The 57671-nt window shown below is 57.6% G+C and carries 50 protein-coding genes, 4 tRNA genes and 2 pseudogenes (1 of these 56 only partly in view); 40 read left to right on the forward strand and 16 right to left on the reverse strand.

Annotated elements, in window-relative coordinates; translation table 11 throughout:
* Both BQ7486_RS00730 and BQ7486_RS00735 read left to right on the forward strand, forming a co-directional pair.
* Positions 1-192, forward strand: a pseudogene (locus tag BQ7486_RS00730) (glutamine--fructose-6-phosphate transaminase (isomerizing)); the annotation flags it as partial.
* Between the two features lie 159 nt (positions 193-351).
* Positions 352-1377 carry a branched-chain amino acid aminotransferase gene (locus BQ7486_RS00735; RefSeq protein WP_074008596.1) on the forward strand — a complete coding sequence of 342 codons (1026 nt, stop codon included), beginning with the start codon at positions 352-354 and terminating at the stop codon, positions 1375-1377.
* 99 nt (positions 1378-1476) lie between these two features.
* Here BQ7486_RS00735 and BQ7486_RS00740 read toward each other — a convergent pair whose 3' ends face one another.
* The gene (locus tag BQ7486_RS00740) at positions 1477-2121 is read right to left on the reverse strand and encodes a MarC family NAAT transporter (RefSeq protein WP_022372654.1); all 645 of its coding nucleotides are present in this window, start codon (positions 2119-2121) and stop codon (positions 1477-1479) included.
* 328 nt (positions 2122-2449) lie between these two features.
* On the opposite strand from BQ7486_RS00740, the gene BQ7486_RS00745 reads away from it, so the two are divergent.
* From BQ7486_RS00745 to BQ7486_RS00765, 5 genes are all read left to right on the forward strand, one after another.
* A complete protein-coding gene (locus BQ7486_RS00745) occupies positions 2450-3616 on the forward strand; it encodes an efflux RND transporter periplasmic adaptor subunit (RefSeq protein ID WP_022372655.1) in 1167 nt (388 codons plus the stop codon).
* A 21-nt stretch (positions 3617-3637) separates the two neighbouring features.
* A complete protein-coding gene (locus BQ7486_RS00750; protein ID WP_022372656.1) occupies positions 3638-6802 on the forward strand; it encodes an efflux RND transporter permease subunit in 3165 nt (1054 codons plus the stop codon).
* Positions 6795-8213, forward strand: coding sequence for an efflux transporter outer membrane subunit (locus BQ7486_RS00755; protein ID WP_074008597.1), 1419 nt, complete (start codon positions 6795-6797; stop codon positions 8211-8213). The genes BQ7486_RS00750 and BQ7486_RS00755 overlap by 8 nt, the downstream gene beginning before the upstream one ends.
* On the forward strand, positions 8210-8836 hold the full coding sequence (locus BQ7486_RS00760) for a TetR/AcrR family transcriptional regulator (protein ID WP_074008598.1): 627 nt from the start codon (positions 8210-8212) through the stop codon (positions 8834-8836). Before BQ7486_RS00755 ends, BQ7486_RS00760 begins: the two co-directional genes overlap by 4 nt.
* Positions 8837-9113: 277 nt before the next feature.
* Positions 9114-10460 (forward strand): dicarboxylate/amino acid:cation symporter, encoded by a 1347-nt coding sequence (locus tag BQ7486_RS00765; RefSeq protein ID WP_022372659.1) that lies wholly within the window; start codon positions 9114-9116, stop codon positions 10458-10460.
* 127 nt (positions 10461-10587) lie between these two features.
* On the opposite strand, the gene BQ7486_RS00770 is transcribed toward BQ7486_RS00765, so the two are convergent.
* The 7 genes from BQ7486_RS00770 to BQ7486_RS00805 all read right to left on the reverse strand — a co-directional run bounded on the left by BQ7486_RS00770 (position 10588) and on the right by BQ7486_RS00805 (position 17164).
* The gene (locus BQ7486_RS00770; protein ID WP_074008599.1) at positions 10588-12018 is read right to left on the reverse strand and encodes a DegQ family serine endoprotease; all 1431 of its coding nucleotides are present in this window, start codon (positions 12016-12018) and stop codon (positions 10588-10590) included.
* A gap of 195 nt (positions 12019-12213) precedes the next feature.
* Complete coding sequence (locus BQ7486_RS00775; protein WP_022372661.1) at positions 12214-12504, reverse strand: helix-turn-helix domain-containing protein; 291 nt, start codon at positions 12502-12504, stop codon at positions 12214-12216.
* Between the two features lie 48 nt (positions 12505-12552).
* On the reverse strand, positions 12553-13665 hold the full coding sequence (locus BQ7486_RS00780; protein WP_074008600.1) for a M20 family metallopeptidase: 1113 nt from the start codon (positions 13663-13665) through the stop codon (positions 12553-12555).
* 20 nt (positions 13666-13685) lie between these two features.
* Positions 13686-14183 (reverse strand): YjiG family protein, encoded by a 498-nt coding sequence (locus BQ7486_RS00785; protein WP_022372664.1) that lies wholly within the window; start codon positions 14181-14183, stop codon positions 13686-13688.
* Positions 14184-14227: 44 nt separating this feature from the next.
* On the reverse strand, positions 14228-14929 hold the full coding sequence (locus BQ7486_RS00790) for a nucleoside recognition domain-containing protein (protein WP_074008601.1): 702 nt from the start codon (positions 14927-14929) through the stop codon (positions 14228-14230).
* A 207-nt stretch (positions 14930-15136) separates the two neighbouring features.
* On the reverse strand, positions 15137-16474 hold the full coding sequence (locus BQ7486_RS00800) for an ATP-binding protein (RefSeq protein WP_074008603.1): 1338 nt from the start codon (positions 16472-16474) through the stop codon (positions 15137-15139).
* 33 nt (positions 16475-16507) lie between these two features.
* On the reverse strand, positions 16508-17164 hold the full coding sequence (locus tag BQ7486_RS00805; RefSeq protein WP_022372667.1) for a response regulator: 657 nt from the start codon (positions 17162-17164) through the stop codon (positions 16508-16510).
* Between the two features lie 305 nt (positions 17165-17469).
* On the opposite strand from BQ7486_RS00805, the gene ppk1 reads away from it, so the two are divergent.
* The 7 genes and pseudogenes from ppk1 (at position 17470) to BQ7486_RS00840 (ending at position 25317) form a co-directional block, all read left to right on the forward strand.
* Entirely contained in the window at positions 17470-19818 is a 2349-nt protein-coding gene (ppk1, locus tag BQ7486_RS00810) for a polyphosphate kinase 1 (RefSeq protein WP_074008604.1), read from the forward strand.
* Between the two features lie 143 nt (positions 19819-19961).
* Complete coding sequence (locus BQ7486_RS00815) at positions 19962-20399, forward strand: DUF4870 family protein (protein ID WP_022372669.1); 438 nt, start codon at positions 19962-19964, stop codon at positions 20397-20399.
* A gap of 279 nt (positions 20400-20678) precedes the next feature.
* Positions 20679-21023: an OmpP1/FadL family transporter gene (locus BQ7486_RS00820; protein ID WP_074008605.1), complete on the forward strand. Its 345-nt coding sequence runs from the start codon at positions 20679-20681 to the stop codon at positions 21021-21023.
* Positions 21024-21142: 119 nt separating this feature from the next.
* A pseudogene (locus tag BQ7486_RS00825) lies at positions 21143-22351 on the forward strand (IS256 family transposase).
* Positions 22352-22643: 292 nt separating this feature from the next.
* Entirely contained in the window at positions 22644-23633 is a 990-nt protein-coding gene (locus tag BQ7486_RS00830; protein ID WP_074008606.1) for an OmpP1/FadL family transporter, read from the forward strand.
* A gap of 176 nt (positions 23634-23809) precedes the next feature.
* Complete coding sequence (locus BQ7486_RS00835; RefSeq protein WP_074008607.1) at positions 23810-24757, forward strand: AEC family transporter; 948 nt, start codon at positions 23810-23812, stop codon at positions 24755-24757.
* A gap of 2 nt (positions 24758-24759) precedes the next feature.
* On the forward strand, positions 24760-25317 hold the full coding sequence (locus BQ7486_RS00840) for a YaeQ family protein (RefSeq protein ID WP_074008608.1): 558 nt from the start codon (positions 24760-24762) through the stop codon (positions 25315-25317).
* A gap of 6 nt (positions 25318-25323) precedes the next feature.
* Here the strand turns inward: BQ7486_RS00840 and BQ7486_RS00845 are convergent, their stop codons facing one another.
* The 5 genes from BQ7486_RS00845 to cydP form a co-directional block, all read right to left on the reverse strand.
* Positions 25324-25713, reverse strand: a complete 390-nt coding sequence (locus BQ7486_RS00845; RefSeq protein ID WP_022372674.1) for a group II truncated hemoglobin — start codon at positions 25711-25713, stop codon at positions 25324-25326.
* A complete protein-coding gene (locus tag BQ7486_RS00850) occupies positions 25710-25958 on the reverse strand; it encodes a cyd operon YbgE family protein (protein ID WP_074008627.1) in 249 nt (82 codons plus the stop codon). The genes BQ7486_RS00845 and BQ7486_RS00850 overlap by 4 nt, the downstream gene beginning before the upstream one ends.
* Positions 25959-26202: 244 nt before the next feature.
* Positions 26203-27342, reverse strand: coding sequence for a cytochrome d ubiquinol oxidase subunit II (gene cydB / locus BQ7486_RS00855; protein WP_022372677.1), 1140 nt, complete (start codon positions 27340-27342; stop codon positions 26203-26205).
* A gap of 18 nt (positions 27343-27360) precedes the next feature.
* A complete protein-coding gene (locus BQ7486_RS00860; RefSeq protein WP_074008609.1) occupies positions 27361-28914 on the reverse strand; it encodes a cytochrome ubiquinol oxidase subunit I in 1554 nt (517 codons plus the stop codon).
* Positions 28911-29135, reverse strand: a complete 225-nt coding sequence (gene cydP / locus BQ7486_RS00865) for a cytochrome oxidase putative small subunit CydP (RefSeq protein WP_022372679.1) — start codon at positions 29133-29135, stop codon at positions 28911-28913. Before cydP ends, BQ7486_RS00860 begins: the two co-directional genes overlap by 4 nt.
* Before the next feature lie 216 nt (positions 29136-29351).
* Here cydP and BQ7486_RS00870 point away from each other — a divergent pair, with 216 nt between their 5' ends.
* On the forward strand, positions 29352-30662 hold the full coding sequence (locus BQ7486_RS00870) for a sigma 54-interacting transcriptional regulator (RefSeq protein WP_022372680.1): 1311 nt from the start codon (positions 29352-29354) through the stop codon (positions 30660-30662).
* 63 nt (positions 30663-30725) lie between these two features.
* Positions 30726-31655, forward strand: coding sequence for an alpha/beta fold hydrolase (locus tag BQ7486_RS00875; protein WP_074008610.1), 930 nt, complete (start codon positions 30726-30728; stop codon positions 31653-31655).
* Here BQ7486_RS00875 and BQ7486_RS00880 read toward each other — a convergent pair.
* Positions 31652-32101, reverse strand: coding sequence for a hypothetical protein (locus tag BQ7486_RS00880; RefSeq protein ID WP_022372682.1), 450 nt, complete (start codon positions 32099-32101; stop codon positions 31652-31654). The genes BQ7486_RS00875 and BQ7486_RS00880 overlap by 4 nt on opposite strands.
* A 223-nt stretch (positions 32102-32324) precedes the next feature.
* Between BQ7486_RS00880 and BQ7486_RS00885 the strand changes: the two genes are divergently transcribed.
* The 14 genes from BQ7486_RS00885 to rpoC all read left to right on the forward strand — a co-directional run bounded on the left by BQ7486_RS00885 (position 32325) and on the right by rpoC (position 47199).
* Positions 32325-32678 carry a hypothetical protein gene (locus BQ7486_RS00885; RefSeq protein WP_143182981.1) on the forward strand — a complete coding sequence of 118 codons (354 nt, stop codon included), beginning with the start codon at positions 32325-32327 and terminating at the stop codon, positions 32676-32678.
* A gap of 167 nt (positions 32679-32845) precedes the next feature.
* A tRNA-Tyr gene (locus tag BQ7486_RS00890) sits at positions 32846-32931 on the forward strand.
* A 69-nt stretch (positions 32932-33000) separates the two neighbouring features.
* Positions 33001-33074: transfer RNA gene (locus BQ7486_RS00895), tRNA-Gly, on the forward strand.
* Positions 33075-33086: 12 nt separating this feature from the next.
* Positions 33087-33161, forward strand: a tRNA-Thr gene (locus BQ7486_RS00900).
* Between the two features lie 72 nt (positions 33162-33233).
* Positions 33234-34424, forward strand: coding sequence for an elongation factor Tu (gene tuf / locus BQ7486_RS00905; protein WP_074008611.1), 1191 nt, complete (start codon positions 33234-33236; stop codon positions 34422-34424).
* A 46-nt stretch (positions 34425-34470) separates the two neighbouring features.
* Positions 34471-34546 (forward strand) — tRNA-Trp (locus tag BQ7486_RS00910).
* A gap of 76 nt (positions 34547-34622) precedes the next feature.
* Positions 34623-35009, forward strand: coding sequence for a preprotein translocase subunit SecE (secE, locus tag BQ7486_RS00915; protein ID WP_022372540.1), 387 nt, complete (start codon positions 34623-34625; stop codon positions 35007-35009).
* A gap of 19 nt (positions 35010-35028) precedes the next feature.
* Positions 35029-35589, forward strand: a complete 561-nt coding sequence (gene nusG, locus BQ7486_RS00920; RefSeq protein WP_022372541.1) for a transcription termination/antitermination protein NusG — start codon at positions 35029-35031, stop codon at positions 35587-35589.
* A 224-nt stretch (positions 35590-35813) separates the two neighbouring features.
* Positions 35814-36245, forward strand: a complete 432-nt coding sequence (rplK, locus tag BQ7486_RS00925; protein ID WP_022372542.1) for a 50S ribosomal protein L11 — start codon at positions 35814-35816, stop codon at positions 36243-36245.
* Position 36246: 1 nt separating this feature from the next.
* Positions 36247-36939, forward strand: a complete 693-nt coding sequence (gene rplA / locus BQ7486_RS00930) for a 50S ribosomal protein L1 (RefSeq protein WP_022372543.1) — start codon at positions 36247-36249, stop codon at positions 36937-36939.
* A 399-nt stretch (positions 36940-37338) separates the two neighbouring features.
* Positions 37339-37869, forward strand: coding sequence for a 50S ribosomal protein L10 (rplJ, locus tag BQ7486_RS00935; RefSeq protein WP_022372544.1), 531 nt, complete (start codon positions 37339-37341; stop codon positions 37867-37869).
* A gap of 42 nt (positions 37870-37911) precedes the next feature.
* Positions 37912-38292, forward strand: coding sequence for a 50S ribosomal protein L7/L12 (gene rplL / locus BQ7486_RS00940; RefSeq protein ID WP_022372545.1), 381 nt, complete (start codon positions 37912-37914; stop codon positions 38290-38292).
* Between the two features lie 325 nt (positions 38293-38617).
* Entirely contained in the window at positions 38618-42805 is a 4188-nt protein-coding gene (rpoB, locus tag BQ7486_RS00945; protein WP_022372546.1) for a DNA-directed RNA polymerase subunit beta, read from the forward strand.
* An 8-nt stretch (positions 42806-42813) separates the two neighbouring features.
* Positions 42814-47199, forward strand: coding sequence for a DNA-directed RNA polymerase subunit beta' (gene rpoC / locus BQ7486_RS00950; RefSeq protein WP_084765516.1), 4386 nt, complete (start codon positions 42814-42816; stop codon positions 47197-47199).
* 109 nt (positions 47200-47308) lie between these two features.
* On the opposite strand, the gene BQ7486_RS00955 is transcribed toward rpoC, so the two are convergent.
* Both BQ7486_RS00955 and BQ7486_RS00960 read right to left on the reverse strand, forming a co-directional pair.
* Positions 47309-48571 (reverse strand): amidohydrolase, encoded by a 1263-nt coding sequence (locus BQ7486_RS00955; RefSeq protein ID WP_022372549.1) that lies wholly within the window; start codon positions 48569-48571, stop codon positions 47309-47311.
* Between the two features lie 25 nt (positions 48572-48596).
* Positions 48597-49655: an NAD(P)-dependent oxidoreductase gene (locus BQ7486_RS00960; protein WP_074008612.1), complete on the reverse strand. Its 1059-nt coding sequence runs from the start codon at positions 49653-49655 to the stop codon at positions 48597-48599.
* Between the two features lie 317 nt (positions 49656-49972).
* Between BQ7486_RS00960 and rpsL the strand changes: the two genes are divergently transcribed.
* From rpsL to rpsS, 10 genes are all read left to right on the forward strand, one after another.
* Entirely contained in the window at positions 49973-50350 is a 378-nt protein-coding gene (gene rpsL / locus BQ7486_RS00970) for a 30S ribosomal protein S12 (RefSeq protein WP_022372551.1), read from the forward strand.
* A gap of 179 nt (positions 50351-50529) precedes the next feature.
* Positions 50530-51000 carry a 30S ribosomal protein S7 gene (gene rpsG / locus BQ7486_RS00975; protein ID WP_074008614.1) on the forward strand — a complete coding sequence of 157 codons (471 nt, stop codon included), beginning with the start codon at positions 50530-50532 and terminating at the stop codon, positions 50998-51000.
* A gap of 75 nt (positions 51001-51075) precedes the next feature.
* Complete coding sequence (gene fusA / locus BQ7486_RS00980; RefSeq protein ID WP_022372553.1) at positions 51076-53178, forward strand: elongation factor G; 2103 nt, start codon at positions 51076-51078, stop codon at positions 53176-53178.
* An 84-nt stretch (positions 53179-53262) separates the two neighbouring features.
* Positions 53263-54453 (forward strand): elongation factor Tu, encoded by a 1191-nt coding sequence (gene tuf / locus BQ7486_RS00985; RefSeq protein WP_074008611.1) that lies wholly within the window; start codon positions 53263-53265, stop codon positions 54451-54453.
* A gap of 97 nt (positions 54454-54550) precedes the next feature.
* Complete coding sequence (rpsJ, locus tag BQ7486_RS00990) at positions 54551-54862, forward strand: 30S ribosomal protein S10 (protein WP_022372973.1); 312 nt, start codon at positions 54551-54553, stop codon at positions 54860-54862.
* 201 nt (positions 54863-55063) lie between these two features.
* The gene (gene rplC, locus BQ7486_RS00995) at positions 55064-55708 is read left to right on the forward strand and encodes a 50S ribosomal protein L3 (protein ID WP_022372972.1); all 645 of its coding nucleotides are present in this window, start codon (positions 55064-55066) and stop codon (positions 55706-55708) included.
* A 13-nt stretch (positions 55709-55721) separates the two neighbouring features.
* Complete coding sequence (gene rplD, locus BQ7486_RS01000) at positions 55722-56345, forward strand: 50S ribosomal protein L4 (protein ID WP_022372971.1); 624 nt, start codon at positions 55722-55724, stop codon at positions 56343-56345.
* Complete coding sequence (rplW, locus tag BQ7486_RS01005; RefSeq protein ID WP_022372970.1) at positions 56342-56641, forward strand: 50S ribosomal protein L23; 300 nt, start codon at positions 56342-56344, stop codon at positions 56639-56641. The genes rplD and rplW overlap by 4 nt, the downstream gene beginning before the upstream one ends.
* Entirely contained in the window at positions 56642-57469 is an 828-nt protein-coding gene (rplB, locus tag BQ7486_RS01010; protein ID WP_074008615.1) for a 50S ribosomal protein L2, read from the forward strand.
* 12 nt (positions 57470-57481) lie between these two features.
* On the forward strand, positions 57482-57671 hold the 5' portion of the coding sequence (gene rpsS / locus BQ7486_RS01015; protein WP_022372968.1) for a 30S ribosomal protein S19. It continues 92 nt past the right edge of the window; the window shows 190 of its 282 coding nt (coding positions 1-190); the start codon lies at positions 57482-57484; its stop codon lies off the right edge, out of view.

Genomic DNA, 57671 nt, shown 5'->3' on the forward strand with positions numbered 1-57671 from the left:
TTTGCCGACGCCGACACGGCGATTGCCCCCGCCGACAACATGCACGTGATTCAGATGCCGGAAAACTACGGTGATCTCTCGCCCGTGCTGCATGCGGTGCCTCTGCAGCTTTTGGCGTATCACACGGCCCTGGCGCGCGGCACCGACGTTGACAAACCGCGGAATCTCGCAAAAAGCGTGACGGTCGAATAAGCAAAACTACAAAGACGCGGTCGGTTGCCCGAGAGTATGATTTTTTCCCGTAGTGCTCCGGTCAAAGAGGGCCTTATCCCTTAAACCGGCGCGTCTAGCCATGATGTCGGGAGGCAGGTGCTCAGTGCCTGTTTTCCCGTGTTTGTTGCAGGTTTAGTTATGGAAAAGAAAAACATCGATTGGGCCAAGCTCGGCTTCGGCTACACGAAAACGGACTACCGCTGGCAGTCTGAATGGAAGGACGGCGCCTGGGATCAGGGCGGACTGATTACCGATGAGCACATCAGCCTTCTGGAATCGGCCTGTGTGTTTCACTACTCGCAGAGCTGCTTTGAGGGCCTGAAGGCCTACACGACGAAGGACGGCCATATCGTCACTTTCCGTCCGGACTTAAACGCCAAGCGCATGGCCGACTCAGCGGCCCGCCTTGAGATGCCCGCCTACCCGGTGGAGCGTTTCGTGCATGCCGTGGAAGAAGTGGTGCGCGCCAATGCCGCCTGGGTTCCGCCCTACGGTACGGGCTGCACGCTTTACATCCGCCCCGTGATGATCGGCTCGGGCCCGCAGATCGGTGTGGCGCCGGCTCCTTCGTATCTTTTCCGCGTTTTCTGCATGCCGGTGGGCGCCTACTTTAAGGGCGCCGTCAAGCCCCTGAAGGTGCGCATCGCGGAATACGACCGCGCGGCACCTCACGGCACGGGCCACATTAAGGCGGGTCTTAACTACGCCATGAGCCTGTACCCGACCATGGAAGCGCACCGCGAAGGCTACGCTGAAAACATTTACCTCGATCCGCAGACCCGCACGTATATTGAAGAAGCGGGCGGCGCCAATGTGCTCTTTGTTGGCAAGGACAATCAGCTCATTGTGCCGAAGAGCCCCTCGATTCTGCCGTCCGTCACGCGCCGTTCGCTCGTGTATGTGGCCGAACACTATCTCGGACTCAAGGTGATCGAACGCCCGGTGGCGCTTGCCGAAGTCAAGGACTTTAAGGAATGTGCGCTCTGCGGTACGGCGGCCGTGATGGCGCCCGTTGGTGAAATTCATACCGCCGACGGCGTGATCCGCTTCCCCTCGGGCATGGAAAAGATGGGTGAAGTCACGGCGAAGCTGCGCAGCACCCTCACCGGTATTCAGGACGGCGAAATTGAAGCGCCTGAAGGCTGGATTGACGTGATTGTCTGATAAGACACAGACGCGCGGAGTTGTCTCTTTTACGCGCGTAAAAAAAGGCGCCGTCAGAAATTGTCTGAGGCGCCTTTTTTGCGGTCCGGAAAACCGCGTTTATGAGGCAATGAAACTCTTGATGCCCGAGCCCACAAACTGTACGCCGATGCAGATCAGGATAAAGCCCATGAGTTTGCCCAAAACGGCCATGCCCGAAGGCCCGAGGTGGTCCGAGCAGTATTCGCTCGAGCGCAGCGTAATCCAGGCAATAAGGCTCGTTGCCGCGATCGCAAGCCCCGTCATTAAAAAGGCCGTAATCATCTGCGTGCGGTCCGTGAGTTCGGCAATTTCGGTGGAAAAGCCGATCACGACGGCGATGGTACCGGGCCCTGCAATACCGGGCATGGCAATCGGAAAGAACGCGTAATCCTCTTTGTTGCGGCGCACCATCGGGGCGTTATTGGGGGAGTTGCCGCCGAAAAGCATCTGGTAGCCGATCATGGCAATCACCAGGCCGCCCGCGATACGCATGGCGCTGTAGCTGATGCCGAAAAACGCGAGCAGCATGTTGCCGGCAATCAGACTGACGATCATCACAAGGAATGAATAAATCGCAGCCCAGTTGGCCTGCTGATGGCGCTGCTCGCGCGTCATACCGACCGTCAGGCTCACAAACAGCGGAATTTTGGAAGGCGGATTGGTAATGACGACAAGCGAAACCAGCGCGCCGAAAAAATACTGCAGGTGAAGCAGGTCCAACATGATTGTTAACGCCGCAAACGGGTGGGGAGAAGTCAAAACGTCCGGTGCAGGCAGGACGGAAGCCCCCTGCCGGAAGGCAACGCCATTGTAGGCCTAGCTAAGCAAAAACACGTAGCCGCGTTCTATCGCCGTACGGCCTCAGATCAAAAACAGACTCAATTGTTTACAAACTGTAAGAAAGCGCGTAACGCAGGGAAATAAAGCACATTAAAATGTTGAATCCTCGTTCAGTTAAGAAAATGTCCGGGGCTTTTTGTCTTTGTTTCAGGCCTCCCGGGCCTTAACTGCCTCCCTTTTTCGGGTGACTCAGCTTTACGGAGCTTTATCAATGTCGTTCAAATTTCGCCCTCTGACTACCGCTGCGGCAGCGGTTTGCATTGCGGTTGCGCTTGCCGGCTGCGGCAACAAACAGTCGGCGCAGCAGATGAAGGCGCCTGCGACGCAGGTTGAAGTGGCTCAGATGCAGCTTGCTTCCGCAACACTGCGTGCGGAACTGCCGGGCCGCACCAGCGCCTACCGCGTCGCCGAGGTCCGCCCCCAGGTCACGGGCATCATTGAAAAGCGCCAGTTTGAGGAAGGCGCCGAAGTCAAAGCCGGCGATTCGCTCTATCAGATTGACGCAAGCCTTTATAAGGCCCAGGTTCTCTCGGCGCAGGCCGCCTTAAAGCAGGCCGAAGCCACGCTCGCACTGCGTCAGGCCGACGCCAGGCGTTCCGCTCAGCTTGTCAAAGCCAATGCCGTGAGCAAACAGTCCGATGATTCAGCCCAGGCGCAGCTCAAAGTCGCCGTGGCTGAGGTGGCTGCCGCCAAGGCCGCCCTTGAAACGGCAAGCATCAATCTGCGCTACACCAAGGTCACAAGTCCTATTTCCGGTCAGGTTTCCTTGTCTGAAGTAACGCCCGGGGCCCTGGTGACGGCCAATCAGGCCTCGCGTCTGACGGTCGTGCAGCAGCTCGATCCGATTTACGTTGACGTGACGCAGTCCTACGATGTGATGGACAAAATCCGCTCCAACATTGCCGCAGGCCGCTTAAAGGCAAGTGACGAAGGTGCGGAAGTCACGCTCATGCTCGATAACGGTGTGGCCTATCCCCATAAGGGGCGCCTCACCTTTAAGGATGCTTTGGTGGATCAGACCACGGGCACCGTGCGCATCCGTGCGGTCTTTCCCAATCCGGACCGCCGCCTGATGCCGGGGCAGTATGTGCGTGCCGTCATCAATGAAGGCGTACAGCACAACATCATCAAGCTCGATCAGCGCGCGACGATGCGTCACACCAACGGCAAACCCTATGTGTTTGTCGTCACCAAGGACAATAAGGTCGAGACGCGTGATATTGAAGTGAGCGGCACCGAAGGCGCTTTCTGGATTGTGACGGGGGGCCTGAAGGCCGGTGACCGCGTCATTGTCGAAGGGGTTCTCAAGGTCCGCCCGGGGGCGACTGTTTCGCCCGTTGAGGCTGGTGCCGCCCAGAAGGCTCCTCAGAAGCAGTAAAAACGCGGGAGAGACTGAACTATGTTGAGCCGCTTTTTTGTCGACCGCCCGATTTTTGCCTGGGTGGTCGCTATCGTGATCATGCTGGCAGGTCTGCTGTCGATCTTTAACCTGCCGGTTTCTCAGTATCCGCGTATCGCACCGCCTCAGGTGACGGTTTCGGCAACCTACCCGGGTGCCTCGGCTGAAACGATGTCGCGTACGGTGACGCAGATCATCGAGCAGAACATGACGGGTCTGGACGGCCTTTTGTACATGAGTTCCACGTCGGACTCCACGGGCCGCATGACGATTACGCTCACCTTTGAGGCCGGCACCAACCCGGATATTGCTCAGGTGCAGGTGCAGAACAAGCTCTCGATGGCTGAGCCCACGTTGCCTGAGATCGTCAAGCGTCTGGGTGTCGTGGTGCAAAAGAGCTCTGCGTCCTTCCTGATGGTTGTGGGCTTTGTGGACCGCTCGCACCGCATGAATTCCGGTGACTTGGGCGACTACCTCACCAACAACATCGAAGAGCCTCTGGCGCGCGTCAAGGGTGTCGGTGAAACCACGGTGTTCGGTGCGTCCTACGCCATGCGTATCTGGATGGATCCGGAGCTTATGAATAAATATAAGCTCATGCCCTCGGACGTTTCCTCGGCGATTTCGCAGCAAAACGTCCAGGTGGCGGCCGGTGACATCGCCGGTCAGCCTACCAACGGCAAGCGCATGATCACCGCCACGATCCGCGCGAGTTCCCTGATGACGACCTCAGACGAGTTTGCCAACATCGCGTTAAAGACGATGCCTGACGGCTCGGTTGTGCGCATCAAGGATATCGGTACGGTTGAGCTCGGTCAGGAAACCTATACCTTTGAAGGTAAGTTTGACGGCTATCCCTCTTCGGGTATCGCCATTAAGCTCGCCGCGGGCGCCAACGCTCTTGACACGGCGGCGCGCGTGCGCGACAAGGTGCAGGAACTCTCCGCGTACTTCCCCGAAGGCGTTGAGGTGATTTACCCCTTTGATACCACGCCCTTTGTGAAAAAGGCGCTGGAAGAAGTGGTGAAGACTCTGATTGAGGCCATCATCCTCGTGGTGGGCGTGATGTACCTCTTTCTTCAGAACTGGCGCGCGACGATTATTCCGACGATTGCCGTGCCGGTGGTGCTTCTGGGTACGTTTGCCGTGCTCGGCATCTTGGGCTACTCAATCAACATGCTCACGATGTTCGGCCTTGTGCTTGCCATTGGCCTCTTGGTGGACGACGCCATTGTCGTGGTGGAAAACGTCGAACGCGTAATGAGTGAGGAAGGGGCAGATCCCCGGTCCGCAACGATTAAGTCCATGGGCCAGATTCAGGGGGCCCTGATCGGTATCGCCATGGTGCTTTCGGCCGTGTTTATTCCGATGGCCTTTTTCGGCGGTTCCACCGGCGTGATCTACCGTCAGTTCTCCGTGACGATCGTCTCCTCGATGGTGCTTTCAGTCATTGTGGCTCTGACTTTGACGCCCGCGCTCTGCGCCTCGATGCTCAAGCAGGTGAAGGCCGGAGCACACCTTGAGCGCGGCGGCTTTTTCGGAAAATTCAACAGCGGCTTTCGGTCGCTCACGAACGGCGTGCGCTCCTCGGTGCGCGCACTGGTGCACCGCATCGCCCGCGTGATGGTGATTTACCTTGTGCTCTGCGGCACGCTGGTCTGGGGCTACATGCATCTGCCGAGCGCCTTTATGCCGTCGGAAGACCAGGGTGTGCTGCTCATGATGATGCAGGCACCCGCGGGCGCCACGGCCGAGCGCACCGATAAGGCGCTTGACCGCTTCCAGAAGACGGTTGCACAGGCTGAAAAAGACGATGTTGCCTCAATCTTTTACGTGCGGGGCTTCTCCTTTGCCGGTACCGGTCAGAATAACGCCATGGGCTTTTTAAAGCTCAAGGACTGGGATGACCGAAAGACGGACAAGTCCAGTGTCCAGGCTATTATGGGCCGCGTGCAGGGATTGCTTTTTTCGCCGCAGTTTAAGGACGTTCTGGGCTTTGCCTTCCCGCTGCCGCCCGTGCCTGAACTCGGTGTGGCCGACGGCTTTGACTTCTACCTGCAGGACCGCTCCGGCCGAGGGCACGACAACCTCATGCAGGTGATGGGGCAGTTCCTCGCGGCCGCCAACGCCGATCCCCGTCTGCAGCAGGTGCGCCATAACGGTATGGCCGACTCCCCGATGCTGCAGGTCAATATCGACTACGACAAGGCCCGTGCGCTCGGGGTGTCCGACAACATGATCAACGACACGCTCAATTCCGCCATCGGTTCGAGCTACGTCAACGACTTCATGGATCAGGGCAAACTCAAGAAGGTCTACATTCAGGGTATTGAAAGCTCGCGTGCCGAAATCGAGGATATCGGTAAGTGGCATGTGCGCAACAGTGCGGGTGAAATGGTTCCGTTCTCATCGTTCCTTACGACGGAATGGATTTACGGTTCGCCCCGTCTGGAGCGCTTTAACGCGCTTGATGCCGTCAATATTCAGGGGTCTCCGGCGCCCGGCGTTTCTTCCGGTCAGGCCATGGCCGCGGTGGAAGAAATCCTGCAGCAGATGCCGCCGGGATACTCCATCGAATGGAACGGCGTGTCCTATCAGGAACGTGTGGCGGGCGGCAATGCCGGTCCCCTGTACGCCGTGTCGCTGCTCGTGGTGTTCCTTGCACTTGCCGCTCTGTATGAATCCTGGTCGATTCCTGTGGCTGTGATTCTGGTGGTGCCCCTGGGTGTGTTGGGTGCTCTGGGACTGACGGCTCTGTGCGGCAAGGAAAACGACGTGTACTTCCAGGTGGGGCTCCTGACCACCGTGGGGCTTGTCGCGAAAAACGCCATTTTGATTGTGGAATTTGCCCGCGAGCTCTTTGAAAGCGGCATGGACGCTCTTGCGGCCGTTGTGGAAGCCGTGCGTCTGAGACTGCGTCCGATTGTGATGACGTCTCTCGCTTTCGGTCTCGGTGTGATTCCGCTTGCAACCGCCACGGGTGCGGGCGCGGGTGCGCAGTCCGCGATCGGTGTGGCCGTTTTGGGCGGTATGCTTACCGGTACGTTCCTCTGCATCTTCTTTGTGCCGGTGTTTTATGCTCTGATCATTCAGATCTCCGGCCGCAAGAAGGACAAGACAGCCGCGGCTCCTGTAACCGATGAGAAGGAAACCAATCATGCGTAAGATTTTCACGCTTTTACCGCTGACGGCAGCGCTGCTTCTGACGGGCTGCGTGTCGCTCGCGCCTGATTACGAAAGACCGCAGGCACCGGTGGAAGAGGCCTGGCCGCAGGATGAGGCGGTTAAAAACGCCAAACTTCTGACCGAAGGCATGGCCGACTGGGCGAGTTTCTTTACCGATGCAAGGCTTAAAAAACTCATTGAGCAGGGGCTTGCGCAGAACCGCTCGCTGAGATCGGCCTTCTACAGTGTGGAAGAGGCGCGCGCTCAGTACGGTGTGTCGCGGGCGGAACTTTTCCCGTCTGTGGCGGCCGCTGCCGGTGAGTCGGCGGCGCGCTCCGTGTCGCGTACGGGTTCAAGCATCAACCGCACCTACTCGGCAACCGCGATGGCTTCTTATGAGCTCGATCTTTTCGGGCGCGTGAGAAACCTTAACGAAATGGCGCTGCAGGCGTTTTTCCAGACGCAGGCCGCGCAGCGCACCGTGCAGATGACGGTGATTACCGACATTGCACAGACGTGGCTCGCGCTGGGCGCCTCCAAGATGCAGTACAAGCTTGCCAGGGAAACGCTCACAAGCCAGGAAGAAAGCTACCGGCTCATTGTCAGAAGTTACGAGCTCGGGGCCTCAAGCCAGCTTGACGTGCAGCAGGCCGCTCAGACCGTGGCCGCAGCTCAGGCCGCGGCCGTGCAGGCTGAACGCGCGGTTTCACAGTACAGAAATGCCCTGCGGCTTTTGGCGGGCGGCACCTACGATCCGGCCCTCGAACCCGAAGGCATCGAAACCGCGACGGTTGCCGCGGTGTCGGTTGCCGGCAACATTCCGAGTGAAGTGCTTTTAAACCGCCCGGACATTGCGCAGGCTGAAGCCGTGCTGCGCTCAGCCAACGCCAATATCGGCGTTGCGCGTGCGGCGTTTTTCCCGAGTATTTCGCTCACCGGAGCTTTCGGGGGCGGCAGCACGCAGCTCTCCGACCTCTTTGATCACGCCACCAAGATCTGGAGCTGGGCTCCGCAGATTTCGCTGCCCATCTTCACGGGCGGCGCAAACATCTCCAACCTCAGAGCGGCTGAGGCGCGGCAGAAGTCGGCGCTTGCGGACTACGAGGCGGCGATTCAGGCGGCCTTTAAGGATGTGGCCGATGCTCTGGCGATGGAAGGGACCGTTGAGCGGGAACTCTCCGCCCGGCGCGACTTTGCCAAGGCCGCTGCAGAAAGCTACCGCCTTGCCACGGACCGCTACAAAAACGGTGCCGACAGCTACCTTTCGGTTTTGGACAGCCAGAGAACGAACTTCTCCGCGCAGCAGGCTCTGATCACCGCGGAACTTTCGCGCGCGGCAAGCCTCATTACGCTTTATAAGGCCATGGGAGGTGCCTCTGAACTGGCCGAGCCCGAAGGGGAGAGCAAATGACGGCTCCGGACGAAACGGCCGCGGCAAGCCGCGGCCGTAAACCCCGCAGCCCGGAAGCGCAGCTGCAGCGCCGTGAGGAAATCATGCGCTCGGCCCTGGCGTGCTTTAAGCGAAAGGGGTTTCACAACGTCTCCATGGCCGACATCGCCCGCGAAGACGGCATGAGCGTGGGAAACCTCTACAACTTCTTTGAAAACAAGGACGCCATCATTGAAGCCTTTGCCGAGCGGGAAATTCTGAGAATCCGCCGGCATCTGTGCACGGACTCGGAGCACTATGAGGAGCAGGAAGCCTGTAAGCGCGATGTCTACGAACTTACGCTTGCCAGGCTCGATCCCGTCAAGGCAAGGCTTACCCTGGAAATCCTGGCCGAATCCGTGGAAAACGAACGGATCAGGCGCGCCGTGCAGCAGTTTGTCGCGGCCTGGCGTGAAGTTCTGATGCCCGTGTACCTGCACGGCGGCCGGGTAACGGACGCCGTTGCCCGTACGCGCCTTGAAGCTGATCTCGCCCTTTTGGACGGCATATGGTTAAGGGCGCTGAGTGTCAGTGATGAAGCGCAGAAGGAGGCACTTGCCCGTGAGGTAAGCGAACGCATCTGGGCGTCGGCTTCAAGAGTCTGACCCGGAAACACTTTTTACGTCTTTACAAAAAAGCGGGCTATTGCGAAAATAGTCCGCTTTTTTTTGAAAGCAAAAATTCGAGCTTAAAAAGCGCCTGGTTACAGTAAATTGCTCAGGCGAAACTCTTCGGGGTGCTGGTATAAGTTGCGACAGCGGGCCGCAGAAAAAAAGGCGGCGCCGGTGCTGCAGAAGGCGCGGGACGGTTTGCTGCGGGTCTTTTTCAGACTGGGCGGATCAAAGTGAGCCTTCCGGATAAATTGTGTAAAGAATTCCGATCATGGCAAAGAAAAGAACTCCGATTTACAAGGTCCTTTATTTTCAGGTGATCTGCGCCATTGTGTGCGGCGTGCTGCTCGGCTATTTTGCGCCGGACTGGGGCGCAATGATGAAGCCTTTCGGTGACGGCTTCATCAAACTCATCAAGATGATCATCGCTCCGGTGATTTTCTGTACGGTGGTGACCGGTATCGCCGGCATGGAAGACATGAAAAAGGTCGGTAAGACCGGGGGCCTTGCGCTGCTTTACTTTGAAGTGGTTTCCACCATTGCCCTCATCGTGGGGCTGTTCATTGTGAACGTCTGCCAGCCCGGCGTAGGAATGCACGTTGATCCGAAGACACTGGACGCAGGTGCTGTTGCCGCCTACACGGGCCCGGGCAAGATGCAGACCACCACGCAGTTTCTGATGAACATCATCCCGTCGACGGTGGTGGGTGCGTTTGCGCAGGGTGAAATTCTTCAGGTGCTCTTTTTCTCGCTGCTTTTCGGCTTTGCACTGCATAAGTTCGGCGGCCGCGGCACACTCGTTTTTGACGTGATTGAAAAGAGCTCGCACGTGCTTTTCCAGATCGTGGGCATGATCATGCGCGTGGCGCCGATCGGTGCCTTCGGCGCCATGGCCTTTACGATCGGTAAGTACGGTATCGCGTCGCTTGTGCCCCTGGCCGAACTCATGGGGACGTTCTACCTTACCTGCATCCTCTTTATCTTCGTGGTTTTGGGCGGTATCTGCCGCTGGCACGGGTTCTCGATTTTCCGCTACATCGGCTACATCAAGGAAGAACTCCTCATTGTGCTCGGTACGTCTTCTTCGGAATCGGTGCTGCCGCGCATGATGGCCAAGATGGAGCACGCAGGCGTCAGTAAGTCCACGGTGGGCCTGGTGATTCCGACGGGTTACTCCTTTAACCTTGACGGCACGGCCATTTACCTCACGATGGCAGCGGTCTTTATCGCACAGGCCTGCGACGTGCAGATGACGCTTTTCCAGCAGATTACGCTTTTGGCCGTGCTGCTTTTGACGAGTAAAGGTGCTGCGGGCGTGACGGGTTCGGGCTTTATTGTTCTGGCGGCAACGCTTTCGGCGGTGGGTCACGTCCCGGTTGCGGGTCTTGCGCTCATCCTCGGTATTGACCGCTTCATGAGTGAAGCCCGTGCGCTTACCAACATGATCGGTAACGGCATTGCCTGCATCGTGGTGGGACAATGGATGAAGGATGTGAACGAAGATCAGTTAAACGAAGTGATGCATCCGGATAAACGGCATCTTGCAGAAGAAGCCGCGATGAACATGGAAGCGGATCAGATCGCAGCCTCCAAGCAGAAAAACAGCTACTCCAAGTAAGCGGTTCTGAACAAAAAGCGGCGCCAAGGAGAGAGAGCCTGAGCGCCGCTTTTTTTCGCCCGCAAAAAAACCCCGCGGAAGTTGCCTTCAGCGGGGCTCGTGCTCAGAAAAAACCTGAGCCCGCGGATTACTTCAGACGGATCGGAATGAAGATCCGGGTGCCGCCGCGCTGGATCAGGATACGTAGCGTCTTACTCTTTTCGAGGATGTTGCCGAGATCGGTGCTCTTTTTCATCGCAATGCCGTTGACGTTCACAATGATGTCACCGGACTGGATGCCGGCCTTGCGGGCCGCACCTTCGCTTTTCACCACGAGCAGACCTTCGGTTTCAGCCTGCTGCTTTTCTTCCTCATTTAAGGCGCGGACCGTGACGCCCAGAGCCGAAGCTTTTGCCGAGGACTTCTGACCGGGCTGCCAGTCGTCGTTGCCGGACTCAGCCACCTTCACCGTCACGGTCTGAGACTTGCCGTCACGGATCACGGTGAGTTTGGCGGTGTCGCCGGGTTTGAGGGAGCCCACGATCACGGGCATGTCGCCGCTCGTTTCAACGGGCTTGCCGTTTACCGCCGTGATGACGTCGCCTTCACGCAGGTCACTCTTGGCGGCAGGGCCGGACTTATCGATCTGGGCAACGATCGCGCCCTTGGGTGTCTTTAAGCCGAAGCTTTCCGCAAGTTCCGGCGTAATGTTCTGAATCATCACACCGATGCGGCCGCGCGTGACTTTGCCGTGCTTGACGAGCTGATCCTTGATCTGAAGCGCAAGGTCAATCGGAATGGCAAAGCTCAGACCCATGAAGCCGCCGGAGGTGGAGAAGATCTGGGAGTTGATGCCCACGACTTCGCCGTCCATGTTAAAGAGGGGGCCGCCGGAGTTGCCGGGGTTTACTGCGACGTCAGTCTGAATAAAGGGCACGTACTGATCGCTCGGAAGCTTGCGGCTTTTTGCCGACACAATACCGGCGGTCACGGTGTTGTCCAGGCCAAAGGGACTGCCGATTGCCGCCACCCATTCGCCGACCTTGAGTTTGTCGCTGTCGCCCATCTTGAGAACGGGCAGATCCTTGGCTTCAATCTTCACCACGGCGATATCGGTCTTAGCGTCGCTTCCCAGCACCTTACCGCTGAACTCACGGTTGTCGGTGAGGCGCACCGTGATCTTGTCGGCGCCGTCGACCACATGATGATTGGTGAGAATCAGACCGTCAGCGCTGATGATAAAGCCCGAACCTGTGCCGCGCTGTTCCGGTTCCTCTCGGGGACCACCGAACGGAAACATCGGGAAACCGAAACGACGGAAGATTTCCGCATGGCGTTCATCAAGACCGCCGAACGGATCCGCGCCTTCGACACGGCGGGCTTCACGCACGGTGGAGATGTTGACAACGCCCTTGCCGTACTGTTCCACGAGGTTGACGAAATCGGGCAGCTGAGAGCGGGCGCTCTGTGTGGCGGGTGCATCGGCAGCAACGGCGGGGACCGTCGTCAGAACAGAGCCGGAAATAAGAGCGGCAATCGCGGCGGCAGCCGCCGTCGGTTTAATCAATTTCCTGATCATATTTTTCTTGGTTGCTCCGAGAAAAGAAGCTGTGGGGATAACGGCGTGTCTGAGGCAGCCGTTTTTATAAAAAAGGCACGGACCTCAGGTCGTTTCATGATGAAGGAGACGATACAGCAAGACTCAGGCAAAAAGCGCAAGAACCCCGTTAGCATCTGTCGCTGACGGGTTAAAGTTGTAACAAAGCGCACCGCGTCAGTCGGGCTTATGCGGGCTCTGAGCGCTGATTCTGGGGTTGGCGATCGCCGCAGCCGTGGTCTCATCGGTTGCCTGCGCCGTGACGGTGAGGTGCAGAACCGCTGCGATTTTCGCGAGTGTTTCAAGCTGCATGTGCGCCGGATTGTTTTCGGCCTGACACACCGTGGCGGTGCGCACTCCCGCAGCCTGCGCCACAGCCGTCTGCGTGAGACCCTGAGCACGGCGCGCCGCGTAAAGTCTGGAAGCAATCAGGCGGGCAAAAAAGGGCGTGGTGCTGCGCGCGGGCATAAATGAAAACTGCGGCGGCAGAAAATGTTGCCGCCGCAGGTATCGGGATCAGATAAGCGAGAGGAAGCGCACGATCATGCGGATGCGCTCTTCAACGGTATCAACGCGCAGATACTCGCGCTCGGTATGAAAACCCGCGCCCGCCGGACCCACGCCGTCAATCACCGGGGTGCCTGCCAATGCAATGTGGTTTGCGTCAGAGCCGCCGCCCGCGTCAACCCAGCCGATTTTGACGCCTTCAAGGCGTGCAGCCTCTTCAATCTGACTGACAAGCTCCCTGGTTTTTTCCGTGCAGGGCATGGCGGGCAGATATGCGAGCTTCACGAGTTCGGCGCGTGTGCCTTCACCCCAGTCGCCCTCACAGAGCGCCGCGAAGTTTTTGTCGAGCCGCTCGCGTTCTTCATTGGTCCAGAAACGCGTGTCAAACTCAAGTTCGCAGATGTCAGGAACAACGTTGGAAACCGTGCCGCCCTTTTTGATGATGACGTTGACGCTGGTACCCGCACCCTTTAAGTCCTGCAACTTGTCGGCTGCAAGCGCAAAGCGGCAGGCCGCAAGTACCGCCGAGCGGCCGTCCTGCGGGTTGTTGCCCGCGTGCGCGGACACGCCGTGCATGACGACGCGGTAGGCTGCACGGCCCTTGCGGGCACGCACGAGTTCGCCGCCGGCGCGGGCTGCTTCAAAGACAAGGGCCCGCGTGGATTTGGCTGCGGTTTCACTGAGCCACTGATGCGAGCTCGCAGACCCCGTTTCTTCATCAGGATTCAGACACACCGCGACGGAAAGTCTCTCAAGGTCTTCCTTACGTGCGTTTTTGAGCGCGTAAAAGATGGCGAGCACACCGCTTTTACAGTCCGAGCAGCCGGGGCCCTTCACATGGTCGCCTTCGCGGCTCATGGGGCGCTCGGCCGCCGTTCCGTCGGAAAATACGGTGTCAAGATGCGCGTTCATCATCACGTCATAGTGATCAGCCCCGGGACGGTTGGTGGCAAAAAGCCCGCGGCCGGCCTTGGGCCCGAGATCAACGAGTTCGGCATGAAAGCCGATTGACTCGAAGTGACGCTTCATGATTTCAGCCGCGCCCGTGACGCCTGCGCAGTTATGCGTGCCGCAGTCGCGGTTGACGAGCTCGGCAAGATCCTTGAGATAACTTTCCAGCATGGTACGTTTTCAGCCTTATCTTACAGAACGAAGAGACGCATGATAATCATCGCGACGGCTGCCGCGAGAATCGACAGAAGCATCATCACGGGGATCATCTTGCCGGAGATGCCGACAACACCCAGAAGGCGTCCCATGTACTGCAGCTGAGAGCCCATGAGGTAGATGGCAGGCGTTAACACCGCAAGATGGGTGCCGTCAACCAAACCCTGGCCGAACAAGGCAATCGCCACACCGACGCCGCCGCCCATACTCATCCAGGCGGCAAGAAGCACCGTGGCGGATTCGCCGGGCAGTCCGAACACAGCCATCAGAGGACCGCAGGCCACACCGATGATTTTCAGAAGTCCCGTGATCTGCAGAGCCTTAATGATCACAAAGGCCATCAGAACGTTGGGGATCATGGAACCGATGGCAATGCCCCAGCCCTGACGGGCACCGCGGACAAAGACGTCGGTGATCATTTCCTTGCCGCCCGCATGCGGATCGGCAGCCGCTGTTGTTTTGTTTTCGCTCATTTCAAATTCCTTTTCAGTATTTTGTCGTGGCGTTCACTGTGCCTTTACTTCGCCGCCTTTTTGGTCGAGCGGATCATGAGAAGACGCATGACGTTGGCAATAACGAACTTCATCACGAGGATGAGCCCGAGGCACACGCCGATCGAAGTGGGGACAGCCAGCTTGCCGTCAGCCGCGGTGAGCGTGAACAAAACCGCACCGGAGGAAAGGAAGTTGGTGATGGTGGCGTCTGCCGAGTACTGGAACTGGCAGAAGATGTTGACTTCAGCTTCGTTGAGTTCACCGGCGTCCTTTAACTGACGTGTAAGCGCCGCGGCGCCGTCCGTGGACTGCAGCGACGTAATGAGCGCTAAGCCGCAGGAACCCGGAAGGCCAAGCAGCGGCCGCAGAATCGGGGTGAGCAGCACACGGGCCGCACGCAGTGCACCGTAGTGCTCAAGCACCGTGATCATGGCAAGCGCAAACATCACGGTGGGAACAAGCGTGAGGGCAAACACGAAGCCGTCAACGGCGCCTGACCCGCCTTTGCCGCGGAAGTTGGAGAAGGCCGCGGTAACGCCGTCGGCCGACTGCGAGACGCTTGCGACAACTTTACCGAAGCCGCCGTTAAGGCTTGTGAAGTCAAAAACGCTCCACCAATGGTTGCCGGCTAAAACACCGGAAAAAAACACGCAGGCAAAAATCAGCGAGACATACGCGCCGATACCGACTTTTTCTTTGGTCTGCGGAGTTGTCGTGTCAGACATAAATGCTCCTTGGCTGGTAATAAAAGACAGGCAGGAAATAGTGAGCCGCGGCGGGGAAAACGAGGCGGTACTGCAGGTGTTGCCTTACCTCGGGAAGCGGCCGGATGTGAAAAACCTGTCTAAGGGAAAAAACCTAAGAAGCATTATGCATAGACAACGGATATTTGTCTATTTGTAACGGGACAAATCGATGAAATTCGAATACCGTCAGTTCAGTTTGGTGCGGTCAAAGGGAATCCGGACCACAAACCGCGCCCCGCATCCGGAACCGTCAGCGCGGGGAAAGCCGTCTTCAATCTGAATCGAAGCGTCATGCATCGCGACAATGCGGCGGACGATCGCAAGACCCAGGCCGGTGCCTGAAACTTTGGTGCCCAGAGCCCGGTAAAAACGCTCAAAGACGCGTTCACGTTCTTCGGGCGCGATGCCTGGGCCGTTGTCGGTGACGGAAATAACGGCGTCTTTGCCGTCGGCGGCAATGCCGATTTCAATGCGCCCGCCTTCGGGCGTGTAGCGGATGGCATTGTCGGTGAGGTTGGTGATCATGAGCCGCAGCGCGTCGGGCATGCCGAGGACTTCGGCGGGTTCCGTTTTTGCCGTGAGCGTGATGCCTTTGGCTTCGGCCGGTGCGGTAAGGTCTTCGGCAACGGCTTTGGCCATTGCGGCAAGGTCAGCCGGCGCCATCGGTTTTTGGGAGGCGTCCGGGTCAAGTCGGGCAATGGTTAAAAGCTGCTCGACAAGTTTTGTGGCGCGGGCCACACCCTGCTGAAGGCGTCCGGCGTACTTGGCGCGGTCCTCATCGGTTTTGGCGCGCGCAAGAAGTTGCGCCTGCAGCTTGATCGCGGCAAGCGGCGTTCTGAGTTCGTGTGCGGCATCAGAAGCAAAGCGCTGCTGCGCGGTAAGGCTGTCGCCTAAGCGCCGCATCAGATCGTTAATGGCGTTAACGAGGCTTCTGAGCTCGTAGGGCAGGCCCGTTGAAGGAATCGGATCCAGAGACGACGGGGAGCGCTTGGCAACAGCTCTTGCGGTTTTACTTAAGGGCTGCAGCACCTGCACGATCACAAACCAGATGGCAATCGCAAGAAATGCGATGAAAAGCAACACCGGTTGCAGAATTCTCAGAGCGGCGGAAGCGGCCATCCGGGAGCGTACCTCAAGGGGCTGCGCCGCCTGCACAATGCGTGTGCCGACAGCGGCGGCGTACTGCCGCCACTCGTGCCCGGCTTCATCGGTAAAGGTGGAAAAGCCCGGAATTTCCGCAACCGGCAACGGATGCTGACTGCGGGCCACGTAGAGGCGGTTGTCCGCGGCATCGTAGACCTGTACGGAAATCTGCTGCTGCGGCGCCTGCCCGATAAGGGCCACGCTGTTAACCTCAATATTGCCGCCTTCGATGAGTTCAAGCGCCGTGTGCTTAAGCTGCGCATCAAACAGCGACAAGAACTCCATCCGGGTGGAGTAATAGGTGGCAACCGATGCGACAACGCCCACCGTGACGAGCGCTGAAACAAGCATCAGAACAAGTTTTCCGCGGATACTGAGCATGATGATGCGGCAGGTCCCGAAGCTGCGTGCTGACTAGGTCTCAAGAAGGTAGCCCACGCCGCGCACCGTTTTGATGGCGCCGTCCGAGAGCTTCTTTCTTAAGTGATGCACGTGCACTTCGATGGCGTTGGAGCCCACGGTGGAATCCCAGTTGTAGAGCTTTTCTTCGAGCTGGCCGCGCGAGAGCACAACGCCCGGACGGTCGGCAAGCGCCACAAGAAGGGCATACTCCTTGGAGGAGAGCAGTACCGGCTCGCCGCGGAAAAAGACTTCGCGGGTTTCCGGCTTGATGACGAGTTCGCCTCGCTCAATCGTGGGCTCGCTGCGGCCGGCGGAGCGGCGCAAAAGGGCACGGATGCGGGCTGAGAGCTCGTCAAGGTCAAAGGGCTTGACAAGATAGTCGTCGGCACCGGCATCAAGGCCCTTGACGCGGTCGGAGACCGTGTCGCGCGCCGTGGTCACAAGAACCGGCACGTGCATGCGCTGCGAGCGAACTTCCTGCAGCACGCTGATGCCGTCTTTGCCGGGCAGACCCAGGTCAAGAATCACGAGCGAAAAAGGGGTTGTTCTGAGTGCAATCAGGGCGGAGTTGCCGTCCTGCACCCAGTCAACGGCATAGCCTTCGGCCTTAAGCCCGTCGACAACGCCTTCTCCGATCATTTCGTCGTCTTCAACGAGAAGAATTCGCATGATGATTTCCTAACGCATAAGAGGGCGGCCGCAACGGTGCTGACACGGGACACGCGACGCACGGGGACTCGGGCGGCCGCCGACAGTTTGCCGCAGAGTGTACTCGATATCGGAAAAGACTACGTTTTCTGAAACGCTTTTCTATGTCTTCGTGCAAAGACGGAGGGCGAAAAGTCTTGTGTTGATACAAAAGAAATTGTTTTGTGTCACAGAATTGTTGCAATACGGTGCTACATTGAAAAATTATCGCGGGCGGAGCGGGTTTTCTGCCTTTTATCAGAGTGTTTGCCGGACGGTGTTGCGTCATGAGTCAGGAAAAAGCGGTGTCGGAAAAAGAAGGCGTTAAAGCCGGGAGCGTCAAAAAAGAGGGGGCGGGTCCGGTGCCGGCTGCTCTAAAGAGCGGAAAAGCAAAAAAGCGGACGGGAACAAAAGCCGCGGCGCGCACAAAGCCGGCAGGTAAAAAAGGGGCAGCCGGACAGCCGGGGGCACAAAGGGAAGCGGCCTTTCTGAAAGACGCTTCAGCACTGGGCTTAAGAGATCCCCGGCTTTACATCAACCGTGAAATCAGCTGGATTGAATTTGACCGCAAGGTCCTTGAGACGGCCATGGACAAACGTGTGCCGCTTCTGGACCGGGTGAAGTTTCTTGCGATCTTCTTTAATAACCTCGATGAGTTTTACATGGTGCGGGTGATGAACCTGCAGCGCCAGGCCCGAAGCGGTGTGGCGCCCACCGGCGCCGATCAGATGCCGCCCGCGCGCCAGTTGTCTGAAATCCGGCGTCGTGTGCAGGAGATGCTCGATGCCGCCGAAGTACTCTGGTTTGATGAGTTAAAGCCCGCTTTGGCGAAAAAAGACATCCGCTTTGTGAAGTACGAGGATCTTACGGGGCGTCAGAAAACGCGTGTGAACCGCTATTTTGACGAGCAGATCTTTCCGATTCTCACGCCCCAGGCCGTGGACGCAGGCCGCCCCTTCCCGATGATTTCCAACACGAGCATCAATATCGTCGCGGAACTTGAGGCCGTGGCCGCTTCCGCCCCCGTCAAGGTCCGTTTTGCCCGTGTGAAGTGCCCGAACAACCTGCCGCGGTTTCTGTTTCTCACCGATGCTGATAAGGAAGGGTCTGAAACCTTTGCCGTCACCGAAGACACCAATCAGGTGCTTTTGGTGGAAGACCTGATCGTGCGCCGCATGGGGCAGCTTTTCCCCGGCTACAAGGTAAAAAATTCCGGTCTTTTCCGCGTCACCCGCAACACCGACGGTGAAATCGAAGAAGACGAAGCCGATGACCTGTTGTCGGCCGTGCGCGACTACGTCGAGCAGCGACGTTTCGGCTCGGTCGTAAGGCTCGAACTCGGGCGCGGCATGCCAAAGCGCCTGCAGGAATTTCTGGTGCAGCACCTTGACATGCATCCGAGCCAGATCTTTAAGTCAAAGATGCCGCTTGCGTTTTCTGAGTTCATGGGACTGATGGCCCTGGATAAGCCGGGGCTTAAGTACCCGGCGATGCATCTGAGAATTCCTGCGGCCTTTGACGCCGAAGGCAGCGTCTTTGAGGCGATCGCCGGGCACGATCAGATGGTTTATCACCCCTACGATTCGTTTGCCTGCGTTTTGCGGTTTCTGCATCAGGCGGCGCTTGACCCCGACGTCGTTGCCATCAAGCAGACGCTTTACCGCTGCGGCAGAGCGTCCCCCGTTGTAAAGAGCCTTCTTGAGGCCAGGCGCCTCGGCAAGCAGGTGACGGCTGTGGTGGAACTCAAGGCCCGGTTTGACGAAGAGCAGAACATCAACTGGGCCGAGGAACTCGAAAAAGCGGGTGTGAATGTTGTTTACGGTTTTGCCGGACTCAAGATCCACGCGAAGCTCTGTCTCGTTGTGCGCCGCGAGGGCGGCGGCATGCGCCGTTACGTGCATATCGGCACGGGTAACTACAACGCGGCTTCCGCGAAGATCTATACCGATCTCGGGCTTTTCACAACCAATGACGCGATCTGCAACGACGTGCAGGACCTGTTTAACATCATGACCGGGTTCGGCTTTATTGAAAACTACCGTGAGCTTTTTGTCTCGCCCAATCTGCTGCGGCGCAACATGTCCGCGCTCATTGAGGAAGAAATTGCGCTGCACATGAAAGAGGGCGGCGGCCACATTATCTTGAAGTGCAATCAGCTCGTTGACCCCGACATCATTGCCCTTCTTTACAAGGCAAGCCGCGCGGGCGTGAAAATCGAATGCATCGTGCGCGGCATCTGTTCGCTCAGGCCCGGCATTCCCGGTGTTTCCGACACGATTACCGTGCGCTCCATCGTCGGAGAACTTCTGGAGCATGCCCGCGTCTACTGGTTCCGTCACGGCGGTAAAGAGAAAATGTACGTGGGCAGCGCCGACATGATGACCCGTAACTTAAACGGCCGCATTGAGGTGTTGGCGCCCGTGCTCGATCCGGATATCCGCGACAACATCCTTGAGCAGATTGTGAAGGCGCAGCTTGCCGATAACGTCCATGCCTGGGTTTTGGCGGGCGACGGCACCTACACGAAAGTAGTGCCGGAAAAAGGGGCTGCACCTTACGACTCACAGGCTGAGATCGGCCGGCATCTGCATCTTCTTGCGCAGCACGACGGCAAACGCCGGGTGTCGATCAGCTGAGGCAGTCACAGGCATTTTCAAAATTCTCAGGCAGCCCGCATACCTGAAGTGTGCCCGGTGTTGTAGAGTGCGAAGAAACCGGCCGGGACGGCCTCTTTGCAGTCCCGGTGCGGTGCTTTTCGGACTTTCGGGAGATCTGTGCAATGGATATGACGCCGCGTGAACCGGTTGTTGTAAACGGCTTTGCCAACGAACCGCCTTCTTCAATTGTGACGGTGGCCAAGATCGTTTATATCCTGCACGCCGTTTCCGTCATCATCGGAATCGTGACCGGAGCCTCCGTCATCGGCGCATTTCTTTTCGGCTGGCCTTCGATTGCGGCGGTGGTTTTAAATTACGTGATGCGCAGCGAAGCCCGCGGCACGTATGTTGACAGCCACTTTTCCTGGCAGATCCGCACCTTCTGGTACGCCATGGCCTGGACGCTTCTGGTGGCCTTTACGGGGCTCATCCTCTCCTGGCTTCTGATCGGCTTTGCCGTCTGGACCGTGGGTTTCATCGTCATGGGAATCTGGGTGGGCTACAGAATCGTGCGGGGCTGGATCCGGTTAAGTAACGCGCAGCCCATGCCGGTTAACTGACAAAGGAAACCGCAGGCATCATCTCTACGGATTAGTCTGTGCGGGAGAGGGCGGGATTATCCGCATACATTTCATGCCCTGAAAAAACAGGAAGGCAGCAAAATGCCAACCTGTTTTTTTGTGTCCTGAAAAAGAGCCTGCCCGAGCAGATGTTTTTTGGTCAGGACAGACGTTACCGGACCGGTGCGAGACCGGCCGTCAATAACAAGAAGACGCTGGTGCATTGTCCGTAAAACGGATGAGTCCGGTGCCCAATGGAGAATTCCTGTGAAGAACGCAATGTTCAAGTTTTCGGCAGCACTCACGCTTGCGGCGGCTGCCACGTCCGCAGCCTACGCGGGCGGCTTTATGCTCACCGAACAGTCTGTGGCGGGTTTGGGCCGCGCCTACGCCGGCTCCGGTATCGTGGGTGACGATCTGTCCGCCGTCTGGTACAACCCGGCCGGTATGGTTCTTCTGCCTGGCACGCAGTTTCAGATGGGTTCCGTGATGGCTTATCTCGATCTCGATGTTGAGACGAATAAAGGAGATACGGATAACGGTGCCAAGCACGGTGTGCCGATTCCCAACATGTTCTTCACGCATCAGATGGAGGATGTAAGGTTTTTTGTGTCCAGGCGATAATAGCGCTCCCGTAGGGCGCGAAAGGAATCACCGTGGCACACCGTACACCCAAAATAAACGAGACCGTAAAATTTACCGACCAGCAGCAGGCCATTCTGAACGATGCCGTAGAGCAACTGATGGAAGCCGGCGGCTTAACGGCCTTAACGCAGGCTCATTTCAACGAAGCGATGAAGATCGTAGCCCAACGCTTCATCAACGCCGCCCTGCAAGGGGAACTGAAGCACCATTTGACACAGGAAGACGAAAATCTCAACGAAGAGGAATCGTCGGCTGAGCGCGTTGAAAACAAACGCAATGGGTACAGCAAGAAAACGCTTCACGGCAATAAAGGCGATTTAGAAATCCTGGTTCCCCAGGATCGCAAGGGGACTTATGTTCCCCGCCTGGTACCCAAGCACTCACGGCATTTCAATGACTTCGATGACGCCATCATCGATTTATATGGACGCGGATTGTCTACCCGTGAAATCACTGAGTTCATCAGAAGTCAGTACCACGTTGAAGTGAGTGCCGAATTCATCAGCACCGTGACGGAAAAGGTAAATGACGACGTACGGCAATGGCAAGGCCGTCCGTTGGATTCGGTCTACCCGGTGGTGTTCTTTGACGCTTTGCGCATCAATATCCGTAAGGACGGCGTCATCAAGAAGATGGCGGTTCATTTGGCTCTCGGCGTACGTTGTGACGGCCGACGCGATGTGCTCGGCATGTGGGTTCATGAAAACGAAGGCGCGGCTTTCTGGACGTCGGTATTTACGGAATTGAAAAACCGTGGCGTAGAGGACATCCTGATCGCCGTCACAGACGGCCTCAAGGGTATGACGCAAGCCATTGAAGCCGTATTTCCCCAGGCGCAACATCAAACCTGCATTGTCCATCTCATCCGTGCCTCTACAGCCTTCGTCAGCCACAAGGATCGAAAGGCTGTAATGGCCGGCTTAAAGCCCATTTACTAGGCCAATACCCCCGAAGAAGCGTTGGCGGCCTTGGTGGCCTTTGAAAATAGCCCTATGGGCAAACGTTACCCGTATGTAGCGCAGAGTTGGCGCTCTGCCTGGGCACAGGTGATACCCTTCTTCAACTTTCCCCGGTCGATTCGGAAGTTGTTGTATACGACCAACAGTATTGAGGCTCTCAACCGTGGCGTTCGGAAGGTAATCAAAACTCGAACCATGTTTCCGCATGAAGAATCCGCCAAGAAGCTGATTTACTTGGCACTTCAGCGCATTATGGAAAAATGGAAGCTGCCTGTTCGTGCTTGGAGTGAAGCCATGCCGGTGTTTGCAGCCATGTACGGTGAGCGATTTGCCGCTGGGCAGGCTTAATTGCCGCGGAGTACTGAAACAGTGTTTCAGCATAGCAGTTGCAGTGTTACAACTTAAGGAGACGAAACTGCGATTTTTCCGGTAGCGGCGCGCCGCTGCATAGCCGCCCCCATGGGGGCGGCTATGCAGCCCTCCCATGCCGCCGTCGTACCCTGAATCATCGCATTACCACTGATAGAAAAATTGGGGCTTGACAGCCCCGAAGTACCCGGGGTTAAATACCCCTGTTAGCGAGCCAACAAGCTCAACCGTAAACCCGCGCTAGACACAAAAATCTACACACACCCATCAGATGAATGAAGACATGTGGTTTGGCTTCGGTATCACGGTTCCTTTCGGTATGGCGACTGAATATAAGCGCGACTGGGAACTTGCCGACCACGGCATGAACGCTGAAGTGAAGGTCTTTGACTTTAATCCGAACGTTGCCTGGAAGGTAAACGACAAGCTCTCCATTGGTGCGGGTATGTCGCTGCAGTATGTGACGGCGCACTTCGAAAGCGGTGTTCCTGTTGGTGGTGCTACGGGATATGGTCGTCTGTCTGCTGACGGCTGGGCCTGGGGCGGAAACCTCGGCGTGATGTGGCAGCCCACGGAGACGCTGCGTTTCGGTCTGGCTTATCGCTCTCAGGTGAATCACCACGCAGACGGTACGTTTAAGGCAGGGATGAAAACCGGTCCGGATGGCATTCCGAAATTGGGAATCCCTGCTAACACGAGCGGCAAGGGTTATAACCTGGGTACTTATGATGGGCAAGCCACAATGTCTGCTCCGCATGTTGTGACACTGACCGGGACATGGGAAGCAACTCAGGCTCTGCGTTTGTCAGGCTTGGTTCGTTGGACAAATTGGGCAAGCTTTGATTCGTTGCCGATCACCAGTTCTGCATTTGGCAGACTTGGCCAAATGGCCGGAAACCCGACGAGCAGCAACACTCACAAAGAGGAGTATCACTGGAAAGATTCCTGGCTCTTTACGCTCGGTGCTGACTACACGATCAATGATGCAGTCACGGTCCGCGGCGGTGTGGGCTATGAAATCTCGCCGGTTGATGACGACAAGTACCGCAGCGCCACGATTCCGGATACTGACCGCCTGTGGCTCTCTTTGGGCGCCACCTGGCACGTCAATAACAAACTGCAGGGTGACTTCGGTCTCGCGTACCTCAAGGGAATCGGTGATAAGGGCCTCTACAACAAGACAACGGGTGAGCAGCTCGGCGAATTTAATAAGCTTGACGCCATCCTCGTGGGTGCTCAGTTCGTCTACCGCTTCGACTGATAAAGCCTGAGGCGTCAGAGGCGATCTGACAAACGTATAAAGCCGCTTTGCGCAGAAAATGAGTCTGCCGAAGCGGCTTTTTTACGGCCTGAAGTTTGTGCCCGGCCCCGTTTGGGCCGATAATGCACGTCTTTTCCGGATTTTCTTTGTGATTTCAACCCTTACGGATAGCGGCTGTGTCGATCTTTCTGCATCATCTTGAGCTTTGCGCTCCGCTTTTTCTGCTGGTGTTTTTGGGCTGGTTTACGATCAAAATCGGGCTTTTTGACAAAGCGGTGAGCTCGGCACTGTCGAAGTTTGTTTTTAAGCTTCTGATGCCGGTCCTTCTTTTTAAGATCATGAGCGGGCTCTCAGAGATGCCGCCCGTGGACTGGAAGGTGCTCATTGCCTTTTTTGCCTCATGTGTCGTCGTCTTCTTGCTCGGCAAATACTGCGGCAAATATTTTTTCCGTCAGGACAGCACAGGCCAGGTCATTACCGGCATGGGCGGCATTTTCGGCAACAACGTGCAGCTCGGTGTTCCCATTGTGCAGGTGAGCCTCGGCGACGAGGCTATCCCCACGATTTCGCTCATCATTATTTTTAACGTTCTGCTGCTTTGGACAGCGGCCACGGCTTGTGTGGAATTCGGAAAAACGGGCGGGAAAATCGACGCCCGGAAGTTCGTGCATGCCCTCATCAACATCTTTAAAAACCCGATTGTTCTCGGCATCATCATCGGCTCGTGCTGGGGTATGACGGGCTGGCATCTGCCGCAGGTTGCGCAAAAGACGGTGGACTGGGTGGCGCTTGCCACAACACCGGCGGCACTGATTGCGGTCGGTATGGGCCTTGCGCAGCATTCGTTTAAGGCCTCCTTACCCAAAGGCACGCTGATCACGGTTTTAAAGCTTGCGGTGCAGCCCGCGCTTGTTTTCTTTTTCTGCCGCCTCATCGGTCTCGGGGAGCTCGAAACCAATGCGGCAACGCTTTTGGCGGCTCTGCCTGTGGCCATCAACCTCTACATCATGAGTAACGAATTTAACTCGGAAGAGGGGGCCGCGAGTAATTCCATCTTCGTCTCTACGCTTGTGTCGGCGGCCACGGTGCCGCTCACACTCACCTTACTGGGTGCAGGAGTTTAAAAATGGCGCTCGGCGCAACGATTTATAAGGCAACACTTGATATTTCCGATCTTGACCGCGGCTGGTACGGCTCGCGGTCGCTTACCGTGGCGCGGCACCCCTCGGAAACCGAAGAGCGCATGATGGTCCGGATTCTGGCCTTCTGCCTTTACGCGGATGAAAAGCTGGAGTTCGGCCGGGGACTTTCCGCCGAAGACGAACCGGACTTGTGGGGAACCAATGATGCGGGGGATATCGGCCGCTGGATCGATGTGGGCAATCCCGACAACAAGGCCTTAAGGCGCGCGGCGGGCAGAAGCGACGATGTGGTGGTGCTTGCCTACGATGAGGCAAAAACCGGTCCCTGGTGGCTTTCCAATAAGGGTGATTTCGGCAAGATCGATAAGCTCACGATCCGCACGATAAGTGACGAAGAAGTCCAAAAACTCACGGCAATGTGCACGCGCAGTATGCACCTCGCAGCTACGGTTCAGGACGGCGTGGTGTGGATTGCCGACGATAAAACCAATCTGGAACTGCACATCGGATGCCTGATGCGCAGAGGAGAACCCGTGTTCTGAGGCGCGTTACGCGTTTCTGAGACTGTCGGCCATGCGCCAGAAGGCCGCTTCAAGCTGAGTGCGCAGTGCGGCATCGGAAATCACATCAGCAATGGCCGCCTGCATACAGCCGTACCACTGATCACGCATGGCGTCATCAATCGTGAGCCGGCAGTGCTGTTCCCGCAGCATCGGCAGGCCGTGCGCCTGCTGATAGAGCCCCGGGCCGCCCAAAAAACCCGTGATGTACTCGACCATGCGGGTTTGATAGTGATCCGTTGCTTTACTGTAAAAGCCGCAAAGGGTTGGGGCACGGGGCTGGGTATGCAGCTCCCGGAAGTAGGCTGAAACCAGTGCGTTCACCGTTTCAGCCCCGCCGATGCGTTCAAAAAGCGACGGTGCTTTATTGTCCGTCATCGCAGAAACACGCCCCAGATGCCCAGGGCAATCAGCGGCCAGGCCACGACGGGCGAAAAGCAGACACGCAGGGCACGGTTTTGCGGGATAAACCCGAAACCGTGCACCCAGCAGAAACTCATGCCGATCATCATGAGAACAAAAAAGCCGTGCGGCACAGACGTGCTTGTCTCGGCAATAAGCCGCGGATAAAACACGGTGATACACATCACGGCCGCGGCCGCAAGAAAGCTTAAAACTCGCATCAGAGTCCGCACGTTTGTTCCTTTTCTGACGTTGTTGCAGGCAGAGTGCTTGTAAGGCATTAAGCCTTGTTGTCTTCTTCTTCGCGGTTGTCGATCGTCACGGAGATGAGAATCGAAATCGCGAGGGCGAAGCCAAGACCGGCAGCCCAGTAAAAGTAGATCATGTCAAATCCTCCGGTTAAGGGGTTTGTCGGCGGCAGAGCGCTTCAGTCATAAAGCCTTTCTGCCGCCGGGTTCATACCGATCAGTACAGGTTGTGATCGTTCTTGGCGATGAAGTCGGACGTGATCTTGCCGGACATTGTGCGGTAAGCCCACGTGGTGTAGGCGACCACAATCGGCAGGAAGATGAGCGTAACAACAAGCATGATCTCAAGCGTGAGCTGAGAGCTCGTGCTGTCCCAGATCGTCAGGCCGGAGCGCGCATCGGTCGAGCTCGGCAGGATGAAGGGGAACATGGCAACCAGGGGCGTGAGGATCACACCGAGCAGGCCCACCGCGGAACTGACAACCGCCGCAAGGCCCTTCATGCCGCGGGCAAGAATGCCCGAGACCACAAACCCGAGCACGGCAACAAGCGGCACAAGCCACAGAACCGGGTAGGACGAGAAGTTCGCAAACCACGCGCCGGCGTAAACGTCAACGGTCTTGGCAAGCGGATTGGCGGGACCGGCCGGGTCAAGACCCGCGGTCGCAACAAAGCCGTCAACACCGAAGTAAGCCCAGATGCCGCCCAGGATGAAGAGCACAACCGTCGCAAAGGAGGTGAGCGTGCTCACCACGGAGGCGCGGCGCTGCAGGTCATCTTCGGTTCTTAAAACCAGGTAGTTGGCGCCGTGGGCAACGATCATCAGCAGAGAGACCACACCGCACAGAAGGCCGAAGGGATTCAGAAGCCCGAAGAAGCTGCCGGTGTAAATCGGACGCATCGTTTCATCGAGGTGGAAGGGCACACCCTGCAGCATATTGCCGAAGGCCACACCGAAAATGATCGGGGGAACGGCAGAACCCACAAAGAGCAGCCAGTCCCAGGACTTCTTCCACGTGTCGTGCTCATGCTTGCTGCGGTAGTCAAACGCCAGGGGGCGGAAGATCAGAGCCGCGAGAATGATGAGCATGGCCCAGTAAAAGCCCGAGAAAGCCGTTGCGTACACAATCGGCCAGGCGGCAAAAATGGCGCCGCCCCCGGTGATGAACCACACCTGGTTGCCGTCCCAGTGGGGAGCAACCGAATTGATCATGCAGCGGCGTTCCGTATCGTTTTTGCCGAGGAAGGGCAGCAGAGACCCCACACCCATGTCCTGGCCGTCCATGATGGCAAAGCCCACGAGGAGAACCCCGATAAAGAGCCACCAGATGACTTTCAGAATTTCATAATCGATCATCGTAATTTCTCCATCCGGTTAGGCTTTGCGTTCAAAGAAGTAGCGGCCGGTGCTCAGAGAGCTCGGACCGAGTTTGGCAAAGCGCACCATGAGCCAGAGTTCAACCACAAGCAGTACCGCGTAAAGGACGATAAAGCCGATGAGAGACCCGAGAACGCTGCCGGCGGAAAGCGAAGACACCGAGAGATCCGTGGGAAGCACTTCGTAAATGGTCCAGGGCTGACGGCCGTATTCGGCGACAAACCAGCCGGCTTCGCAGGCAATCCAGGGCAGCGGCATGGCCAGCAGACTGAGCCACAGAAGCTTCTTCTTCTCAACCATGTTGTTCTTGATGCTGAACCAGGCGCACAGAAGGAAGATGAGAAGGCTTGCAATGGCGCAGCCCACCATCAGGCGGAAAGACCAGTACATCGGATTCACGGCAGGCACCGTGGAAAGAGCCGCGGTGCGGATCTGGTCGGGCGTGGCCTTGGAGACATCAGCGGTGTACTTTTTCAGAAGCAGACCGTAACCCAAATCAGCCTGAACTTCTTCAAACTGCTGACGCAGGTTCTGGCTTGAGGGGTTCTTGCGGAGTTCTTCCAGAAGTCCCACGGCACGCTGGCCGTTGATGATGCGGGCCTGAGCCTTTTCAACAAGCGGATTGATGCCTTCGATTTCCGTGGAGATGCTGCGCGTACCCATCAGACCGAAAAGCCAGGGAACCGAGACTTCCATTTCATTGGAACGGGTCTTGTCGTTCGGAAGAGCAAAAAGCGAGAGCGGAGCCGGCGCTTCGTGCGTTTCCCACATGGCTTCCATCGAAGCGATCTTGGTGGGCTGATTTTTCGTCACGAGGTAACCGGATTCGTCACCCATGTGAATCGTGAGAAGCGTGGCGATAAAGCCGAAGCATGCTGCCAGGCGGATCGACTTCTTCGCAAAGTCAATATCGCGGCCCTTGATGAGGTACCAGGCCGAAATCGACAGAACGAACATGGCGCCCGTCATGTAGCCGGCGTTAATCGTGTGCATGAACTTGGCCTGCGCCCAGGGACTCGTAACCACTTCCCAGAAGTTGGCCATTTCCATACGCATTGTCACGAAATTGAATTCGCTGCCCGCGGGGTATTGCATCCAGGCGTTGGCAATCAGAATCCACAACGCCGAGAGGTTCGTGCCCAGGGCCATCAGGAACGTGACGGCAAGGTGTCCGCCCTTGCTCAGACGGTTCCAGCCGAAGAAAAAGAGCCCGACCATGGTGGATTCCAGGAAGAAGGCCATCAGACCTTCAATCGCAAGCGGGGCGCCGAAGATGTCGCCCACGTAGTGCGAGTAGTAGGCCCAGTTCGTGCCGAACTGGAATTCCATGGTGATGCCGGTGGCAACGCCCAGGGCAAAGTTAATGCCGAAAAGCTTGCCCCAGAAACGGGTCATGTCTTTGTAGACCTCACGGCCGGTTACGACGTAACAGGCTTCCATGACCACCAGCATGAATGAAAGCCCCAGCGTAAGCGGGACAAACAGGAAGTGGTACATGGAGGTGAACGCGAACTGCAGCCGCGACAGATCAACGAGTTCAGAAGAAATCATTGCTGCTCCCTCGGAGTGATTTGTTGTGTTGAATTGTTAGATTCCGGCGCACGTTCCAGAAGGGCTGTTGCGACGTTTTCAGGCGTTTGCTCGACGCGCTTGTCCGGGCCGAAAAAGAAGTACCACAGCCCGAAGATGGCAGTGAGTTTGCAGCACAGGATGACGGCGATTTCCAAAACGAGTCCGGGCTTTTTGGCGGCGGAACAGGTGGTTTCAGACATAAGACCCAACTTTCGTATACGCAGGGATTCTTGACGAGCGTATCTTAGAGAAGCGGCCCTGCGTGAGGGTAAGAAAATATGCCGGGAAGGGATAGTTTTTCTCCAAAAATCATCAAAATCGGACATAAACTGACATATTTGGCATAATGAGTTTCACTTGGTTGTCAGCCCGCCGGGTCCGCTCGGCGTTTTCCTTTTCCTGTTGAGCGGTTTTTTATGGCGGTAGCGTCCGAACTTGACTGTCTTTTGTCGGCAATTGATGAACCGGCGTGTCTTATCCGGCCGGAGGATCAGACGGTGGCGGCCGTCAACGCCGCCTATACAGCCGAATTCGGGGCGGTTTTCTTTGAAGGAAGACGCTGCTGGGAGGCACTGCACCGGGCGGCAAGATGCCCGGAGTGCGGCCTGGCCTGTCCCCTGGACAAAACCGGCGAGACGCACCGGGAAGCCTCGGCTGTGCACGCAATTTTTGCCAACGACGCCGAACACCGCTATACGGTTATCACAAGCGCCGTGACCGCCTCTGACGGCAAGGTGCTTTACTGGCTTGAGCGGATCCGTCCGCACCGCACGGACGCGGCTGCGGGGGTTATGGTGGGAAAAAGCGCGGCGTTTCGGCGCATTGTGAGCCGCCTTGCCTCCGTATCGCAGAGAAATTCAGCGCTTTACTTCTGGGGTGAGGAAGGCAGCGGCCGGGAACTTGCCGCACGCACCGTGCATGAAAACAGTCCGCGCGCCACGGGCCCCTTTGTGAAAATCAATCTGGCCGGCATGACGGTGCGCGCGGCGCACGATCTTTTTGCCGGCGAGGTCTCGGGCGGCATTGCGGGCTGCGCGACAGGCCTTTTTGCGCAGGCTGCGGGCGGCACGCTTTTTCTCGAACGCGTCGATGAAGCCGATGGGGCGGTGCTGTCTTGGCTCTGCGAAGTGCTGCACCGGGAAGAGTACGAAGGTGTGAAGGGCTTTACGGTAACCGATTTTCGCTGGATGATGAGTGCGGGGATTTCCTCACGCGCCTTTGCCGCTTTCGGAGAAGCGCAGAAAACGCTGGTAGCGGAAGCCGTGCCGGTGTTTATCGAACCGCTTTCGGCAAGGCGCGATGATGTGGAACTTCTGGTGCGGCACTTTCTAAGTGACTTCCGCCGGCAGGGGGAGGGGACGGCGGATGTGTCGCCGGAGGCTCTGAGCGCTTTGACAGGGGCCCGCTGGAAGGCCAATATCCGAGAGTTGCGGGAGACGGTTTTTGCCGCGGCGCGCCGTGCGGCGGCAGAAGACGCTTCCTGCATAACGCCTGAGATGCTGAGCCTGACGCAGGAACCCGCCGATGAAGCCGACAGCCTCTTTCAGCCCGATGCCGGCATACGGCCTGTTGCGGAAGTAAACGATCTTTATATCCGCTGGGCCGTGAACCGTTTTTCCGGCAGCCGCGCGCAGCTGGCGCGCCGGCTCGGTATTTCCGAGCGCACGCTCTACCGGCTGGCTGCAGCCCAAAGGCTTGCCCGAAAGAAGTCAGCTGTAGGAAAATGACGGTTTGACGGCCGGCGGTACTTTCGGCTGCCGGCACTTTCATCCGGAATTTTTTCTTCAGTCATGCCTTCCCGCGACAATCAGGAAACCGAACTTTTAGCCTACAGACTGCTGCCCGGCGAGGAGCGCCACAGGCTTGCCCTGGGCGCTGCGCTCATTCACTGGTCGTATCTTGCGGCGAAAAAACCGTCTGCGAAGGGTACGGTGATTCTGCTGCACGGTGTCGCAAGTAACGGCAGCCGCTGGGAAGAGTTTCTCGATACAACGGACTTAAGGGACGACTGGAACTTTATCCGCATGGATTTGCGGGGTCATGCCGCAAGCATCTGCCGCAAGAAGGCGCGGCTTGAGGACTGGTGCGCGGATGTAACTGAAGTGATGAAGGCCGTGGGTGTGCAAAAAGCCGTGATCATCGGGCACAGCCTCGGAGCCCAGGTCACCCTAAACCTTGCGGCGCACTATCCGGAAAAAGTAAGGGGCGTTGTGCTTCTGGATCCCCTGGTGACGGAAGCACTCACCTCCAAGGCCCGTTCAATGAAGCGCAAACTCCCGATGCTGCGGCTTGCAGAGTCCGTGACGCGCGCCATGAATTCGCTCGGGTTTTCCAGACGCCTTGTCGCGCAGGATCTGCGAGCCATGGACAGCAAGGCCCGTGAAATGATTGCCCGCGGAGGTGACGAGCTCAAGGCCTTTATCGCGCAGTACTCGTCGGCAAAGGCCGACCTGCAGTACATCCATCTCGCACCGTACTTAAGAGACCTTCTGGAAGTGGGGCGCCGCACACCCGCGCCGGAGTCGATTACGTGTCCGACACTGGTGATTGCCGCTTCTTCCGGGACCTTTACCGATGAAAAGGCGATGGCTGCCTGGGTGGCGCGGATGCCTCTGGCCCGCATTCAGGCGGTTCACTGCGCACACTGGCCGATGACTGAGTGCCCGCAGGAAGTCAGTGCCGCCGTTTCCGGCTGGATGAAGGACGTCTTCAGCGCTTAAGGCGCAGGCATTGCTTTCCAGCCCGTCGGACAGGCTCTGACCTGCGGCCACCAGCCCTGTTCGGCTTCGCACCAGAAAACCGTATTCGTTGTCGTGGTTGTCGTTGTTGTCGTGGTGGTGGTTGACGAATTGCCCGGATAGGGTTGTGTCTGCGGAATAACGTACGTTGTCACGGGAGGATCGTCACGCAGTGCGGCAGCGGCTCCGTAAACGAGAGCCCCGGCGGCAAGCGGTCCCCAGACCCAGGCCCAGTCGCGGCTGTGCCAGCTGTGGTGACGCGGGGGCGGCGGGCGGTGCCAGACGGGACGGTGAGCGGGCGGGCGCGGAGCAAAGCCCGGGCCGAATCCGGGGCCGGGACCGTGGGCTGCCGCAGGCAGCGCCGTTGCGGCAAGCAGAAGTGCTGCGGCAGCGGCCGCAGCAGCAGAAAGAATGCGCAGCTTAGTCATGATTTACCTCCGGCAGCAGTTGCCTTTACGGTTACTTTAGCCGTGCGCCGCCGGAAATGCGTGCTTTTTCGCAAATCGCCATTATTCTTAACAAAACTATGGGATTTGTGAAGAAAAGCCAAGCGCAGGGGAGGTGCCTTGGTGCACAATATGCACGGAAAGAAAATGACCTGTGCCGGGTAAAAACTCCCTCGCAGGAACGGTAACCGCAAAGGGCGCGCAATTGTCAGACAATCAACGAAACAACAGCCGCTGGGCAAAGGAAGTGACGATCGGTCAGCAGATCGTGTTTTTTGCAACGGCCGTGAGTTTTGCCGCTGGCGCCGCAGACATGTCCTCGGGAGCTGTTGCCGCTGGCTTCGGAAACTTCGGAATTCTGCTGATTCTGATCCGCACGTATTTTTCCGTGCCGCTCATGGTGGCGGGGCTGCGGGCGAGGGACGTGAACTGGGCCGAACGTGAGGAGAGGCGCCTTATCTCCGGAGGCGATCTTGCCTGGACAGCTCTGGTGGGGCGCGCAGGCTGGGTTTGTCTCTTTGTGAGCGTATTGCTGCAGGCTTTTTTGGGCGTGGCCTGACAAAGCCGGAATTTTCAGATACAATGCGCGCCTTCCCGGCAGAAGGGAGAAGAACAATCCGGAGGAAAACCGGGCGGATTTCAGGTCCGCAGAGGTATTTCGGTGTTGTTTTTCGCCGGAGAGCTTGACAAAGTCTCCGACAACCCGCATAATCTGCCATTCGCTACGGAGGGGTGCCCGAGTGGCTAAAGGGGGCAGACTGTAAATCTGTTGGCTTACGCCTACGATGGTTCGAATCCATCCCCCTCCACCAGCGATCTGTCTGATAAAGACAGCCGCAAATGCAGTGCGGTAAAAGGAAGCCGAATTGCAGTTGTAATAGGCGGGTGTAGCTCAATGGTAGAGCAGAAGCCTTCCAAGCTTACGACGAGGGTTCGATTCCCTTCACCCGCTCCAGCATCAAAGTGTGCCCGTGTGGCTCAGTGGTAGAGCACTCCCTTGGTAAGGGAGAGGTCATGCGTTCGATCCGCATCACGGGCACCAGTAATTTTTTTCGTTTGACATTTTTTGAATACAACCCGGAAAAGTTTCCGGCTTTTGTTCAGGAGTTAAACCATGGCAAAAGAGAAGTTTGAGCGCACCAAGCCGCACGTCAACGTCGGCACCATCGGTCACGTTGACCACGGTAAGACGACGCTCACCGCTGCTATCTGCACGGTTCTGTCCAAGAAGTTCGGCGGCGAAGCCAAGGCCTACGATCAGATCGACGCGGCTCCTGAAGAAAAGGCCCGCGGCATCACGATCAACACCGCTCACGTTGAATACGAAACCGCCAAGCGCCACTACGCTCACGTCGACTGCCCGGGGCACGCCGACTATGTGAAGAACATGATTACCGGTGCTGCCCAGATGGACGGCGCCATCCTCGTTGTGTCCGCTGCTGACGGCCCCATGCCCCAGACGCGTGAACACATCCTTCTTGCCCGCCAGGTGGGTGTTCCCTACATCATCGTCTACCTGAACAAGTGCGACATGGTTGACGATCCGGAACTGCTCGAGCTCGTTGAAATGGAAGTCCGCGAACTTCTGTCGAGCTACGACTTCCCGGGCGACACGATCCCGATCATCAAGGGTTCCGCCAAGCTCGCTCTGGAAGGCGACACGGGTGAACTCGGCGAACAGTCCATCATGAAGCTCGCCGAAACGCTCGACGACTACATCCCGACGCCGCAGCGCGCTCTGGATCAGCCGTTCCTGATGCCGATCGAAGACGTGTTCTCGATTTCCGGCCGCGGCACCGTTGTGACGGGCCGTGTCGAACGCGGTGTGATCCGCGTCGGCGACGAAATCGAAATCGTCGGCATCAAGCCCACGCAGAAAACGACCTGCACGGGCGTGGAAATGTTCCGTAAGCTGCTTGACGAAGGCGAAGCCGGTGACAACGTCGGTATTCTGCTGCGCGGCACGAAGCGTGAAGACGTGGAACGCGGTCAGGTTCTCGCGAAGCCCGGCACCATCACCCCGCACACGAAGTTCACGGCTGAAGTGTACGTTCTGACGAAGGAAGAAGGCGGCCGCCACACCCCGTTCTTCAAGGGCTATCGTCCGCAGTTCTACTTCCGTACGACGGACGTGACCGGTACGATCGAACTGCCGGAAGGCACCGAAATGGTGATGCCTGGCGACAACATCACGATGACCGTTCAGCTCATCTGCCCGATCGCCATGGAAGCCGGCCTCCGCTTCGCTATCCGTGAAGGCGGTCACACGGTCGGTGCCGGCGTGGTTGCCAAGATCATCGAGTAATAGTTCTCGACGCGGGACGGCCCAGTTGTGAGTCGCCCCGACGGACAGGGGTATAGCTCAATTGGCAGAGCGACGGTCTCCAAAACCGTAGGTTGAGGGTTCGATTCCTTCTGCCCCTGCCACAATCTGATGATATAAGCAAGCCGCGATCACCCGACCGCGGCTTGTTTGTCTGCGCTTTAAGCGTGAAAGAAAGTCATGAGTAATACAAACGTACAGCCCGAATCCAACAAAGCGCTTGATATCGGCGTTGTGACACTTGCGGTGTTGATCGTTGCGGCGGGCATTTTTGCCTTTACGTTTCTGACCGATCAGCAGCTCGGCATCCGTATCGGCGCTCTGGTGGGCGGCCTGGTGATCGGCTGCGGCGTTGCCGCATTTTCGCCCTCGGGCAAACGCTTCATCGGTTTTTGCCGTGAGTCCTATGACGAACTGCGCCGCGTTGTCTGGCCGACCCGCCGTGAAACGGTGAATACCACGGGACTGGTGATGGCTTTTGTCGTGGCCGTTGCCTTCTACCTGTTTGTTGTCGACAAGTTCGTGGAGTGGGGCCTTTACGACGGACTGTTGCGTCTGTCGTTCTAACCTCAGCGGGGAAGCTTAAATGTCTGAAGATACCAATCAGAACAAGCAGCCGGAAATGCGCTGGTATACGTTGCACGTCTATTCCACGATGGAAAAGAGTGTCGCCAAAGCCATTCAGGACCGCATTGATCATTCTGATCTGAAGCAGTATTTCGGCGAAGTGCTACTGCCGATTGAAAAGGTGCAGGAAAACCGGAACGGCCGCAAGTATGAAAGCGAACGCCGCATGTACCCGGGCTATGTTTTCGTTGAGATGGTCATGAACGAAGACACCTGGCACCTGATGAACTCCACGCCGCGCGTGATCGAATTCCTCGGCAACAACAATCCCGTGCCGCTTTCTCAGCGTGAAATCGACGGCATCAAGGGCCGCATGAATGTCGGTACCGGTGAAAAAGCCCGTCCGAAGGTTCTTTTTGAAGTGGGCGAAACGGTCCGCATCAAGGAAGGTCCCTTTACGGACTTCAACGGCCGCGTCGAAGAAGTCATGTACGACAAGTCGCGTCTGCGCTGCTTCGTGTCGATCTTCGGCCGCGAAACGAGCGTTGAACTCGCGTTTAACGAAGTCGAGAAAGTCTGATCTCAGCCGCCCTTTCGGGCGGACTGAAAGAAGCGGACCCGGTGGCAGACACTGTGGTCCGTTTTTCTTGAGACCACAAACTGTTGTATTTTGAGCGGCAGTTTTAAATTTTTTTCGGTAAGGGTTTGCTTTTGCTGAAATTTTTCGGCATAATGGCGCCCTTTCTTATTTTAACTGGGGAGCACGCTCATATTGACCGTGCGCAGGAACCCAGGGAGTCAAAAATGGCAAAGAAAATCGTCGGCTTTATTAAGCTGCAGATTCCTGCAGGCAAAGCCAATCCCTCGCCCCCCGTTGGTCCGGCTCTCGGCCAGCGCGGTCTGAACATCATGGAATTCTGCAAGGCCTTTAACGCCAAGACGCAGAAGATGGAAGCAGGTCTTCCGATTCCGGTTGTGATCACCGCCTACGCCGACAAGAGCTTCACCTTCGTGATGAAGACGCCCCCGGCTACGGTTCTGATCAAGAAGGCCGCGAAGATCACCAAGGGTTCGGCCCGTCCGCACACGGACAAGGTCGGCAAGATCACGCGCGCTCAGGCTGAAGAAATCGCCAAGATGAAGCAGCCTGATCTCACTGCCGCCGATATGGACGCGGCCGTGCGCACGATCGCGGGTTCTGCCCGTTCCATGGGTATCACGGTGGAGGGTCTGTAAGATGGCAGCCAAACTTTCCAAGCGCGTTAAAGCCAACGCCGCCAAGTACGATCTTTCCAAGCACTATCCGGTTCTGGAGGCTCTCGAAGCCGTCAAGGCCTGCGCCAACGCCAAGTTCGACGAATCCGTCGACGTGGCTGTTCAGCTCGGCATTGACACCCGTAAGTCCGACCAGACCATCCGCGGTGCTGTTGTTATGCCCGAAGGTACCGGTAAGACCGTCCGTGTCGCCGTGTTCACCCAGGGTGCCCATGCCGAAGAAGCCAAGGCTGCCGGTGCCGATATTGTCGGTTTCGACGACCTCGCCGCTGAAGTCAAGGCCGGCAAGATGGACTTTGATGTTGTGATCGCCAGCCCCGACGCCATGCGTGTTGTCGGTCAGCTCGGTCAGATCCTCGGCCCGCGCGGCCTGATGCCGAACCCGAAGGTCGGCACCGTGACCCCGAACGTTGCCCAGGCCGTTAAGAACGCCAAGGCCGGTCAGGTTCAGTTCCGCGCCGACAAGGCCGGTATCGTTCACGCCCCGATCGGCCGTGCATCCTTTGATGCCGCCCGCTTGGCGACGAACCTTAAGGCACTGATCGAACAGATCAACAAGCTCAAGCCCGCCAGCCAGAAGGGTATCTACCTCAAGAAGGTGGCCGTGAGCTCGACGATGGGTATCGGTGCCCGCGTGGATATCTCCACGCTTTAATGCAGTAAACCAGGGTTAAAGCCCGATGACGTTGTCGGAGGGCTTTGATTCGAAAAGAGGTCGTGAGGCCTCGAGGGCTTTGGGTGGTACGCCGTTTTCGGACGGCGCACCGCTGTCAAAGACCGCTGGAGGGACGCCCGGCGCTTTTGCTGGGGATTGGCAGTCACATCGGGTGCCCTTTAATTGTCTCGAACATTCCGGAAAAACCGCACCCCGCGGTCGGAAAGGTTGCCGAGATATCCAGCGCAGACGGTTCAAACCTCAAAGAGAGACTCTGTGTTGTGTTGAAGGATTTTTCCTGCCCACGCACGAACAACTCTCAGAGACGGGTTAACCGGTTATTAAAAGAACCGGTGCATTCAGTGTTGTTTCGGATGCACCTCTGAGTGGAGCCAGACCATGGGTCTTAATCGTCAAGACAAAGCGGCAGTGATTGAAGAGATGCGCGGCATTGTTGCCAACACCTCCGCAATCGTTATCGCTGAATACCGTGGGCTGACCGTTGAAGCAGTTACCAAGCTGCGTGCCAATGCACGTCAGCAGGGTGTGCAGTTGCGTGTGGTCAAGAACACGCTGGTGCGTCGTGCCGTCGAAGGAACGGCGTTTGCCGATCTGGCCGAGAAGTTCTCCGGCCCGCTCGTCTACGCTTTCTCCGCCGATCCGGTCGCCGCTGCCAAGGTTCTTGCTCAGTTTGCCAAGGAAAACGACAAGCTCGTTATCAAGGGCGGTGCGATGGCCAACTACGTCATGGACGTGGAAGGCGTCAAACAGCTCGCCTCGATGCCGAGCCGCGAAGAACTCCTCGCCAAGCTGATGGCTACGATGAACGAACCGGTTGCGAAACTTGTTCGTACTATTAACGAAGTGCCTGCGCGCTTCGTGCGCACTGTGGCTGCTTACCGCGATGCCCAGGAAAAGGCTGCTGCCTGATTTTTAACCAATTCAATTTAATACACAGTTACGGAGTCAAAAATGGCCCTGACCAATGAAGAAATTCTCGACGCGATCGCTTCCAAGACCGTTCTCGAAATCAGCGAACTCATCAAGATGATGGAAGAAAAGTTCGGCGTTACCGCTACGGCTGCTGTTGCCGTCGCCGGCCCCGCCGCCGGTGGTGCTGCTGCCCCGGCCGCTGAAGAAAAGACCGAATTCGACGTTATCCTCAAGGAAGTCGGTTCCAACAAGATCGGCGTCATCAAGGTTGTCCGCGAAGTGACCGGCCTCGGCCTCAAGGAAGCCAAGGACCTCGTCGAAGGCGCTCCCAAGGCCGTCAAGGAAGGCGTTGCCAAGGAAGAAGCCGAAGAGCTCAAGAAGAAGATCGAAGCTTCCGGCGCCAAGGTCGAACTCAAGTAATTTTCCTTTCGGAAAAAATACTTGCCGGAGACGGCGTGAGGACTTGCTCCCGCGCTGTTTCCCTGCGAAGAAGAGTTTCGGGTTGTTCCGGGCTCTTCTTCGGATTTTGAGGTGTGTTCTGTATAATCAGAATTCAGCTCAAAGTCAAAGTCTGAATGATCGGGAAGAGCAGGAAGATATCTCTGACGTTCCAGCCGCGCGGACGCAATACCTGGTATTGCCCGAGCGGCTTTTGGCGTCTCTGTAATCCGTGCAGGCAATGCTTTCCGTCGATTGAACTTTGAACCCACGTGTTTTTCTCCCCCTCGCGTCGAACGGAGTCTCCATGTCGTACTCGTTCACTGAAAAGAAACGCATTCGGAAGAGTTTTGCTTCGCGTCCGAGCGTCCTTGAAGTGCCCTCCCTGTTGGAAATGCAGCTTCGCAGCTACGAAGAATTCCTTCAGGCGGATGTCAAGCCCGAAAGCCGTAAGGATAACGGCCTGCAGGCAGCCTTCACTTCCATCTTCCCTATCACGAGCCACAACGGTTATGCCCGTCTGAAGTTCCTCGGCTACAAGCTGCAGAAGCCCGAGTTTGACGTCGCTGAATGCCAGTTGAGAGGGCTCACCTACAGCTCGGCACTGCGCGCCCGCATCCAGCTCGAAATTTTTGACCGTGATGCCGCCAAACCCGGCACCGTCAAGGAAATCCGCGAAAACGACGTCTACATGGGCGAAATCCCGCTCATGACGGAAAAGGCTTCGTTCATCATCAACGGCAGCGAACGCGTTATCGTGAGTCAGCTGCACCGTTCGCCCGGTATTTTCTTCGAGCACGACAAGGGTAAGACGCACTCCTCGGGAAAGCTTCTTTTCTCGGCCCGCGTGATTCCTTACCGCGGCTCCTGGCTTGACTTCGAATTTGACCCGAAGGATCTCGTTTACTTCCGTGTGGACCGCCGCCGCAAGATGGCCGGCACGATCCTTCTGAAGGCCATTGGTCTGACGCCAGAAGACATCCTTGCGCACTTCTACGATTTTGACCAGTTCCGCATTCTGCAGAAGGGTGTGACCTGGAACTTCGAACCGTCGCGCCTGCAGGGTGAAACGGCCGCCTTTGACATCAAGGATGCCGACGGCAAGCTCATTGTCGCCAAGGACAAGCGCATCACCGCCCGTCACGTTCGTCTGATGAACGAAGCCGGTGTGAAGAGCCTTTCCGTGCCCGATGAATTCCTGATCGGCCGCGTTCTTGCCAAGGCTGTCTACGACAAGACCACCGGTGAAAAGATCGTTGATGCCAACGACGAAATCACCGAGGATTCGCTCGAAGCTCTGCGCGAACACAAGATCCGTCAGATCGATACGCTCTTTACGAACGATCTTGACCGTGGTGCCTACATCTCCAACACGCTGCGTCTGGATGAAAATCCCGACGAGCTCTCCGCTCGCATCGCCATTTACCGCATGATGCGTCCGGGTGAGCCGCCCACGGAAGAAGCCGTTGAAGGGCTCTTTAACCGGCTCTTCTTTGATTCTGACGCCTACGATCTGTCGCGTGTGGGCCGCATGAAGGTCAACGCCCGTTTCGGCCGCCCGAGCGCCGAAGGTTCGATGACGCTTACGAAGGAAGACATCATCGACACGATGAAGGTCCTCGTCGCTCTGCGTAACGGCGCTGATACGGTGAAGCTCACCGATGCCGAAGGCAATGAGCGCGTCATTGAAATCCACGGCGTGGACGATATTGACCACCTGGGCAACCGCCGTGTGCGCTGCGTGGGTGAATTGGCAGAAAACCAGTTCCGTGCCGGCCTCGTCCGTGTGGAACGCGCCGTACGCGAACGTCTGGGTTCGGCTGAAAGCGACAACCTCACGCCTCAGGATCTGATTAATTCCAAGCCTATCTCGGCCTCGATCCGCGAATTCTTCGGCTCCTCGCAGCTGAGTCAGTTCATGGACCAGACCAACCCCTTGTCGGAAATCACGCACAAGCGCCGTATTTCCGCTCTGGGCCCGGGCGGTCTGACCCGCGAACGCGCGGGCTTTGAAGTCCGCGACGTGCATGCCACGCACTACGGCCGCGTCTGCCCGATTGAAACGCCTGAAGGTCCGAACATCGGTCTGATTAACTCGCTCGCTCTGTACGCGCGCCTCAATGAATACGGGTTCCTTGAGACCCCGTACCGCAAGGTTGAAAACGGCGTGGCGCTCTCTGGCGAAGAAAACATTCACTACCTGTCCGCCATCGAAGAAGGTAAGTACGTGATCGCCCAGGCCAACGCCGAAATGGACGATAACGGCAAGTTGATCGGCGAACTGGTGAGCGCCCGTGAAAACGGCGAATTCATCATGGCTTCGCCTGACCGCGTGCAGTACATGGACGTGGCCCCGGCGCAGATCGTGTCGGTTGCCGCAAGCCTGATTCCGTTCCTTGAACACGACGACGCCAACCGCGCTCTGATGGGCTCGAACATGCAGCGTCAGGGTGTGCCTGTGCTGCGTCCGGAAAAGCCGGTTGTCGGTACCGGTATTGAACGTACGGTTGCCGTGGACTCCAAGGCCACTGTGCAGGCCCGCCGCGGCGGTCTCGTCGAATACGTTGACGCCACCCGCGTTGTGGTGCGTGTGAACGACGATGAAAACGTCGCCGGTGAAGTGGGTGTGGATATCTACAACCTGCAGAAGTTCACGCGTTCCAACGGTTCCACGACGCTGAATCAGCGTCCGATTGTCAAGCGTGGCGACATCATCGCCAAGGGTGACGTTCTCGCTGACGGTGCTTCCACCGATATGGGCGAACTCGCGCTCGGCCAGAACATGCTGATCGCCTTCATGCCCTGGAACGGCTACAACTACGAAGACTCGGTTCTGATCAGCGAAAAGGTGGTGGCAGACGACCGCTACACCTCCATTCACATTGAAGAACTCGATGTGGTGGCCCGTGACACCAAGCTCGGACCGGAAGACATCACCCGCGATATTTCCAACCTTTCGGAAAATCAGCTTAATCGTCTTGACGAATCCGGTATTGTCGCAATCGGCGCTGAAGTAAAGGCGGGCGACGTTCTCGTGGGCAAAGTGACCCCGAAGGGCGAAACGCAACTCACCCCCGAAGAGAAGCTTCTGCGCGTCATCTTCGGTGAGAAGGCAAGCGATGTGAAGGACACGAGCCTGCGCGTGCCGCCCGGAATGGCCGGCATCGTTATGGACGTGCAGGTCTTTACCCGCGAAGGCGTGGAAAAGGATAAGCGTGCGAAGTCCATCATCGAAGAGCAGTTAAAGCGCTACGACAAGGAATTGAAGGACGCGCTGCGCATTGTTGAAACCGACGTCTTTGCCCGTCTGCGCCGTCAGCTCGCAGGCCGCGTCGCTTCGGGCGGTCCCGAGGGCGTGAAGGCCGGCGCGAAGCTCACTCCGGCGGTGCTTGAAGCCGTCAACGGCTATGACCTCTTTGAAATCCGCATGAAGGAAGAAGAGGATCAGAAGCTCATTGACCTTGCCCGCAAGGTCGTCGACGACAAGCGCGAAGACAACCGTCAGCGTCTGGCCGAAAAGAACGACAAATTAAACCGCGGCGACGAACTGCCCCCGGGCGTACTGAAGATGGTCAAGGTCTTCATCGCTGAGAAGCGCCGTCTGCAGCCCGGTGACAAGATGTCCGGCCGCCACGGCAACAAGGGTGTGGTCTCCAAGATCTGCCCGGTGGAAGATATGCCCTACATGGCTGACGGCCGTCCCGCCGACATCTGCCTCAATCCCCTGGGCGTGCCTTCCCGTATGAACATCGGTCAGATTCTTGAAGTGCATCTGGGCTGGGCCGCCAAGGGTATCGGCTGGCGCATTGCCGAGATGCTCAAGACCGAACAGGTCAAGCAGATCCGCGCGTTCCTCAATGAGGTTTACAACCGCACGGGCAAGAAGGAAGACCTCGACAGCCTCACCGATGACGAACTGATGGCAATGGCAAAGAACCTTGCCAACGGCGTGCCCTTTGCCACGCCCGTCTTTGACGGCGCCACGGAAGAACAGATCCGCATGATGCTCGATCTCGCCTTCCCGGATGAGGAAGCGAAGAAGCTGCAGCTGACGCCTGCCAAGACCCAGGCAACGCTTTACGACGGCCGCACGGGTGATCCGTTTGACCGTCCTGTCACGGTGGGCTACATGCACTTCCTGAAGCTGCACCACCTGGTCGACGACAAGATGCACGCCCGCTCCACGGGTCCGTACAGCCTTGTCACGCAGCAGCCCCTGGGCGGTAAGGCTCAGTTCGGCGGCCAGCGTTTCGGCGAAATGGAAGTCTGGGCACTGGAAGCCTACGGCGCAAGCTACGTGCTGCAGGAAATGCTCACCGTGAAGTCCGACGACGTCACGGGCCGTACCAAGGTCTACGAGAACATTGTGGGCGGTGAACATCAGATTGAAGCGGGCATGCCCGAATCCTTCAATGTGCTGGTCCGCGAAATCCGGTCGCTGGGTATTGACATCGACCTTATCAAACGAGACGCTAACGCTAACGCCAAGGAATAAGTTCCATGATGAATAAGATTGGTGACTTGTTCAAGCAGCAGACCAACGTTGCTGAACATTTCGACGCCATTAAGATCGGCATCGCATCCCCGGAGAAGATCCGTTCCTGGTCGTACGGCGAAGTCAAAAAGCCGGAAACCATCAACTACCGTACCTTCAAGCCCGAACGTGACGGCCTGTTTTGCGCCAAGATCTTCGGACCGATCAAGGACTACGAGTGCCTGTGCGGCAAATACAAGCGCCTCAAGCACCGCGGCGTGATCTGCGAAAAGTGCGGCGTGGAAGTGACGCTTTCCAAGGTCCGCCGTGAACGCATGGGTCACATTGAGCTCGCAAGCCCCGTTGCGCACATCTGGTTCTTAAAGAGCCTGCCTTCGCGCATGGGTATGGTGCTCGATATTGCGCTCCGCGATATCGAACGCGTGCTTTACTTTGAAGCCTACTGCGTCACCGACCCGGGCCTCACGCCGCTTACCCGCGGGCAGCTTCTCACGGAAGACGAATACATCAAGATGCTCTCCGAGCACGGCGATGACTTCAAGGCCATGATGGGCGCTGAAGCCATCCGTGAGCTCCTTGCGAGCATCGACATTGATCAGGAAGTCACGAACCTGCGTCAGGAACTCTCTGCAACGAGTTCTGACGCCAAGATCAAGAAGATCGCCAAGCGTCTGAAGGTTCTCGAGGGCTTCCAGCGCTCCGGCATCAAGCCCGAGTGGATGATTCTTGAGGTGCTGCCGGTGCTGCCGCCGGATCTGCGCCCGCTCGTTCCGTTGGACGGCGGCCGCTTTGCGACCTCGGATCTGAATGACCTTTACCGCCGCGTCATCAACCGTAACAACCGCTTGAAGCGCCTCCTGGAACTTAAGGCCCCGGACATCATCGTGCGCAATGAAAAGCGCATGCTGCAGGAAGCCGTCGACAGCCTCCTCGATAACGGCCGCCGCGGTAAGGCGATGACCGGTCCCAACAAGCGCCCGCTGAAGTCGCTTGCCGACATGATCAAGGGTAAGTCCGGCCGCTTCCGTCAGAACCTCCTGGGTAAGCGTGTTGACTACTCGGGGCGCTCCGTGATTACGGTGGGGCCGGAACTGCGTCTGCATCAGTGCGGTCTGCCCAAACTTATGGCGCTTGAGCTCTTTAAGCCCTTCATCTTCAATAAGCTCGAAACCCGTGGCCTTGCCTCCACGATTAAGAGCGCCAAGAAGATGGTGGACAATCAGGAACCGGTGGTGTGGGATATCCTCGAAGAGGTGATCTACGAACACCCGGTGATGCTCAACCGTGCTCCGACGCTGCACCGCCTCGGTATTCAGGCCTTTGAACCCAAGCTCATCGAAGGTAAGGCCATTCAGCTGCATCCGCTCGTTTGCGCGGCCTTTAACGCCGACTTCGACGGTGACCAGATGGCCGTGCACGTGCCGCTGTCGCTGGAAGCGCAGCTTGAAGCCCGCTGCTTGATGCTTTCGTCGAACAACGTCCTTTTCCCGGCCAACGGCGATCCCTCGATCGTTCCGTCGCAGGACATGGTGCTCGGTCTTTACTACTCGACCCGTGAACGCATCAATGCCCCGGGCGAAGGCATGTTCTTTGAAAACATCGAAGAAGTGCAGCGCGCCTTAGACGCACACGCCATTGTTCTGCAGACCCGCTGCACGGTGCGTATCCGTGAAGTGGACGTGAACAAGGAAACGGGCGAAAAGACCGAACGCATGAAGCGTTATGAAACGACCGCAGGCCGTGCGCTTCTGTCTTCGATCCTTCCCGACGGCATGAGCTTTGCTGAACTCAACCGGACCTTAAAGAAGAAGGAAATCGCCAAACTCATCAACCGCTGCTTCCGCAAGTGCGGTCTGCGCGCCACGGTGATGTTTGCCGACCAGCTGAAAAATAACGGCTACCGTCTCGCAACGCTTGCCGGTATTTCGATCTGCATCGGCGATATGACCGTTCCGCAGAAGAAGGCCGCGCTCGTGTCGGCTGCCGAAGATGAAGTGAAGGCGATTGAAGAGCAGTACACCTCGGGTCTTGTGACGAAGGGTGAACGCTACAACAAGGTGATCGATATCTGGGGCCGTACGTCCGACGAAGTCGGTAAGGTCATGATGAAGGAACTCTCCAATGAGGCCGTCATCGACCGTCACGGCAACAAGACCACCCAGGAATCGTTCAACTCGATTTACATGATGGCCGACTCCGGTGCCCGTGGTTCCGCAGCGCAGATTCGTCAGGTTGCCGGTATGCGCGGCCTGATGGCCAAGCCCGACGGCTCCATTATCGAAACACCGATTACGTCGAACTTCCGCGAAGGTCTGAACGTTCTGCAGTACTTTATTTCGACCCACGGTGCCCGTAAGGGGCTCGCGGATACGGCCTTAAAGACCGCTAACTCCGGTTACCTCACCCGCCGTCTTGTTGACGTGACGCAGGACCTGGTTGTGGTTGAAGACGACTGCGGCACCACTGACGGCGTTGTGATGCGTCCGCTCGTTGAAGGCGGCGAAGTCATTCAGGCGCTGCGCGACCGCGTGTTGGGCCGTGTGACGGCTGAGCCCGTCTACGACAACAACAAGGAAGTGCTCGTTGAAGCCGGTGTGCTCATTGACGAAGACATCTGCGATAAGCTCGATGCCGAAGGCGTGGATGCCGTGAAGGTCCGTACGCCGCTCACCTGCCACACCCGCTACGGTCTGTGCGCGAAGTGCTACGGCCGTGATCTCGGACGCGGCACGCTTGTGAACGCCGGTGAGTCCGTGGGCGTCATCGCCGCTCAGTCCATCGGTGAACCGGGCACGCAGCTTACGATGCGTACGTTCCACATCGGTGGTGCGGCAAGCCGTGCGGCGGTTGCTTCCAGCGTTGAAGCCAAGAACGCCGGCGTGGTGAGCTTCTCCCCGTCGATGCGTTACGTCCAGAACGGTAAGAAAGAACTCATCGTCATTTCCCGCTCGGGCGAACTCATCATCACGGACGCCAACACGGGACGTGAACGTGAACGTCATAAGGTGCCCTACGGTGCGACGCTTCTGATTAAGCCCGACGAGGAAGTGAAGTCCGGCCAGCAGCTCGCCGCCTTTGACCCGATGACGCTGCCGATTATTTCCGAATACGCCGGCTCCGTGAAGTTCGAAAACGTCGTTGAAAACGTCACCGTGATGAATCAGGTTGACGAAGTGACGGGTTTGAGCTCCATGGTTGTGATCGACCCGAAGCGTACGACGAGCTCGAAGTCCTCAAAGACCAAGTCCACGGCCGCCAACGTCATGCGTCCGCTCGTTCACCTCTTGGACGAAGAGGGCCACGAAGTGAAGATTCCGGGGACCGATCACGCTGTGACGATTCAGCTGCCGGTGGGCGCCATTATCGTGGTGCGCGACGGTCAGACGATTCATCAGGGCGAAGTGCTCGCACGTATCCCGCGTGAAAGTCAGAAGACCCGTGATATTACGGGCGGTCTGCCGCGAGTGGCCGAACTCTTTGAAGCCAGAAGCCCCAAGGACGCCGGCATGCTCGCCGAAGAAACCGGTACGGTTACGTTCGGCAAGGAAACCAAGGGTAAGCAGCGCCTCATCATCACCGACAACGACGGTGTTGAACACGAGTTCCTGATCAGCAAGGACAAGCAGATCCTCGTGCACGACGGTCAGATCGTGCAGCGCGGTGAAGAAATCGTGGAAGGTCCTGCCGATCCGCACGACATTCTGCGTCTGCTCGGCATTGAGGAGCTTGCGCGCTACATCGTCGACGAAGTGCAGGACGTCTACCGTCTGCAGGGCGTGAAGATCAACGACAAGCACATCGAAGTGATTGTCCGTCAGATGCTGCGCCGCGTGCAGATCACGGATCCGGGCGACACGCACTTCATCCCGGGCGAACAGGTTGAACGCAGCGAAATGCTCGACGAAAACGACCGCGTTGTCGCCGAAGGCAAGACGCCGGCGAAGTACGACAACGTCCTGCTCGGCATCACGAAGGCTTCTTTGTCCACCGACTCCTTCATTTCCGCCGCTTCCTTCCAGGAAACGACGCGCGTTCTGACTGAAGCCGCCATTATGGGTAAGGAAGACGATCTGCGCGGCCTGAAGGAAAACGTGATCGTGGGCCGTCTGATTCCGGCCGGTACGGGCTTGGCCTACCACAAGGCCCGCCGCGCCAAGGATGAGATGGAACGCCGTATGGGTCAGGATCCCTCCGAAGCCCGCCGTGTCGCCGAAGAGATGTTCGAGTCGACCGATGCGGAAACCGAGAAGGAAGCTGAAGCCATGCGCGAAGAGATGTTCATGAGCGGCGATGCGGGTAAGGGCGGTTTGTCCGCAGCCCGCCGCGCGGCTGAAGAACTCTTTGCTCAGCCTGAGGAAGAAAAGAAAGAGGACGAAGAAAAGAAGTCTGAATAAGACGGAGTCTGAGTCTAAAAAAAGTGCCGCCCGGGGTTTATACCTGCGGATGGCACTTGTAAGGGAAAGCGAAAAGGGCGGAAGGTTTGCCCGAAACGCTTTCCCTTTTTTATGTGCGGCTCGCGCGTTTCAGAAGGTCAGCTGCCGCAGCGCGCGCTTCCTCAATAATTGTTTCTTCCCCGGGGACGTGTCCCTTTTCCATGATGACCGCGCCGTTACAGATTACGGTGTCAATACTGGAACTCTGAGCGCTGTAAACCCAGTCGGAGATGAGGTTGTAGCCCGGGGTAAAGCGCGTGGAATTATCGGTGCGGATAAGGAGGGCGTCAGCGGCGGCACCCTCGCGGATCACGCCCGCATTAAGCCCGAAAGCGTCAGCGCCTGCGCGCGTAGCCCAGTCAAAAACCTGATGGGCGGGGAGCACCTCGGGACCAAAATTCACCTTCGCGAGAAGCGCCGCGAATTTCATTTCCTCCCGCATGTCGACATTATTGTTAGAGGCGCAGCCGTCGGTACCGAGCGCGACGCGGCAGCCCGCGTCCGTCACCGCCTTGGAGCGGAAAACGCCGCTTGCGAGCTTCATGTTGGAAGACGGATTGTGCGAGAGGGTAGAGCGGCGCTTCGCGAGGATTTCAATATCGGCGTCGGTGAGATGCACGCAGTGCGCAAGCACTGATTTTTCCGTGAGAAGCCCCAGGCTGTCGCAGTACGCGGTGGGGGTCATCCCGTGCGCCTTGATGCAGTCGGCGTTTTCCTGCGCGGTTTCGGACAAGTGCATGTGCAGCGTGAGGCCGTTGTCGCGCGCAAAGTTGGCGCAGCGCTTTAAAAGATCGGTCCCTGCGGTGTAGACGGCGTGCGGTGCGACGGTAACGCCGATTAAAGTTCCTTCGAGGTTGCGGGCAAGGCGTTTGGTGCGGGAAAAGGCTTCATTTAAAACGGCCGTGCCGCGCCTGTCCATCACGGTGTCCGCGACAAGCGCACGGACGCCCAGCTCTTCGGCGGCACGGATCGTTTCCTCCACAAGCCAGTACATGTCGTTAAAGAGCACCGACCCGGACTTGATCATCTCGAGAATGGCGAGCTTCGAGCCCACGTAAATGTCGTGCGCCGTGAGTTTGGCTTCCAGCGGCCAGATGCGGTCGTTAAGCCACGTAAAAAGCGCCATATCGTCGCCGTAGCCGCGCAAAAGGGCCATCGCCTGATGGGTGTGCGTGTTGTAAAAGGGCGGCAAAAGCGCCATGCCGTGCGCGTCAATGACGCGGTCTGCACCGGCGGTCTCAGGCGCCTTTAAATCCGCAAAAACTCCCTTATCGATGAGCACATGCGTGCGGCTGCCGTTAAGCGTCACGTTTCTTAAGAGTAGGCTCGTCATGGTGTGGTGGTCCTCGCTTAAAAAATCAGATCAGATCGAGCTCTTCACCCAACAGGCCGCCCGCGCGGGTGTCGGCAAGAATCGCGGCTTCAAGTTCGGCCGGAGGATCAATGACGCCGCGGGCTTCGGGGTGTCCGGTAAGCCAAAGGGCCCCTGCGTTATGAAGGGCCATGGTGGCGTCAATGTACTTCATGAGCGTGGGTTCGGTGAGAATAAAGTTAAGCGGCCGCTTTCCTTCCAGAACGCGCGAAGCGGGAACGCCCGGGCCGTATTCATCCTCCACGCCCATATTGGCCAGGAGAGCCCGGCTTTCGGTGTAAGCGCGGGCATCAGCCGCGTATGTCGCTGCGCCGGCAACACCCGTGGCGGTGACAACGGCGTGGGCTGCTGCGACAGCCTTTTCAACGGCGGCTTTGTCGTTAAAGGCAATCCACGTGACGTCCGTGAGGGTTTTAAGGCGCGCTGAGACCGTGGAGGGTTCCGTCACCACACTGATGCGGGCGCCGAGCTGATGCGCGTAGGTGATGAGACCGGTGCCCACCTTGCCGCTGCCGAAAATGACAAGGTTTTTCCCCGTCCAGTCTTTAAATCCGAGCTGTGCCATAGCGCGGTAAAAGCTTTCGCCTGTCCCGAGACACGTTTCAATGCGCTTGATGCGGCCAGCGTCGGCGATGAAAACGGGATGCGCGGGATTTTTGTAATGCGGCACTCCGGAGCGCGTGAGTTCGACGGTGCCGATACGGGTCGGGCTTTCGATAAAGGCGGCGGCACAGTCAAGAATGAGGTCGTACTGTCCGGCATCTGACCGGGCATCCGCGACCGCAATGCCGTTTGCTCTTAAGCAGTCAAGGGCGGCTGGGTCATTGGGCATGACCTCTGAAATCCCGACCGTGAGCCGGGCGCCTGCGGCCGCAAGTGCCCGGTATTTGGCAAAGGTGTTGAAGTAAACGGGGGTGGCGTCAAGCACCGAGAGCCCTTCAAAGGGCCGGGTTCGGGCCCAGCGGGCTGTTTGTGCGCAAAGGGCGGGGTATTCGTCGGGTTTGTAGCGCGCTTTCAGCGGCGCATCAAAGACAGAAGTGAACATAGGTGCTTAAAACGACAAACGGAAAAACGCAGGCTGCGGGCTCAAAACACAACATCCTGTGCAAAGTGCCCGCATTATGACAAAGCGGCGGGGAAAATTGCGCAAAAAGAGCATGAGACGCTTGACATTATTGGAAAAAAATACGATACTCCCGTTCTTTTCCGAAGCCTGCAGATTGTCGGAGGCCGTTTTGTGCGTCCGAAGGCAGCTTTGCAGGAAAGGAAAAGAATTCACCAGCAACATGTCTCCCCGAGAACCTTTCGGACGTGTGCCGCAAAGGGGCGAGGGGATGGTTTTACACAGAAAATACGGACACTATGCCCACTATTAATCAGCTTGTGCGCAAGCCCCGTGAGCTTACGCATGACAAAAGCAAGAGCCCTGCTCTGAAAAACAGCCCGCAGAAGCGCGGTGTTTGCACCAAGGTCTACACGACGACCCCGAAGAAGCCGAACTCGGCTCTGCGTAAGGTCGCCAAGGTCCGCCTCACCAACGGCTTTGAAGTGATTTCCTACATCGGCGGCGAAGGCCACAACCTGCAGGAACACTCCGTGGTTCTCATCCGCGGCGGCCGTGTGAAGGATCTTCCCGGTGTGCGTTATCACATCGTGCGCGGTTCTCTCGATACCCAGGGTGTCAAGGATCGTAAGCAGGCTCGTTCCAAGTACGGCGCCAAGCGCCCGAAGGCAGCGTAATTCGCGGCGACACTTGTCAGCCGTAAATGGACGGTCCGCGCTTAAAACTGGACCGAGTAAGTCGCAGTCGCCCGGAAGCTTTTCCGAGTGTGTACTGCATTAAGTAATACAAGGCCCCGGACAAAGCAAACGAAGTTTCCGGCAGGCCTTAAAGACTGAAGACAACGAAAGAGGAAAAAATGCCCCGTCGTCGCGAAGTACCCAAGCGTGAGATTCTCCCTGATCCGAAGTTCGGCAGCGTTGAAATCTCCAAATTCATCAACGTCGTCATGCTCGACGGCAAGAAGGCCGTCGCTGAACGCATCGTCTACGGTGCTCTGCAGCACATTGAAGAAAAGTCCGGCAAGAACGCTCTTGAAGTGTTCACGACCGCCCTCAACAACGTCCGTCCGCTCGTGGAAGTGAAGAGCCGCCGTATCGGCGGTGCGAACTACCAGGTGCCGGTTGAGGTCCGTCCTGTCCGCCGTCTGGCTCTGGCAATGCGCTGGCTGCGTGAAAGCGCGAAAGCCCGTTCCGAAAAGTCTATGCCCCAACGCTTGGCTGGTGAGCTGTTGGAAGCTGCGGAAGGCCGCGGCGGTGCTATGAAGAAGCGTGACGAAGTGCATCGTATGGCTGAAGCCAACAAGGCCTTCTCGCATTTCCGCTTCTAATTCTGACAATCCGATGCGGGAGAAGCCCTTCGGGCGTCTCTCCCGTGTCATTACCCTGATAAGAGTAAATAAGTCATGGCTCGTACTACTCCGATTTCGCGCTACCGCAATATCGGTATTTCTGCCCACATTGACGCGGGCAAGACCACGACGACCGAACGTATTCTGTTCTTCACGGGCGTCAACCATAAGCTCGGTGAAGTCCACGACGGCGCTGCCACGATGGACTGGATGGAACAGGAACAGGAACGTGGTATCACGATTACGTCCGCCGCTACGACCTGCTTCTGGCGCGGCATGGACATGCAGTACCAACCGTACCGTTTCAACATCATCGACACCCCGGGGCACGTCGACTTCACGGTTGAAGTCGAACGTTCCATGCGTGTGTTGGACGGCGCGGTGATGGTTTACTGCGCTGTGGGCGGCGTTCAGCCCCAGTCTGAAACCGTTTGGCGTCAGGCCAACAAGTACGGCGTTCCCCGTATTGCGTTCGTCAACAAGATGGACCGCACGGGCGCCAACTTCTTCAAGGTCGTCGATCAGATGGAAAAGCGTCTGAAGGCGCACCCCGTGCCGATCGTGATTCCGATCGGTGCCGAAGACAACTTCAAGGGTGTGGTTGACCTCATCCGCATGAAGGGCATCATCTGGGACGAAGCCAGCCAGGGCACGAAGTTCGAATACATCGACATCCCGGCTGAACTCGCTGAAGAAGCCAAGGTCTGGCACGACAAGATGGTCGAAAGCGCTGCTGAAGCAAGCGAAGACCTCATGAACAAGTACCTTGAAGAAGGTGAATTAAGCCACGAAGAAATCGTGAAGGGTATCCGCCAGCGCTGCATCGCCGGCGAAATCCAGCCGATGTTCTGCGGCTCCTCCTTCAAGAATAAGGGCGTGCAGCGTATGCTCGACGGCGTGATTGAATTCCTGCCGTCTCCGGTTGACATTCCCCCGGTTAAGGGCTTTGACCTCAACGACCAGGAAGTCGAACGTGAAGCAAGCGATGATGCGCCGTTCTCGGCACTGGCCTTCAAGATCATGACCGACCCCTATGTCGGCCAGCTCACCTTCCTGCGCGTTTATTCCGGCATCCTGAAGTCCGGCGAAACCGTTCTCAACTCCGTCAAGGACAAGAAGGAACGTATCGGCCGTCTGCTGCAGATGCACGCCAACGAACGTAAGGAAATCACGGAAAGCGAAGCCGGCGACATCGCCGCTGCTGTGGGCCTGAAGGATGTTACGACCGGCGATACGCTCTGCGACATGGCCAAGCCCATCATCCTCGAACGCATGGAATTCCCGGAACCTGTGATTTCTCAGGCTGTGGAACCCAAGACCAAGGCCGACCAGGAAAAGATGGCGCTCGCCCTCGGTCGTCTCGCCCGCGAAGACCCGTCCTTCCGCGTGCGTACCGACGAAGAAAGCGGCCAGACGATTATTTCCGGTATGGGCGAACTGCACCTGGAAATCATTGTCGACCGTATGCGTCGTGAATTCGGTGTGGAAGCCACGGTCGGTAAGCCCCAGGTTGCCTACCGCGAAACGATCCGCTCCACGGTCGAAAACGCCGAATGCAAGTTTGCCAAGCAGTCCGGCGGCCGCGGCCAGTACGGTCACGTCGTGCTTAAGCTCGAACCGCTCCCTGCCGGCAAGGGCTTTGAGTTCGTCGATGCCATTAAGGGCGGTGTGGTTCCGCGTGAATACATCCCGGCGGTTGAAAAGGGCGTTGAAGACACCCTCAAGGCCGGTGTGCTCGCCGGTTACCCGGTTGTGGACGTGAAGGTCACGCTGCACTTCGGTTCTTACCACGAAGTCGACTCGAACGAAAACGCGTTTAAGATGGCCGCCTCCATGGCCTTCAAGGACGGTATGCGTAAAGCCAACCCCGTTCTGCTTGAACCGATCATGAAGGTCGAAGTCGAAACGCCGGAAGAAAAGATGGGCGACGTGATGGGCGATCTTTCTAGCCGCCGTGGCGTCATCCAGGGTATGGATGACCTCATGGGCGGCGGCAAGGCGATCCGTTGCGAAGTGCCGCTTTCCGAAATGTTCGGCTACTCCACGTCGCTGCGTTCTCTGACGCAGGGGCGTGCAACCTACGTGATGGAATTCGACCACTACGCGGAAGCTCCGCGCAACGTGGCTGAAGCCATCATCGCTGAAAAGACCAAGTAATCAACCCGTTTTGCAGTAAGGGGCCGGAAAATCCCTTTCCGGCTCCGGCAAAACAGACAGTCAATTTAAAAAGGACCATAAAAAATGGCCAAGGAAAAATTTGAACGAACCAAGCCGCACGTTAACGTCGGCACCATCGGTCACGTTGACCACGGTAAGACGACGCTCACTGCTGCTATCTGCACGGTTCTCTCCAAGAAGTTCGGCGGCGAAGCCAAGGCTTACGACCAGATCGACGCGGCTCCTGAAGAAAAGGCCCGCGGCATCACGATCAACACCGCTCACGTTGAATACGAAACCGCCAAGCGCCACTACGCTCACGTCGACTGCCCGGGGCACGCTGACTATGTGAAGAACATGATTACCGGTGCTGCCCAGATGGACGGCGCCATCCTCGTTGTGTCCGCTGCTGACGGCCCCATGCCCCAGACGCGTGAACACATCCTTCTGGCCCGCCAGGTGGGTGTTCCCTACATCATCGTCTACCTGAACAAGTGCGACATGGTTGACGATCCGGAACTGCTCGAGCTCGTTGAAATGGAAGTCCGCGAACTTCTGTCGAGCTACGACTTCCCGGGCGACACGATCCCGATCATCAAGGGTTCCGCCAAGCTCGCTCTGGAAGGCGACACGGGTGAACTCGGTGAACAGTCCATCATGAAGCTCGCCGAAACGCTCGACGACTACATCCCGACGCCGCAGCGCGCTCTGGATCAGCCGTTCCTGATGCCGATCGAAGACGTGTTCTCGATTTCCGGCCGCGGCACCGTTGTGACGGGCCGTGTCGAACGCGGTGTGATCCGCGTCGGCGACGAAATCGAAATCGTCGGCATCAAGCCCACGCAGAAAACGACCTGCACGGGCGTGGAAATGTTCCGTAAGCTGCTTGACGAAGGCGAAGCCGGTGACAACGTCGGTATTCTGCTGCGCGGCACGAAGCGTGAAGACGTGGAACGCGGTCAGGTTCTCGCGAAGCCCGGCACCATCACCCCGCACACGAAGTTCACGGCTGAAGTGTACGTGCTGACCAAGGAAGAAGGCGGCCGCCACACCCCGTTCTTCAAGGGCTATCGTCCGCAGTTCTACTTCCGTACGACGGACGTGACCGGTACGATCGAACTGCCGGAAGGCACCGAAATGGTGATGCCCGGCGACAACATCACGATGACCGTTCAGCTCATTTGCCCGATCGCCATGGAAGCCGGCCTTCGCTTCGCTATCCGTGAAGGCGGTCACACCGTGGGCGCCGGCGTCGTTGCCAAGATCATCGAGTAATTTTTGATACTCGTTTGAAAACTTGACAGTTTTAGGGGGTGCAGATATACTGCGCCCCCTTAGTTCTTTTATCTGTTCTTTTTCAGGAATACATCCAATGCAGTCTCAGCGCATCCGCATCCGCCTCAAGGCGTTTGACTACAAGCTGATCGATCAGTCCGCTCTCGAAATCGTTGACACCGCCAAGCGCACCGGCGCCGTGGTCCGCGGACCGGTTCCGCTCCCCACGCGCATCCAGCGTTTCGACATTCTGCGTTCCCCGCACGTCAACAAGACGAGCCGTGATCAGCTCGAAATCCGCACCCATCAGCGTCTGATGGACATCATTGACCCGACGGACAAAACCGTGGACGCGCTCATGAAGCTCGATCTGCCGGCCGGCGTCGACGTCAAGATCAAGGTGCAGTAATCTGAAAAGGTTTTAAACGCAGGGTTTCTTCAGGGCTCTTCGGCAGAAGGTGAGGAGCAGGGGAGACCGGCGTTTTTTCATGTCGTTTCTGGCTTCCGAAGCAATCGATCGGTGTTCGAATACTTGCAGACGAACCTCCCGTCGTGAAACGATTTTTTTAAAGTACGGTCCCGGCCAATCGTAGCCGGGGTGGAGAAATAAATGAGTGATAAGCTCGGCTTAGTCGGCCGCAAGATCGGCATGACGCGCATCTTCCAGGATGACGGCAAGTCCGTCCCCGTGACGGTGCTCGATGTGTCCGGTAACCGTGTCACGCGTGTGAAGACGGTGGAAACCGACGGCTACAATGCAATCCAAGTCGCGTTCGGCACGAAAAAGCCCTCGCGCGTCAACAAGGCTGCTGCCGGTGAATTCGCCAAGGCTGGCGTTGAAGCCGCTGCCGTGTTGAAAGAGTTCCATATCGATGCTGACAAAGTTGCCGAATACAAGCCCGGCACTGTTCTCGGCGCCGACATCTTCACGGAAGGCCAGAAGGTCGACGTGACCGGCACCACCATCGGTAAGGGTTTTGCCGGCGTTATCAAGCGCCACCACTTCTCGTCCAACCGCGCCAGCCACGGTAACTCCGTGACGACCCGTGCACCGGGCTCTATCGGTAACCGTCAGGATCCGGGCCGTGTTTTCCCGGGTAAGCGTATGGCCGGTCAGCTCGGCAACGCCCAGCGTACGACGCAGAACCTGGTTGTGGCCCGCGTCGATGCTGAACGCGGTCTGCTGCTCGTCCGCGGTGCCGTTCCCGGTTCCAAGGGCGGTGAAGTCGTCGTGCGTGCGGCGGTCAAGGCCTAATTAGGAGCGATCAATGGAACTCAATGTACTCAATGAACAGGGCCAGGAATCGGCAAAGCTTGCCGCTTCCGATACCGTGTTCGGTCGTGAATACAACGAAGCCCTGGTGCACCAGCTCGTGGTTGCCTACCAGGCCAACGCTCGTCAGGGTACCCGTGCGCAGCTTAACCGCCGCGACGTGCACCACACGACGAAGAAGCCCTGGCGTCAGAAGGGAACGGGCCGTGCCCGCTCCGGTATGAGCTCGTCTCCCCTGTGGAGAGGCGGTGGCCGTACCTTCCCGAATACGCCGGATGAAAACTTCACCCAGAAGATCAACAAGAAGGCCTATCGTGCCGCCATGCAGACGATCTTTTCCAAGCTCGCTGCCGACGGTCGCCTTGTTGTGATCGATTCGATCAGCGCCGAAACCCCGAAGACGAAGGATTTCGCCGCTAAGCTGAAGGCTCTCGGTGCCGTTGAACACGTAATGGTGATCACCGCTGAAGTCTCTGACAACCTGTACCTGGCTTCCCGCAACCTCAAGAACGTTCTGGTTGTGGAGCCGCGCTACGCCGATCCGCTCAGCCTGATCTACTACAAGAAGATCGTGGTGACGAAGGATGCGGTCGCCAAGATCGAGGAGATGCTGGGATGAAACAAGATCGTCTGTTGAAGGTGCTTGCCGGCCCCGTGATCTCCGAAAAGAGCACGATGCTCGCCGAAAAGAACCGTCAGTACACGTTCCGCGTCGTGCCCTGTGCCACGAAGGCGGAAGTCAAGGCCGCTGTCGAACTGCTCTTTAAGGTCAAGGTCGACGGTGTTCAGATTCTGAATGTGAAGGGTAAGGTCAAGCGCGCCGGCCGTAACGGCGGTGTGCGCAGCGATGTCCGCAAGGCCTACGTCACCCTCGCTCAGGGTCAGGAAATCAACTTCGCGCAAGAGGTGAAGTAAATGGCTCTCGTCAAAACCAAACCGACGTCGGCCGGCCGCCGCCACATGGTGAAGGTCGTTACGCCCGGTCTGCATACCGGCAAGCCTTTTGCCGCGCTTACCGAGAAGAAGAACCGCGGTTCCGGCCGCAACAACAACGGTCACATTACGTGCCGTCACAAGGGCGGCGGCTCCAAGCGTGCCTACCGTCTGATCGACTTCCTGCGCAACAAGGACGGCATCTCCGCCCGCGTTGAACGCATCGAATACGATCCGAACCGTTCTTCTCACATTGCTCTGGTGTGCTATGCCGACGGCGAACGCCGTTACATCATTGCTCCCAAGGGCCTGAAGGTCAATGACACGATCATGTCGGGTCAGGAAGCTGCGATTAAGGTCGGCAACACCCTTCCGCTCCGCAACATCCCTGTGGGCACAACGATTCACTGCATCGAAATGCTGCCGGGCAAGGGCGCTCAGCTCGTCCGTTCCGCCGGTGCGTTCGCTCAGCTGATCGCCCGCGAAGGTGACTACGCTCAGGTCCGCCTGCGTTCCGGTGAAGTGCGCCGCATTCTTATCGAATGCCGTGCCACGATCGGTACCGTCGGTAACGAAGAAAACAGCCTGCGTGAACTCGGCAAGGCCGGTGCCACCCGTTGGCGCGGCATCCGTCCGACCGTCCGCGGTAAGGTGATGAACCCGGTTGACCATCCGCACGGCGGTGGTGAAGGCCGTACCGGTACGGGTCGTCCGCCTGTTACGCCTTGGGGTCAGCTCACCAAGGGTTACCGTACTCGCAACTCCAAGCGCACGGACTCCATGATCGTCCAGCGCCGTTATGACAAGTAAGGGGGCCTCGTAATGTCTCGTTCGTTAAAGAAAGGACCGTTTGTCGACGGTTCTCTCATGAAGAAGGTCGAAGCCGCCCAGGCCAGTCGTGACAAGCGTCCGATCAAGACCTGGTCGCGCCGCAGCACGATTGTCCCCGAATTCATCGGTCTGACGATCGCTGTTCACAACGGCCGCCAGCACGTACCTGTGTACGTCAATG

The organism is Duodenibacillus massiliensis, from assembly GCF_900128485.1.
GTDB lineage: Bacteria > Pseudomonadota > Gammaproteobacteria > Burkholderiales > Burkholderiaceae_F > Duodenibacillus > Duodenibacillus massiliensis.

What these genes read in the sequence shown, in the direction of transcription:
- BQ7486_RS00735 (WP_074008596.1), top strand. Translation starts at nt 352, where the DNA reads ATGGAAAAGAAAAACATCGATTGGGCCAAGCTCGGCTTCGGCTACACG.
- BQ7486_RS00740 (WP_022372654.1), bottom strand. Translation starts at nt 2,121, where the DNA reads ATGTTGGACCTGCTTCACCTGCAGTATTTTTTCGGCGCGCTGGTTTCG.
- BQ7486_RS00745 (WP_022372655.1), top strand. Translation starts at nt 2,450, where the DNA reads ATGTCGTTCAAATTTCGCCCTCTGACTACCGCTGCGGCAGCGGTTTGC.
- BQ7486_RS00750 (WP_022372656.1), top strand. Translation starts at nt 3,638, where the DNA reads ATGTTGAGCCGCTTTTTTGTCGACCGCCCGATTTTTGCCTGGGTGGTC.
- BQ7486_RS00755 (WP_074008597.1), top strand. Translation starts at nt 6,795, where the DNA reads ATGCGTAAGATTTTCACGCTTTTACCGCTGACGGCAGCGCTGCTTCTG.
- BQ7486_RS00760 (WP_074008598.1), top strand. Translation starts at nt 8,210, where the DNA reads ATGACGGCTCCGGACGAAACGGCCGCGGCAAGCCGCGGCCGTAAACCC.
- BQ7486_RS00765 (WP_022372659.1), top strand. Translation starts at nt 9,114, where the DNA reads ATGGCAAAGAAAAGAACTCCGATTTACAAGGTCCTTTATTTTCAGGTG.
- BQ7486_RS00770 (WP_074008599.1), bottom strand. Translation starts at nt 12,018, where the DNA reads ATGATCAGGAAATTGATTAAACCGACGGCGGCTGCCGCCGCGATTGCC.
- BQ7486_RS00775 (WP_022372661.1), bottom strand. Translation starts at nt 12,504, where the DNA reads ATGCCCGCGCGCAGCACCACGCCCTTTTTTGCCCGCCTGATTGCTTCC.
- BQ7486_RS00780 (WP_074008600.1), bottom strand. Translation starts at nt 13,665, where the DNA reads ATGCTGGAAAGTTATCTCAAGGATCTTGCCGAGCTCGTCAACCGCGAC.
- BQ7486_RS00785 (WP_022372664.1), bottom strand. Translation starts at nt 14,183, where the DNA reads ATGAGCGAAAACAAAACAACAGCGGCTGCCGATCCGCATGCGGGCGGC.
- BQ7486_RS00790 (WP_074008601.1), bottom strand. Translation starts at nt 14,929, where the DNA reads ATGTCTGACACGACAACTCCGCAGACCAAAGAAAAAGTCGGTATCGGC.
- BQ7486_RS00800 (WP_074008603.1), bottom strand. Translation starts at nt 16,474, where the DNA reads ATGCTCAGTATCCGCGGAAAACTTGTTCTGATGCTTGTTTCAGCGCTC.
- BQ7486_RS00805 (WP_022372667.1), bottom strand. Translation starts at nt 17,164, where the DNA reads ATGCGAATTCTTCTCGTTGAAGACGACGAAATGATCGGAGAAGGCGTT.
- ppk1 (WP_074008604.1), top strand. Translation starts at nt 17,470, where the DNA reads ATGAGTCAGGAAAAAGCGGTGTCGGAAAAAGAAGGCGTTAAAGCCGGG.
- BQ7486_RS00815 (WP_022372669.1), top strand. Translation starts at nt 19,962, where the DNA reads ATGGATATGACGCCGCGTGAACCGGTTGTTGTAAACGGCTTTGCCAAC.
- BQ7486_RS00820 (WP_074008605.1), top strand. Translation starts at nt 20,679, where the DNA reads ATGTTCAAGTTTTCGGCAGCACTCACGCTTGCGGCGGCTGCCACGTCC.
- BQ7486_RS00830 (WP_074008606.1), top strand. Translation starts at nt 22,644, where the DNA reads ATGAATGAAGACATGTGGTTTGGCTTCGGTATCACGGTTCCTTTCGGT.
- BQ7486_RS00840 (WP_074008608.1), top strand. Translation starts at nt 24,760, where the DNA reads ATGGCGCTCGGCGCAACGATTTATAAGGCAACACTTGATATTTCCGAT.
- BQ7486_RS00845 (WP_022372674.1), bottom strand. Translation starts at nt 25,713, where the DNA reads ATGACGGACAATAAAGCACCGTCGCTTTTTGAACGCATCGGCGGGGCT.
- BQ7486_RS00850 (WP_074008627.1), bottom strand. Translation starts at nt 25,958, where the DNA reads ATGCGAGTTTTAAGCTTTCTTGCGGCCGCGGCCGTGATGTGTATCACC.
- cydB (WP_022372677.1), bottom strand. Translation starts at nt 27,342, where the DNA reads ATGATCGATTATGAAATTCTGAAAGTCATCTGGTGGCTCTTTATCGGG.
- BQ7486_RS00860 (WP_074008609.1), bottom strand. Translation starts at nt 28,914, where the DNA reads ATGATTTCTTCTGAACTCGTTGATCTGTCGCGGCTGCAGTTCGCGTTC.
- cydP (WP_022372679.1), bottom strand. Translation starts at nt 29,135, where the DNA reads ATGTCTGAAACCACCTGTTCCGCCGCCAAAAAGCCCGGACTCGTTTTG.
- BQ7486_RS00870 (WP_022372680.1), top strand. Translation starts at nt 29,352, where the DNA reads ATGGCGGTAGCGTCCGAACTTGACTGTCTTTTGTCGGCAATTGATGAA.
- BQ7486_RS00875 (WP_074008610.1), top strand. Translation starts at nt 30,726, where the DNA reads ATGCCTTCCCGCGACAATCAGGAAACCGAACTTTTAGCCTACAGACTG.
- BQ7486_RS00880 (WP_022372682.1), bottom strand. Translation starts at nt 32,101, where the DNA reads ATGACTAAGCTGCGCATTCTTTCTGCTGCTGCGGCCGCTGCCGCAGCA.
- tuf (WP_074008611.1), top strand. Translation starts at nt 33,234, where the DNA reads ATGGCAAAAGAGAAGTTTGAGCGCACCAAGCCGCACGTCAACGTCGGC.
- secE (WP_022372540.1), top strand. Translation starts at nt 34,623, where the DNA reads ATGAGTAATACAAACGTACAGCCCGAATCCAACAAAGCGCTTGATATC.
- nusG (WP_022372541.1), top strand. Translation starts at nt 35,029, where the DNA reads ATGTCTGAAGATACCAATCAGAACAAGCAGCCGGAAATGCGCTGGTAT.
- rplK (WP_022372542.1), top strand. Translation starts at nt 35,814, where the DNA reads ATGGCAAAGAAAATCGTCGGCTTTATTAAGCTGCAGATTCCTGCAGGC.
- rplA (WP_022372543.1), top strand. Translation starts at nt 36,247, where the DNA reads ATGGCAGCCAAACTTTCCAAGCGCGTTAAAGCCAACGCCGCCAAGTAC.
- rplJ (WP_022372544.1), top strand. Translation starts at nt 37,339, where the DNA reads ATGGGTCTTAATCGTCAAGACAAAGCGGCAGTGATTGAAGAGATGCGC.
- rplL (WP_022372545.1), top strand. Translation starts at nt 37,912, where the DNA reads ATGGCCCTGACCAATGAAGAAATTCTCGACGCGATCGCTTCCAAGACC.
- rpoB (WP_022372546.1), top strand. Translation starts at nt 38,618, where the DNA reads ATGTCGTACTCGTTCACTGAAAAGAAACGCATTCGGAAGAGTTTTGCT.
- rpoC (WP_084765516.1), top strand. Translation starts at nt 42,814, where the DNA reads ATGAATAAGATTGGTGACTTGTTCAAGCAGCAGACCAACGTTGCTGAA.
- BQ7486_RS00955 (WP_022372549.1), bottom strand. Translation starts at nt 48,571, where the DNA reads ATGACGAGCCTACTCTTAAGAAACGTGACGCTTAACGGCAGCCGCACG.
- BQ7486_RS00960 (WP_074008612.1), bottom strand. Translation starts at nt 49,655, where the DNA reads ATGTTCACTTCTGTCTTTGATGCGCCGCTGAAAGCGCGCTACAAACCC.
- rpsL (WP_022372551.1), top strand. Translation starts at nt 49,973, where the DNA reads ATGCCCACTATTAATCAGCTTGTGCGCAAGCCCCGTGAGCTTACGCAT.
- rpsG (WP_074008614.1), top strand. Translation starts at nt 50,530, where the DNA reads ATGCCCCGTCGTCGCGAAGTACCCAAGCGTGAGATTCTCCCTGATCCG.
- fusA (WP_022372553.1), top strand. Translation starts at nt 51,076, where the DNA reads ATGGCTCGTACTACTCCGATTTCGCGCTACCGCAATATCGGTATTTCT.
- tuf (WP_074008611.1), top strand. Translation starts at nt 53,263, where the DNA reads ATGGCCAAGGAAAAATTTGAACGAACCAAGCCGCACGTTAACGTCGGC.
- rpsJ (WP_022372973.1), top strand. Translation starts at nt 54,551, where the DNA reads ATGCAGTCTCAGCGCATCCGCATCCGCCTCAAGGCGTTTGACTACAAG.
- rplC (WP_022372972.1), top strand. Translation starts at nt 55,064, where the DNA reads ATGAGTGATAAGCTCGGCTTAGTCGGCCGCAAGATCGGCATGACGCGC.
- rplD (WP_022372971.1), top strand. Translation starts at nt 55,722, where the DNA reads ATGGAACTCAATGTACTCAATGAACAGGGCCAGGAATCGGCAAAGCTT.
- rplW (WP_022372970.1), top strand. Translation starts at nt 56,342, where the DNA reads ATGAAACAAGATCGTCTGTTGAAGGTGCTTGCCGGCCCCGTGATCTCC.
- rplB (WP_074008615.1), top strand. Translation starts at nt 56,642, where the DNA reads ATGGCTCTCGTCAAAACCAAACCGACGTCGGCCGGCCGCCGCCACATG.